This is a genomic window from Halomonas huangheensis (assembly GCF_001431725.1).
Lineage (GTDB): Bacteria > Pseudomonadota > Gammaproteobacteria > Pseudomonadales > Halomonadaceae > Halomonas > Halomonas huangheensis.
Map to the genome: position 1 here is coordinate 4487665 of NZ_CP013106.1, position 57671 is coordinate 4545335.

A 57671-nucleotide genomic window follows, 5' to 3' on the forward strand; every position below is an offset into this window, starting at 1 on the left:
ATAATCATGGTGCCGCCCAGCAATACCCAGATGTCCGGGATTTCTCCCCAGAATATCCAGCCGAGCAACACCGCCCATACCATCGCGGTGTAATCAAAGGGTGCAGCTATCGCTGCCGGTGCGTAGCGGAAGGCCTGGGTGATACAGGCGGTGGCGCCTACACCGAAAACGCCGGATACCAGAAACGCCGGCCAATGCCAGGGCTCCGGAGTTGTCCACACCAGCGGTAAACACAGTGCGGCAAGGATGAACGGCACCAGGTTCATATAGAAGACCATCGCCCATAGCTGCTCTCGCCCGCCGTAGCGCCTCGCCGTAATCATCATCAGTGCATAGAAGACCGCTGCACCCAGCATCGCCAGTGCGCCGAGGGAAATACCATCCGAACCGGGTCGCACCACCACCAGTACTCCGGCAAAGCCCAGTAATGACGCACCCAATACCGGCAGGCTGACCTTCTCACCCAGCAGAGGAACCGACAGCAAGGTGACGAACAAGGGCGCCGCGAACGCAATCGCAGTGCCCTCGGCCAGCGGCATCAAGGTCAGGCCGAGGATGAAACACCCCATACAGCCGGCATAGATCAAGCCACGCACCAGGTGCACGCCCGGCCGTCGGGTGCCGAGTAGGCGTAGACCACCCCCGAAATGGGCAAGGAGCATGATCAATGGCAGTGATACCAGAGTGCGAAAGAAGATGATCTGCAACGGTGAATGCACAGCCCCCAACCACTTGGAAATTGCATCACCCAGAGCCAGACACAGCACCCCGAGACACATGAAGGCAATTCCCTTGATTGATGACGACATCCTTCCCTCCATGAAAGTATCGGTAGCCTGCAAACAAACCCAAGCGCTCAACACCAGGGGGATTCAACAGGCAAGGCAAGCAACAACCATTCGAGATAGAGCGTATAACCATAGCGATGTGGCAACGGACAAGTTTCCAGGGTCTCTAACGAAAATGCCCGCCAGAGGCGGGCATTCGAGGCTGCTGGAAAGCCTACATACCGGGAACCACCATGCAGTCCATGCCTTGCTGAACCAGTGATTGGCAGGCGGTGCGCGCCTGACTCTCCTGTAGATCAACAAGGCGGGCCCGATAAACTCCAGCACTATCGACACGGGCAACGGCCACACGGGCGTCACCCAACTCATCGGCCAACCGATCGGCCGCACGAGCTGCCTGGCTCCGCGCATGGTCCTCACTACTGAAAGCCCCGACCTGAACACCCCACTCACCGCTACCACTGGATGCTACAGCGGTTGGCGCAGGCGAAGCTGCTGGCGTAGGAGCTGATACAGGGGCTGGAGCAGAGGTTTGAGAAGAGGCCACCGCAGGCACCGACGCAGAAACCGGCACCGGAGAGGAAGCCAGATTGGACAGAGGATCTCTGGCCGAACTGCCGCCACTGGAACCTACCGGCGAGGAGCTGATGTCACGCACGGCGGGTGTCGTCGACGCCACCTGTGAAGGCGCCGGGGCAATCACTGACTCCACTCGAGACGGCTGCACGGCCGCCGGGGACACCGGTACAGGTGCTGTCCTCGCCACCTGAATGGTCGGCGAGCGGGCCGGCGCCGACATCATGCCCGGCTGCGGCTGCATCAACAGGCCACCGGAAATACTGGTATCGGCGAGGAATCCCTGACTATTGGTCAGCGAAGCACGCAGGAAACCGCGATCCAGCACACTGGCCATCTGCTCATCGCGCGAAGCGGCGGTATAGCCACCCATGACCACCGCCACCATACGTCGACCATTGCGTACCGCAGAGGTTGCGACGTTGAAACCGGAGGCTCGGATAAAGCCGGTCTTGAGACCATCAGCGCCAGCATAGTTATCCAGCAGACGGTTATGACCCGTATGCCGCGTACCCCGCCAGGTAAATTCAGTCAGGCTAAAATAGTGATAATACTGAGGAAAGTCCTGAATCATGCGCTGCGCCAGGATCGCCATATCACGCGCGGTTGTCATCTGACCTGAGTCCGGCAGGCCCGAAGCGTTACGGAAGGTCGTATGCTCCATGCCCAACTCACGAGCCTTGCGAGTCATCATCTGGGCGAAGCCCGACTCCGTGCCGCCCAGCGCTTCTGCCACTACCACAGCAACGTCATTGGCGGAACGTACGACCAGCGACTCGATCGCCTTCTCCACTGGAATGGTATTCCCCGCCTTGAGCCACAACTTGGTGGCCGGCATCGATGCCGCATGAGAAGACACCGCCAGCGGATGACCAAGGCTCATTGAGCGACCGTCCAGTGCCTCGAACAGCAGATAGAGGGTCATCATCTTGGTCAAGGAGGCAGGATATCGGGGCTCGTCGGCATTCTCGGCGTAGAGAATCTCCTGGGTTTCACTATCGACCACGATTCCCGCATAACGCGGATTGCCGGCCCAGACCACATTGGTCATCAGGCTCGACACCAGCAATAGTACGATTGTTATAGATGAACTACGCCAGATGCTGCGAGCAGACCCCATCATTTCTTCCCCAGCGTTTACCAATGATCCCCGCGCATTATGAACTACCTGGAGCATATATGCAGCGAGAACGAATAGATGTCATCGCTATACTGTCGTTCAAGGCCCCCCACAACGCAACTGAACAACAGCCGCCGGTATGTCACGGATCAACCCATCAGACGCTCAACTCCCAGCCAGACAAGGCGCAACGCCAGCACCGTCAAGACCAGGCGAAAGAACACATCAAAGCGATGATCGGACAAACGTGTGAGCAATCGCAACCCCAACCAGGTACCGAGCACGCCGGACAGGATCATCACACCGATCAATGGCAACCAATCGTGGAAAACAAAACCAGCAAAGCCGAACACGAACGCCTTGGTCAGATGCTGGAAGGTCATGCAGGCGGCAAACGTGGCCACTGTGGTTTGACGCTGAGTACTGCGCTGCTTGATGAAAGCAGCCACCATCGGCCCACTGGCGCCTACCAGGCTGGAAAGAAAAGTGGTCACACCACCGGCAATCAACGTCCCCGCTGTGCCCAGCGCGCGTTTGGGTAGTTTCAGTCCCCAGGTGGTAAGCAGTACAAAGGCGGCAATTGTCAGCTCAAGCACGCCTTCCGGCAGGCGAATCAGCAACCAACTCGCGACGATAGCCCCGACCACTGCACCGGGAATAAAGGCCAACAAGGCATTGCGCTCGATATGCCGCAAGGTCATCAGCATACGCCCGCCATTGGAGCCCATCTGTACCAGACCATGCACCGGAATCAGCGCAGTGGCCGGCATCACCTGAGCCATGGTCATGATCAACAGAGTTCCACCGCCAATGCCCATCGAAGCACTGATCATCGACGTCAGCGAAGACAATGCGATCAACAACAGACTGATATCAGCGGACAGCGGCGAGAGTTGAGCGAGCCATTCCATGGGCGACGAGTCCTTGCAGTAAAGGAGTTAAAGCATACTCGCTGCTGACGGCATCATGCATCCGTGATAACAAGAGCGCCGCTGGCCCAGGGGACAGCGGCGCAGAATCATCCTTTGACTCGTCAAGTTGCAGATCAGCAGCTTCAGGCCCTCAGCCTCGATTCAAACCCAGCGCTTTCAGGGAGGCGGCCTGGCGCTCGGCATAGAGTGCCAGTTCGTCGGCGACTTCTGCGCCGAGCGCCGATTCGAAGGCTTCACGGTTGGCATTGCCCTGGCCGACACGCCCTTCCTTGCCACCAGAACTGGACTGGCCACCAAGGTTGGACTGGAAGATACCGGCGGCGGAGACCGGTAGAAAGTCTTCGTAGGTGATCGGGTCGGCGATCACTCTGCCGGCCGCCAGCAGTTCTTCCAGCTTGCCCTCAATACGAGATTCGCCCTCCGCCAGACGGTACTCAAAGAACGCCAGGCCTTCACGACGCAGGCAGACATCATCGTCCGGGAAGGCAGTAAAGACGTCCGTCAGATGTGCTTGATGCGCGGCATTGTCCGTTCCCGGCGCAGCCTGGCGTGCCTCATTGAGCAATTGATCATAAAGCCGACGGCCCGCCGTGGTCAGCGCTACACCACGCTGCTCGATCTCACCGAAACGCGCGGTATGCCTGCCTTGCTCTTCGTCACGGAAGCGAGTCAGTTCCTCCAGCGCCTTGAAGCTGGTCTGGCGCAACAGAATCGGGCACTGGCGGCTCGGAGGCCCTTCGATCACCGCCTTGGGCGACATCCCGGCCTCTGGCATGCGCCTCTGAACCTCATCGATATCCAGGGTACGCGGCGTCAGGTGATTGATGTGCGGACCACGGAAACACACCACATCGGCGATCAAGCGGTGTGCGGCATGCAACTCATCGTAGGTGGCTCTATCGACCGTGGCATGTTGATGCCAACGGAAGGTTTCCAGAGCCTCGGCAACAAAACGATCCGCCTGGTTGCTGGTCAATCCGCCCTCGCTCTCGAAGCAGGTGATCAGCTCGCGCGTCTCCGGCGTGAAGATGTCACGCCGGGCGAGAATCTCCGCAGCCCGCTGACGCAGCGACGGATCTTCGATCAGCTCCAGACGCAACAGCGAGGTAAACAGGCGGAAAGGGTTGCGCGCCAGCGCCGCATCGGAAACCGGACGGAAGGCTGTGGAATGTACCGGCACCCCCGCCTCGGACAGGTCATAGTAGCCCACCGGGTACATACCCATTACCGCGAACAGACGCCGCAGGGTCGACAGCTCCTCCGCCGTTCCCACACGGATGGCACCATGCCGCTCGACGTTGAGACGCTCCAGTTCACCGCGCGCCTCGAGACTGGCCTTGAGCTCTGGCTGGGCATCGAGTGTCTCGCGATTGACCGTTTCGACCAGTTCCAGCAAAGCGCCATATTGTGGCACTTCCGCCTGATACATAGCCGACATGGCACGCGAGAAGCGGTCACGGATCTCATCGGAGGAAACAAAGGCAGAGGACATGTGGTTTTACCTGATGTTGGGCGAGAGCGATGTCTGGCAACGGCTATAGCTGACACGGCGCGTTGTTTACCGTGCATCGTGAGCCATGAGTTATCTGCCCATGAAAACAAAGCGCGGAAAAGGCGACAAACGAAAAAAAGCACGCTTTGCATTCCATTATGGAATATGAGATATGAGTACTGGAAGCCATCCTCGCCCCTTGTCACTCGCCTCCTTCAGGCTATAAAGCAAAGCTCTTCCAGCCTGCTGGTTGCATTCATAAAAGTCGTGCTGCCCATGAAAATTCGCCACCTTCCTTCCACGGTGACCATGCAATGCTTCGAGACTGCCGCGCGGCACCTGAGTTTCACGCGCGCCGCCGAGGAGTTGAACATCACGCAGAGTGCCGTCAGCAAACAGGTCGCTCAACTGGAAGACGTACTGCAGCGCAAGTTATTCCGCCGCCTGCGCCGCAGCCTGGTCCTGACACCAGAAGGTGCCCTATACCTGAGCGAGGCGCGCAAGATCCTTGCCCAGATCGAGATGTCGACCAATACCATCCAGACCTGGAGCGGCGAAGGAGAAGTTCTCAAGGTGGCGACTCTCCCCACCTTTGGTAGTCGCTGGCTGGCACATCACCTCCCGGATTTCCTCGATGCGCATCCACAGCTGGCTCTGCAATTGAGTGATCGGGTCGAGGCCTTTGACCTCAACGGTGAAGGCATCGATATCGCGGTCTTCCACGGCCATGGCAGTTGGTCGGGGCTGGAATGCCATCGGCTGTTCGACGAGGACGTCGTTGCGGTGGCCTCACCACACTATCTCACCCAGAAACGACCAGATGCCGGGTGTGGTTTTGCCAAATGCCGCCTGCTGCATCTCGACACACGCCCCGCCGCCTGGCATCAATGGTTTGCCGACCAGGGCATCCGCAGTGAGCGCAGCTACTATGGCACCCGTGTCGAGACCTTCCATACCCTGATCCAGATGCTGATCAACGGTGCCGGACTCGGCCTGGTGCCACGTTTCCTGATTCATCAAGAACTGGAAAGCGGTCAGCTGGCGCTCGCGTCCCCCCACGTGCTGACCAGTCCTGACGCATATTATCTGGTCACCCCGGAGGCTCTCGGCGAGCAATCGCGCGTGCGGCATTTCATCGACTATATGATCGCTCGAACCTGACGGTCGAACGAGTCTGATAGATCGGCGCGCATGCCTGAGCCGTTCAGTGGCCGAGGATCTGACTGAGGAACAACCGCGTCCGCTCGGAACGTGGTGAGTTGAAGAATGTCGTTGGCGGTGCCTCCTCGATGATCTGCCCCTGATCCATGAAGATCACCCGATCGGCCACTGTTCTGGCAAACCCCATTTCGTGCGTCACACACAGCATGGTCATGCCGTCCTGAGCCAGCTCGATCATCACATCCAGCACCTCCTTGATCATCTCCGGATCAAGCGCCGACGTCGGCTCATCGAACAACATCACCTCCGGCTTGAGACACAATGCTCGGGCAATCGCCACGCGCTGTTGCTGACCACCGGATAGCTGACCGGGATACTTGTGTGCCTGGTCGGCGATCTGCACCCGTTCGAGATACTCCATTGCCGTCGCTTCCGCCTCGCGCCTCGGCCGCCGCTGCACCCATGTCTGCGCAATGCAGCAGTTGTCCAACACCGACAGATGAGGAAACAGATTGAAGTGCTGGAAGACCATGCCGACGTGGCGACGAATCTGCTCGATGCGCTTGACGTCCTCGGTCATATGCATGCCATCGACAATGATATCGCCCTGCTGATGCTCCTCGAGGTGATTGATACAGCGAATCAGCGTCGACTTGCCGGAGCCTGATGGTCCACAGATGACGATGCGCTCACCGCGCCCAACCGTCAGGTCGATATCACGCAGTACGTGAAAATCGCCATACCACTTGTTGAGCCCGGATATATCGATCATCGCCGGCTCGGCACCCGATGAGGCAACATCCGACGCAGCGTTGCTAGCTTGAGGGGACATGATCTTATCTCCTAATGGCCTCGATGTAGGCGCCGTTCCATATACTGGCTATAGCGCGACATGCTGAAACAGAACACCCAGAACATCAGCGCGGCAAACACATAGCCTTCGGTGGCGAAACCCAGCCAATCGGTGTCGGTCAGCCCGGCGCGGATGATCGCCAGCAGATCGAACAGGCCAATGATCAATACCAGCGAGGTATCCTTGAACAGCGCGATGAAAGTGTTGACGATACCGGGAATCACCAGCTTGAGTGCCTGAGGCAGAATGATCAGCCCCATCCGCCGCCAGTAGCTCAATCCCAACGCCTTGGCGGCTTCTTCCTGGCCTTTGGGTATCGCCTGCAACCCACCGCGCACCACTTCCGCCATATAGGCGCTCCAGAAGAACATGATGCCGATCAGCGCACGCAGCAGCTTGTTGAACTCGACCTCACTGGGCACGAACAGCGGCAACATCACCGAGGCCATGAACAACACTGTGATCAGCGGTACCCCACGCCAGAACTCGATAAACACAATGCACAGGCTTCTGACCAATGGCATCTTCGAGCGACGCCCCAGCGCCAGGATGACACCCAGTGGCAGTGAACCGACGATGCCCACCGTGGCTACTGTCAGTGTCAGCATCAGGCCCCCCCAACGGCGAGTGGGGACATAGGGCAGATCAAACACGCCACCGACCAGCAGCAGCCAGGCGATCACCGGAAAGCCGATCAAGGCAAAGACCACCACCCATCTTCTGGCCGGCATTCGTGGAATCGCCAACCACGCAATGGTGGCCGCCATCAACGCCAGAGTAATATCCACTCGGTAGCGCTCCGCTGCCGGATAGAAGCCGTAGACGATGGTCTCGAAGCGCGCACTGATGAATACCCAACAGGCCCCCTCACCGGAACAGGCCTCACGACTGTCACCAAGCCAGTCGGCATCGATCAGCGCCCACTGGACCAGCGGCGTCAGCCCCCATACCAGCAATGCCAGAGTGACCAGGCTGATGAGCGAATTGAGTGGACCATTGAACAGTCGCGTGCGCATCCAGCCGACAACGCCATGGCGGCTATCGGGTGCAGGGCGTGCCGCCACCAGCGTATCGGCGCCCGTGCCTTGCATGACAGAGCCCTTCGCAGCAGAGCCCTTATCAGAAGAGTCAGACATGCTAGCGCTCCTTGATCAGGGTGCGAGCGTTATAGACGTTCATCAACGCTGAAACACTGAGGCTGATGGTCAGATATACCGCCATGGTGATGGCAATGATCTCGATCGCCTGGCCGGTCTGATTGAGCGAGGTGCCGGCGAACACCGCCACCAGATCGGGATAGCCAATCGCCGTCGCCAGTGACGAATTCTTGATCAGATTCAGATACTGGCTGGTCAACTGCGGGACGATCACGCGCATCGCCTGAGGAATCACCACCTTGCGCAAGGTGATGTTGGAAGACAATCCAATCGCCCGAGAGGCCTCGACCTGCCCCTTGGGCACCGACTGAATGCCAGAGCGCACGATCTCGGCGATAAAGGAAGCGGTGTAAATCGATAGTGCCAGCCATAGAGCCATCAACTCGGGAATCACGGTAACACCACCGCGGAAGTTGAAGCCCTTCAGCTCCGGCATTACCCAGCTCAGGGGAGCGCCACTGACAACAAATGCCAGCAGTGGCAGGCCGATGATCATCGCCGCCCCACACCAGTACACTGGCAGGGCCTTTCCGGTCCGCGCCTGCAAGCGACGCGCATAGAGCGCGAAGCCAATGCTGGCAGCAATCGCTATCACCAGTGCTGTCAGCGTCAGGCCGAAACCGGCTTCCGGCACTGGGGCAGGCACTATCAGTCCTCGCACGTTGAGAAATACCGCCTCCATCAGCGACAGACTCTGTCTTGGGCTGGGCAAGGCCTGAAGCACCGCGAAGTACCAGAACAGGATCTGTACCAGTAGCGGAATATTGCGAAATATCTCGACAAAAGCGCTGGCAAGGCGCGCCAGCACCCAGTTGGGCGACAGGCGGGCGATGCCCACGGCAAAGCCGATGATCGTCGCCGCGACAATGCCCATACCGGATACCAGCAACGTATTGAGCAGACCGACAACGAAGGTGCGTGCGTAGGTGCTGTCACCGGAGTAATCGATCAAGGTCTGAGGAATGGAGAAGCCGGCCCGTTCACCCAGAAAGCCGAAACCAGTGGTGATTCCGCGTGCTTCCAGGTTGCTCAGGGCATTACCGACCATCATGGCAATCAATGCCACCAGGCCAGCAAGCAGAAGCGCCTGAATGATCAGTGCGCGAAAGGCAGGACGCCGCCACAACGGAACGTGGCTGCTCGGAGGTTTGGGCATGGCAAGCCTCGAACGCAACGGCTCGACGAAGCCACGAAGGGCGCGTGCCATCATCGAGTCACAAGTGGAACCGGACCGAACTTCAACAACTCGAAAAACGTCCATCGCTTCAAGCCACGAAGCTCGGTCTGCTTACGGCTGGTGAAACAGGTGGTCATGTCGGGATTGCTCAGCGACATGCCACCTGCTCAAGGCTTGCCTCAGCGAATCGGCGGCGCGTAGAGGATCCCGCCCTGGTCCCACAATGCATTCATGCCACGACTGATCTTGAGCGGCGAATTGGCACCCACGGTGTCCTCAAACACCTCGCCGTAGTTACCCACCTGGGAAACGATGTTGTAGGCCCAGTCGTTGCCGAGCCCCAACTGCTCGCCGTAGTTGCCGTCTCCACCCAGCAGACGTGCAACCTGAGGATTGGGCGGATCGCTCTGCATCTGTTCGGCATTGTCGCTGGTGACACCCAGTTCCTCGGCATTGACCATGGCGAACACCGTCCACTTGACGATGTTGAACCATTGATCGTCACCCTGGCGCACCACCGGTCCCAGTGGCTCCTTGGAGATCAATTGGGTCATGATTTCGACACTATCCGGCTCAGGCAATTGCAGACGCAGTGCACTGAGCTGTGAGGTATCCGAGGTCAGCACATCACAGCGACCGCTGGCGAAGCCGGAAGCCGTCTGATCCGGTGTATCGAAGGTGGCGGTGTTGATCTCGATTCCCTTCGACGGGAAGTAGTCGGCGAGATTGAGTTCGTGGGTGGTGCCGGACTGGATACAGATGGAAGCCCCACCCAGGTCCTCGAGACTGCTCACGCCCAGATCCTTCGAGACCATGAATCCCTGGCCATCATAGAACGTAGTGGTGGTGAAATTGAGCCCCAGAGAGTTGTCGCGTGTTGCGGTCCAGGTGGTGTTACGTGCCAACACATCGATTTCTCCGGACTGCAATGCCGTAAAGCGTTCCTTGGCGGTGAGCGGTGTAAACACCACCTTGTCGGGATCACCGAAGATCGCCGACGACAGCGCCCGACAGGTTTCCACATCCAGCCCCTGCCACTGGCCATCGGCATCCGGCGAGGAAAACCCGGACAAGCCGACATTGACACCACAGTTGAGATTGCCGCGTTGCTTGACCTCATCCAGGGTCGCAGCGGAGGCTACAGTTGCCATGCCCAGAGACAGGGCGGCAACGGAGAGACTTATCAGCATCTTGTTATTGTTGCGTTTCATGCCTTCAACTCCGATCAGTTGTCGTTTGCTGAGCTTGTTTCCACTGAGCTCATTCTGCTGAAGTACGCGTTTCACTATCGGAGTCATAACGTCACTGGTCAACGATGGTTTTAAACGCTAGCTCGAATTCCCACCGGCAGTACAAACCACCAACAACCCTCGGCAATGACACAGGGACATCCGTCATTGCCCGTCACTCGCAGCTTACAACGCTATTTCGACACTACGCCTTCAAGCCCAGTCGCCGGGCCAGACGATGCAGGTTACCGGCGTCCATACCCAGGCGACGAGCGGCCCCAGCCCAGTTACCAGCAGCGGTGACAGCAGCCTCGATACACTGTCGTTGATAGCGCTCGGTCGCTTCGCGCAGATTGTCGGGAATCGCCAACGCTATATCGTCGCTCTCCGTGGCCGTCGACACGTCTGACGGGGGCTGCTCAGCGGCAGGATGCAATCCAAGCTGCTCGCGCCCCAACAGTAGCGTACGACGATTGAGGTCCGTGCTACCACGCGCCGCCGCGACCGCCATCAATGCCCCACGCGCCAGCACATGGTCCAGCTCGCGCACATTGCCGGGCCACTGCCATTCGTTGAGTGCCGCCGCAGCATCGGCATTGACGCGCAGGTTGCCCACCCCCAGACGAATGCGGTTCTGCTCGAGAAAGTGCCCAACCAGCAACGCCAGATCCTCGGGGCGCTCGCGCAAGGGTGGGACCCGCAGTGGGAAGGCACTGAGGCGATGATAGAGGTCCTCGCGAAAGCGGCCGGCAGCAACCTGCGCCGCCAGGTCGCGATTGGTGACCGCCACCACTCGTACATCGACCCGCCGCACCTCATCACTGCCCAGCGCCTGGATCTCGCCTTCCTGCAACGAGCGCAGCAGTTTGGGTTGCAGCTCCAGCGGCAACTCACCGATCTCGTCCAGCACCAGAGTGCCGCCATCGGCCATGGCGAAATGCCCCCGGTGATCCCGCGTAGCACCGGAAAAGGCCCCGCGACGATGGCCGAACAATGCACTCTCGATCAACGATGCCGGCAGCGCAGCACAGTTGACCACCACCAACGGTGCCTCGGCCCGAGGCGATAGCTGATGCAGTGCCGTAGCGATCTGTTCCTTGCCGACACCGGTTTCACCGTGCACCAGTACACTCATATCGGTTGCCGCCACCAGCTCTACCGAGCTCATCAGTTGACGCATCAGACCGCTGTTCCAGCGTGTCACCAGCGGGCGTTCGCCGGGCAACTGTTGACTGGTGGCCAACTGTGAGCGTGCCGTCTTGAGGCGTTCCGCCAGTCGCAGGCAAGTGGCCAACAGGTTGGCCGCAGCGATCAGCCCCTCATCATCGAGATCGGCCAGACATCCCGGTGTCAGCGCATCCAGCGTCACCATGCCGATCAGCCGCGGACCATCGCGCAGCGCCACGCCCAGACAATCGTGCACCGGGCTCAAGGCTTCATCGAGCAGGCCGTCGTAAGGGTCCGGTAACGGGGAATCGGCGGCAAAGCGGCAGACGCCTTCGGTATTGGCTATCGCGGCAAGGCGTGGATGATCGCCAAGGATAAAGGTACGCCCCCGCACACTGCCCGGCAGGCCGATGGCAGCCACAGGCGTCAAGCCTCCTGCCTGATACACCAGCAGCGCACTGGCATCCGCGGCGGTATCCGCGACCAGTGCCTCGAGCAAGCCCTGCCATGCCACATCGAGGCCCTGGTCGTCATCTCCGTCGAGATGCATCAATACATCCCGCAACGTACGCAGAAAGGTCACCATTACGCTATTCGCTCCCGCGTCATGACTGTCAATTCAACAACAAGGACTGTCAATTCAACACTGATCTTAATGTCATTATGACAGCGATGGGCGTACGACATCCAGCCCACAGTGCGACCAGCAACCCTCCTTCATCTCGGTAAGCCCCGCGGCACGAGGCTTACCGACACGAACTGCGGCAGGATGGCGCACCCACCCTCGAGCGGCACGCCACTTGCGATATACAAAGTGAATCCATTACTGGCGATCGCTGAGCAACACATTGCGTCAGACGCCAGATCAGAGATGACGCGCGGGGCCGGCCGTCCTGCGCCACCAACCTATCTTCGAGATAGAAGGAGCACACCATGACCACTGCCGCCCAGGATGCCATCATCGATGCTACTGCCCCGGTTGTCGCCGAACACCTGGATGCGATCACCGCACGCTTCTATCCACTGATGTTCGAGCGCTACCCCGCGGTCAAGGCGATCTTCAATCAGAGCCACCAGCAAGATGGCGGTCAGCCCCGCGCCCTCGCCCGCAGCGTGCTCGCCTATGTCGGCCTGCGCAAGCAACCGGCCGAAGCACGCGCAGCCATGGCCACGGCGATCAGCAAGCACGTATCTCTCGGTATCCAGCCGGACCAGTATCCGATTGTCGGTGAATGCCTGATGGCCGCCATCGGTGAAGTGCTGGGTGACGCAGTAACAGAAGACGTCGCCGATGCCTGGGGCGCGCTCTATGGCGAACTGGCCGATCTGCTTATCGCTGCCGAAGCCAGAGAATACCAGGCCTTCGCCCAGCGCCCGGGTGGCTGGGAAGGCACCCGCGAGTTCCGGGTTGCCCAGATCGAACAGGAAAGCGATGTCATCCGTTCCTTCTACTTCGAGCCTGTCGACGGCAAGCCGGTCGCCGTGGCAAAAGCCGGGCAGTACATCGGCCTGTGCCTCGATGTCGAAGGCACCACCGCCCACCGCCACTACAGCCTGACTGGCTGCGATGCCGAGCGTGGCTATCGCATCTCGGTCAAGCGCGAGCCGGGTGGACTGGTCAGCCCCTGGTTGCATGACAAGGTGAAGGTCGGCGACACCCTGCTGGCGTATCCGCCGGCGGGCGACCTGACTCTCGACGATGGTGAGGCCCCGGTGATGCTGATCAGCGGCGGCGTTGGTCAGACTCCCATGCTGACACTGGCCCGAGAGGCCCTGAAACGTGGTCGCCAGGTGTGTTATGTACATGCCGCTCGCGATGCTGCTCACCACGCCTTCCGCAATGAAGTCAGCACACTTGGAAAGGCATATCCCGGCCAGTTGACCCACTACCATCTCTACGAACAAGGAGATGGCGCCGATGCCAACGGATTCGTTGACCAGGCGCTGTTGCAGCGCCTGCTGCCGAGCCCCGACACCCAGTGCTACTTCGTCGGCCCCGCGGGCTTCATGAGCGCGGTGGATGGCTACCTCGATACGCTGGGCATTGGTGCCGAGCAGCGTCGTTACGAGCACTTCGGCCCGTCTCGACCGCTCAAGACAGCCTGAAGCCCCAAGCTACGATGAAAAATGCACAAGGCCGCATCCATTTGGATGCGGCCTTGTGTCGTTCGGGCTGGAGCAAAGCTAGGCGTGTTGGCGAGCCTGGGGTTTGCGTATCACCATGAAGTAATAGAACACGGCGGTCAGCGCGAGGAAGAACAAGCTATCCGGGCTGGTCAGGAAGATCAGCGGACTGCCGTCCGAGATCGACAGGGAGCGTCGACAGTATTCCTCGAGGCTCGGGCCAAGAACGAAGCCAAGCAACAGACAGGCGACAGGATAGCCGTGTCGGCGCAGGAAATAGGCGAGGATACCGAACACCAGCGCCAGCCCCATCTGGAACATCGAATAGGTCGCAACATAGCAGCCCACCAGCGCGATCACCGCAATGCTGGCATAGAGGATGTCGCGCCGAATCGACACGATACGTACGAAGTACGGACCCAACAGATAGAGCGTCAGCGGCACCAGTATCAAGGCCGATACAAATAGCGCCATGAACATCGGGGCGACCAATGCTATCTGGCTATCGAGGAACTGCGGTCCGGGCTGTAGGCCATTGATCACCAGCACGCCAAGCACAATCGCCGTGGTCGGATCACCGGGGATGCCGAATGACAACATCGGCACAAAGGCCCCACTGCACATGGCGTTGTTCGCTCCCTCGGCCGCGGCGATACCTTCCACCGAACCCTTGCCGTACTTCTCGGGATGACGAGAGCTGCGCATGGATTCGGCGTAAGCGACAAAAGCCGCCATCGAGCCGCCCGCCCCTGGCAGCACACCCACCGCATAACCAATGATCGCAGTCTTCACATAGCGGTAAACACCAATTTCCCGCACTTCGCTGAGCGGTGGGATAAAATCGCGACGTCGAATAGGACTCGCCTTGACGTCATCCGCATCTACGGTACGCGCCGACTTGTTCTCGGCCTGCACCAGTAACTCACTGATGGCAAAGGCGCCAATCACCAGCGGCATGATGTCGATACCTTGCATCAATACCGCCGTGCCGAAGGTGAACCGCGTCACCGGCTGCATGACGTCGATGCCAACCGTAGCGATCATCACACCGAGGGTGGTTGCCACCAGCCCCTTGGAGATCGCTCCGCGCTGGGAAATGACAATCACGATCAAGGCAAAAGCGATCAGCGCAAACTTGCCTGGCGTACGTATCAATAACGCCGCATCAGTGGCCAGTGGCGCAACGACCATCAGCAGTACGGCCCCCAAAGCGCCTCCGATCATCGAGGCCAGAGCAGCATGTCCAAGGGCCTTGGCTCCTTCACCACGCTGCTGCATGGGGTAGCCTTCGATGGCGGTCATCATCGACGCCGGCGCACCGGGAATGTTGATGGTCGTGGCGGTGATACTGCCGCTGCACATTCCGGCCATGAATATACCGGCACAGGCCACTAGAGCCGCGGTGACGTCGAGGCTATAGGTCAGCGGCAGCAACAGTGCAATGGCCAGCATCGAGGTCAGCCCGGGCACTGCACCGAAAAAGGTGCCGATAAGATAACCGCCGATCAGATAGGGAAGAATGTCGGGCTGCATGAGCACCGCAAACCCTTGCATCAATTCAGCAACGTAGTCCATGTGTTATCCCCACAGTACCGGTAGGCGGACCTGAAATACCCATTCGAAGAGGCCGTATCCCAGTACCGCAATCGCCACAGCGATCAACGCCTTGACCACCAACTGCCGCCGGCCAGGCCGCCCTGAGCTGAAGACCAGCGTCATGGCAAAGGCATACAGTGTGGTGCTGATGAAATATCCCAGCGATGCGAACATTGCGATGTAGGCGGCGGTCAACACCACCACTGCCAACGGCCCACGCAATGAACCGGCGCTCGCTTTTTCAGGAGCCTGCGCATCGTCATTGGGCGTAGCAGAGGCCTTATTGGTCGCAACAGCAGCCCTGGCCTTGCGCCGATCCCCGAGTACCGATGCTCCAAGCGCCATCAGCATGATCAGCCCCAGCACGATCGGAAAGAACGAAGCGGTGATATTGCCATTGCTGACAGGCGGGGCAATGTCCAGCGCCGCAACGAGATAGACCAGAGTCAGCGCCAGAAGGAGCACAACGACACCGGCCCTGCTACCCAACCAGGACAGAATTCTCATGACCAGACCTCGTGGAATGGAGCCCCGGCGTGCATCCGCACGCCGGGGAAAATTTCAACCAGTCTCATTGCCCCAGTAAACCCGCTTCCTTGAGTTCATCCATGCGCGCAAACAGATCCTGCTGACTCTGCTGCGCCCAATCGGTGACCTCGCCATGGCCCAGCCAGTTGGGCGTCACACCGACATCGACCAACCAGTTCTGGAACTCTTCACTGTCATAGGCCTGCTGATAGGCTTGCTCCAATGCCTCGACGGCTTCATCCGGCGTGTTGGCCGGTGCCGCCAGAATCACGAAACTGCCCATCTGGATATCATGGCCAAGCTCGGTGACCGGAGGTACGTCGGGGAAGCTCTCGCTCTGTACATCGGTGAACTCCACCAGGCCACGAGCGCTACCGGCAGAAATCAGCGACTCGAAATCCCCCAGGCTGGTGAGGGCAAAATCCACTTCTCCGTTGAGCAGCGCTTCCTTCTGCGGTGCGGCACCTCCCGGATAGGACACCACCTTGAATTCCACACCCGCCTGATCCTGGAGCTGAAGCAGGGTCAGATGGGTTCGGCTGCCCATGTTCTGAATACCGGCGCGAATCTCACCCGGCGCCTCCTTCGCTGCTGCGATCAGTTCTTCGAAGTTTGCATACGGTGAGTCGTCGGGCACCACGATGGAATCCGGCTCGCTGGTGATACGCGCAATCAGGTCAAGCTTGTCGATATCGTAACCCGCCAGCATGCCCTGCCAGGGAATCGTCACCACGCTGTCGTAGGTCAAGGCGACCATCGTGTAACCATCGGGCTTGGCTCCGAGCACCTGAACCAGTCCATTGGCGCTCATGCCGCCTTCGATGTTCTCAACATAGATCGTGCCACCAAGAGCGTCTTCGGCAAGGTTGGAGATCTTGCGTACGATCCCATCGGTACCACCACCGGCGCCCCATGGCACGATCATGCGGATATCGCGTTCCGGGTAGTCTGCGTGCGCGGCGGTACCAGTGATCAGTGCCACCAGACCCAGACTCAGGATTGACTTGCGCATGGCGTTTACTCCCTAGCATTGTTATTGAGCCCCGGCCGGATGCGTACCATCAGACATGGGGAAGGGGAACAACTCGGGTCATCATCAGGCAGGCAGGCAGTTCGAGTACGGCCTGCCAACTATTTCGGGAACTTGTAATGGCTGACTCAACATCATACATCATACAAATAACAGCCAAGGACAACATAGCCCTCGCCGAGCCAATGCGATATCCAACTTTAGTGGACGGTCACAATCTGCCGCCCCCAACTATGGTCGTACTCGCATACAAAGATCATATGTACTACTAATAGTGCAGCATAGATGTCTCTTTCCCCACCCTCACAAGGAGGTCATATGATCGTCGATCTACGCACCTACACCATGGTTCCCGGCCGCCTCAATGCCTTTCTGGAACTCTATGAGCGCGAAGGCCTGCCCATTCAGAAGCGTCATCTCGGAAATCTCATTGGTTACTTCGTGACCGAGACAGGCACCCACAATCAGGTCGTCCACATGTGGGGCTATGAGTCGGCGGCTGACCGCGAACAGCGCCGTACGGCCATGGAAAAAGACCCGGAATGGATCGCCTATCGCAAGAAAAGCGCCGAGGCGGGTAATGTCCAGCACCAGTGCAACAAGCTACTGCGTTCCACGTCCTTTTCTCCGCTGTGAGATAGCCTCCACCTCCATCGGCCATACTTTTTTTCCACAGCCATACTTTCCACAGTCATACGCGCCACAGCCACGCTGTTCACAGCCACACCACTCCTGTCGGGACATTGCCATGACTTCTCAGCCCAGCGCCCACGGTGGCCAGGTTCTCATCAAAGCCCTTGCAGCTCAGGGAGTCGATCGGGTCTTCTGTGTGCCTGGCGAAAGCTATCTTGCCGCTCTCGATGCACTGCATGACGCAGACATAGACACCATCGTTGCCCGCCATGAAGGCGGTGCTGCGATGATGGCCGAAGCCGATGGCAAACTGACCGGTCGCCCCGGCGTTGCCTTCGTCACCAGGGGGCCTGGCGCCACCAATGCTTCCAGCGGAGTTCATGTCGCCTTTCAGGACTCGACCCCGATGGTGCTGTTCATCGGTCAGGTCGCCAGTGATCAACGAGATCGCGAGGCTTTTCAGGAAGTCGACTACGGCGCCATGTTCGCGCCGCTGGCCAAGTGGGTTGCCACCATCGACCGCGTGGATCGGTTGCCGGAATATGTCAGCCACGCCTTCCACGTAGCCCAGAGCGGTCGCCCCGGCCCGGTGGTACTGGCGTTGCCGGAAGACGTGCTGTCCAGCCCCTGTGAGGCCGAAGTGCTACCCGCTGCCAACCTGCCCAGCGGCCGGGCCGACAGCCGGGATGTCCAATCGGTCATCGAGGCGCTTGCCGACGCCGAGCGGCCGATGGTGATTGTCGGTGGCGGAGGATGGTCTCCAGCAGCCGCCCGAGCATTGGGCCAGTTCGCCGAGCGCTGCCAGTTGCCGGTTGGCGCCTCTTTCCGCTGTCAGGACTACCTCGACAACCGCCATCCACACTATGTCGGTGATGTCGGGATCGGCATCAACCCAGCGCTGGCCGAGCGTATCAAAGAGGCTGATGTGGTTCTGGCACTTGGCGCGCGCCTTGGCGAGATGACCACCAGCGGCTACACCCTGCTGACGCCCCCCAGATCTCGTCAACGCCTGATTCACATACACGCTGATGCCAACGAACTGGGTCGAGTCTATCGCCCGGACCTGGCAGTGACTGCCAACGCCGAAGTCGTGGTGCAGCAACTGGCAGAGCAAGCAGAAGCTCCTCGCCAGGACCGCCGCGACTGGCTGCAAGCCGCTCGAGCCGATTACGATGCCTGGCAGATCCCTGAGCCGACGCCGGGGGCGCTGCGCATGGAAACCTTGATCAGCCATCTCAACGAGGTCCTCCCCGACGACGCCATTCTGACCAATGGCGCGGGCAACTACTCGGCATGGCTCCATCGCTACTATCGCTATCGCCATTTCCGCACTCAACTGGCCCCGACCTCGGGTTCCATGGGCTACGGCCTACCCGCGGCTGTGACGGCAAAGCTCCGATACCCGCAGCGGGATGTGATCTGTCTCGCAGGAGATGGCTGCTTTCAGATGGTCTCGCAAGAGTTCGGCACCGCCTGTCAGTACGGCGCCAACATCATTGTGCTGATCTCCAACAACGGCATGTACGGCACCATTCGCATGCACCAGCAACGTCGCTATCCACAACGACCTTCGGCGACGGATCTCATCAATCCGGATTTCGCTGCACTGGCACAAGCCTACGGGGGCTACGGCGAAGTGGTCTACGATGACGAGAGCATCGCACCCGCTCTGGATCGTGCACGTAATGCAGGCCGCCCCGCCATCCTTGAGCTGCGCGTCGACCGAGATGCCCTCTCGCCACGCTTGTGTCTTGAGAAGACGCCCTGAAGGAAGCGACGACACGGCGTCTCGTGCCTGACGGTACAGTACCTTGTGGCTGGCGGCACGGGGCGCCAATTGAACTGCAGAGCGCAACGGTTATTACGTGAGCCAGAACTCACCTGAACGAAAGTAACATTTGATTTTACCAACCTTAAGCCTGCTCCATGCTGTGAAGCATGCTCATCGAGAAGCCCTGCTGGATGTCGCGACAATCGCCATTCCCCGGGACTTCCATTGCCGGCACTTCACAGGAGATGCGTCATGCAGGATTTCGATACCCTCGAAGCCGGGAGCCGTGAACAGCACGGAACCCAGCTCAATCATCACTACTGGATGCCCTTCACCGCCAATCGTGACTTTCATGCCAACCCGCGCATGATCGCCGGCGCCGAAGGCCGCTATTTCATCGACGACCAGGGACGGCGCATCTTCGATTCGCTCTCCGGCTTGTGGACATGCGGTGCTGGCCATAACCGTCAGCAGATTCGCGATGCCGTCGCCCATCAGCTTGGAAGCCTCGACTACGCACCGAGCTTTCAGGTATCGCACCCGCTGGCTTTCCAACTGGCCGAGAAGATCGCCGGCCTGACCCCTGCTGGACTCGATCATGTGTTCTTCACCGACTCCGGCTCCGAGTCCGCCGATACTGCGCTGAAGATGGCCAAGGCTTACTGGCGACTCAAGGGACGCCCCGAGAAGACGCGTCTGATCGGACGTGCCAAGGGCTATCATGGCGTCAACATCGGCGGTACCAGCCTCGGTGGCATCGGTGGCAACCGTAAACACTATGGTCAGCTGCTCGATTCGACCCATTTGCCGCACACGCTGCAACCGCAGCTGGCCTTTACCCGTGGCCAGGCGGAAACCGGTGCCGAGCTGGCCGATGCGCTGATCGAACAGATCGCTGTGCATGATGCCTCTACCATCGCTGCGGTGATCGTCGAGCCGATGTCCGGCTCGGCAGGGGTCATTGTGCCGCCCAGGGGTTACCTCGACCGACTGCGCCAGATCTGCGATGCCCACGACATCCTGTTGATCTTCGATGAGGTCATCACCGCCTTCGGCCGTAGTGGTGCACGTACTGGTGCCGAAGCCTTCGGTGTCACGCCGGATATCATGACCGTGGCCAAACAGGTCACCAACGGTGCCGTGCCGATGGGTGCTGTCATTGCCTCCAGTGACGTGTTCGACGCCTTCATGCATGCCGGTGGTCCCGAGCATGCCGTCGAGTTCCCACATGGTTACACCTACAGCGGCCATCCGGTGGCCTGCGCCGCCGGTATTGCGGCGCTGGACCTGCTGGAGAAGGAAGACTTCCCTGGCCAGGTGCGTGCCATCTCGCCCACCTTCGAAGACAAGCTGCACGCCCTCAAGGGACGCGCCCATGTGGTCGATATCCGCAATTTCGGCCTCGCTGGCGCCATCCAGTTGGCCCCTAGCGATGGTGACCCGAGTATCCGTCCACGCGACGCACACCTGGCGCTGTGGGCCGCCGGATTCTATGTCCGCTACGGTGGCGATACGCTGCAGTTCGGCCCTCCCTTCGGTACCACCGAAGAAGAGCTGGAGCGTCTGTTCGACGCCGTCGCCACCACCCTCGACGGCCTGGCCTGAAAGACAGAATGATGGGGCTGTCCACCGTTAATTGACAGGCTGTGGACAGATTTCATTCCGGTAATTCACATAGTTATCCACAGGCGACGATGCGTTCGTTGCCATCATTCAACAAGGTGACGAACCTGTTGCTGATGTTGCAGGTTCGAACTCAAGGATTTTCTGCATGACTCAAGTTTCTCATTGGATCAACGGCGAACACCTGACCTCCGAGCGCACCCTCGCAGTAACCAACCCGGCCACGGGTGAAATCATCCGCCAGGTGGCCGATGGTGACGCCGGTACCGTACAAACCGCCATCGAAGCGGCCCAACAGGCCTTCCCGGCGTGGCGCGACACGCCGCCAGCCAAGCGCGCCCAGGTGATGTACCGTTTCAAGGCCCTGCTGGAGCGCGATACCGAACGCCTGGTTCAGTTGATCAGCGAAGAGCACGGCAAGACGCTCGAGGACGCCATGGGCGAACTCAAGCGTGGCATCGAGAATGTCGAGTACGCCTGTGGTGTGCCGGAACTGCTCAAGGGCGAGTATTCGCACAACGTCGGCCCTTCCATCGACGCCTTCTCCAACTTTCAGCCGCTGGGTGTGGTGGCCGGTATCACGCCGTTCAACTTCCCGGCCATGGTGCCGCTGTGGATGTATCCGATGGCGATTGCCTGCGGTAACGCCTTCATCCTCAAGCCATCGGAAAAGGACCCGACTTCCACGCTGGCCGTTGCCGAACTGCTCGAGGAAGCGGGTCTGCCGAAGGGCATCATGAATGTGGTCCACGGTGGGCGCGAAACCGTCGAGGCGCTGCTCGATGCCCCCGAGGTCAAGGCTGTCTCCTTCGTTGGCTCAACACCGATTGCCGAGTCCATCTACAGTCGTGGCGCGGCTGCCGGCAAGCGTGTTCAGGCGCTGGGCGGTGCCAAGAACCACGCTATTGTGCTGGGCGACGCCGATATCGAGAATGCTGCCAACACGCTGATGGGAGCGGCCTACGGCAGTGCCGGTGAGCGCTGCATGGCAATCTCGGTTGCGGTCTGTGTTGGCGATGAAACCGCCGATCGCCTGATCGAATCAATGCGTCCCAAGATCGCCGCGCTCAAGATCGGACCCGGCACCGAGAAGGGCCTCGACATGGGCGCGCTGGTCACCGCCGAGCATCGTGACAAGGTGCTGGGCTATATCGAGCAGGGTATCCGTGAGGGCGCCGAACTGGCTGCCGATGGTCGCGAGCTGGTGGTACCCGGTCACGAGAACGGTTATTTCGTCGGCGGCTGCCTGTTCGACAGGGTCACTCCCGAGATGCGCATCTATCGTGAGGAAATCTTCGGTCCGGTACTCTGCGTGGTACGCGTCGATAGCCTCGATGAAGCCATCGCACTGACCAACGCTCACGAGTACGGTAACGGCACCTGCCTGTTTACCCGCGATGGCGAAGCCGCACGCCGCTTTACCGATGCCATCGAAGTCGGCATGGTCGGTGTCAACGTGCCGCTGCCGGTGCCGGTGGCCAGCCACAGCTTCGGCGGCTGGAAGCGCTCGCTGTTCGGTGATCTGCATGCCTACGGCCCTGACGCGGTACGCTTCTATACTCGCCGCAAGGCTGTATCCCAGCGCTGGCCATCCCCCTTCGAGGCATCCCACGCGGAGTTCAGCTTCCCCTCCTGATTCAACAGCCCGCCTGATACGACTCGGCCCCGCGGATGCGGGGCCGATGGCTATCTATCGCTACTATCCATCTCTACTGTCTACATTTACTGTCTACTGCAGCAGTCAGTGACGGGCTTCTGCGAAGTCCACTCTCCTGTCGTCTGCCGGCATCAGCAATGAACCGATCACGGCAATCGCCGTATTGACGACCAGCCCAATCACGCCGGCATGCACACCATATACCTTGCCGAAGCCTGTCAGCGCCATGCCCCCGGCCAGTAATGCACCGATCAACATGCCGCAGAATACCGGACGACTGTGCATGCGTTTCCAGTACAGGCCGATGATGAAGGCCGGTGCAATCTGGATCAGCAATTCAAACTTGAGGATGAAGATATTGACCAGCAGCGTTGGCGGGTTCCAGGCAAGAATCAACAAGCCACCGACAGCCACCAGGCCACAGAGTTTGCCGACCTTCAGTGCCCGCTGCTCATCGGCATCGGGGCGAATATGACGCCGATAGATATCATTGGAAATGATCGACGAGAACGACAGCAATACCGAGTCGGCGGTGGAGACAATCGCTGCCACCACACCACCGAACAGCAGGATCATCATCACGTAGAAGAACGGATTGATCGCCGCCACATCGTTGGCAATACGCCCGACAAGCTGCTCCGACTGAACATCCGAGAGGCCCGGATACAGCTGGATACCGATGATGCCGACCACGAAGATCACCGCCGTGGTGATCAACGGCATCCATGCCATACGCGCTAGAGAGCGGCGCAGGGTTCGAGTGTCCTCGGCGGCATAGATACGCTGGATAGCGTGGGGGTAGACTGCGGCACCGATACCGACCAGTACCAGAATCGAGATCCAACTGATCGAGCCTTGCAGTGCTGGCACCGCCGCCTTCTCGGGCTGTTCTTTCACCACATAGGTAAAGGCATCGCCCAGGTGACCGCCGACCAGATACAGGCCACCGACGACCAGCACCGCCACGCCGACCAGCAGCGCAATACCCTGCATGACATCGGTGAAGGCCACCGCGCGCATGCCGCCCATCCACGAGTAGGCCAGCATCACGATCACGAAACCCAGCATGGCAATCTGATAGGGCACCGTGCCTCCGGTGAGCCCGGAGATGCCGTGTCCCATGGCCACCAGTTGCTCGAGCAGGTAGTTACCCAGCCCCCACAGCATGAGCAGTGCGGCAAGCAGAGCGATGGCGGGCGACTCGAACCGATAACGCAGCCAGTCGGTGGGAGTCAGAAACTGCTGGCGTCTGGCGATGTTGTTCAGGCGCGGAGCGAACAGCATGTAGCCCGCGATGATAATGGTCATGAACATCACCGACTGCCACCAGGCAAAGCCGATGCGGTAGGCCGCGGGTGCGTAGCCGACAATATTGTTGCCACTATACTGGGTGGCATACAGGGTAAAGAACAGCACCACGACACCGAGGTGGCGACCGGCGAGATAGTAGCTTTGCATGTCCTCGCGCACGCCGGGTCGGCTATAGCTCACCCAGAAACCGATCCCCAGCATCATCAGCGCATAGGCAACCAGAACAATGATGCCGGGAGTCCCGGCAAACGTTAACTCCTGCACCTTGTCACTCCTGTTCCGTGTCTTTAGTCGGTACTGCGTCGTCGTCGGCATCACTCCATTGAGTGAGGCAGGCCCAGCTCAGAAAGGCGCATAGCGCCACCGAACCGATGACGGCAATCAGCGCCCATAACGGCAGCCCCATGACGATGGGAGTCAAGGTGCCGGGCGGCCAGTACCAGGGAACAGAAACAGCAATGATCAGGGCAATGACGATCCAGATCCAGGGCTTGCGGATCGGTTCCTTTGCGGGAACACCGGAGGAACTGGAGCGTGCTCGTCGTTGAGATACGGGTTGGGACATGGGTTGTGTCCTGCTTTTTATTGGCAAAGGGTCTGACGTGTCTGACAGCGATGGCGTTGCAACATCCGGTTGCAGTATTTCGTTATAGCTTTCGTGATAACTTTCATTACCACAAGCGGTCGGCAGATTGCACGAAGCACTGCCGCGATTACGGCGACAATAGCATGGGGCAGCTGCTGACCAATCGCAATAAGATAATCAGCAAGCTGGACTTCGCGAATGACAAATGCCCGACAGGAGTATCACGAATACAGAAGATTCCAGCATGCGAATTATCCGACTATTCCTCGGCGGACCTCGGACATTTCTGCCTTTGCTTTTGCAGGGCATCGGCATAGCCTGGAAGAAAAGATCTTCTACCCAGGAAGTCGATAATGGAACTACACAAGATCGCCTCGCAGATTGCACAAGGCTCTCGACTGTCGCAGGATCAGGCCAGGAAATGGGTGCATGCTTTTACCGAGCTGGTGCACGAACATGACCCATGCCATCGGATCAGAACCCGCCGCCACCCGCGCTGGACGGCGAATGATCCAAGCTCTGGAAGCACAATCCGCGTGATGCAGAAACAGCATCTGCATATCAAGCTACGCAAATCCTGAACCGGCGGGTCACGGTGTCTCCCGGGTGTCGTCAGCGGTTTGTTGGGGGTCATTCTCAGCAGATGGCCGATCGGCCATCGGCGCCATACTCCATGGCTCGATCTGCAACTGCGTCCCGCCGATGCGCACTTCTCGCCAGCGAGGCACCACCAGCTCCAGGTCGCTGGGGTCGATATCCTCGGGCAGCATTTCCCGATCATCCGCCTGCGCAGTGCCGACAATATCCATCCGTGCCGACCACCATTGGCCCGCTTCGCGGAAATACACACGTGCATCGGTGTAGTCAGCGTGATGCTGCACCAGCAGGTAATCCGTATGACCATTGGCATCCAGATCCAGCGGCAGCAACTGGAGGGACGCTATCGCCCCGCCTCTCTGCTGACCAGCCAGCTCTCTAGCCAGCAGTGACCACAGACTCGCCGGCAACTGGTCCCGTTGCAGTCCCAGCATCACCAGCGCTGCCTCCAGCTCCTGCTGACTCTGCCTTGCGTCACGACCACTCAACAGATAACCGATACGTGCCACCAGTTGTGGATGACTCTCGGCATAACGCTCACGCAACTCGCGCAAGGCCTGATCACCGGGCAATCCCAGCTGGCGATACAGGTAGTCAACATCAAACTCCTCGACCGCCACCTCTCCGTGGTCAAGGCGTGTCAGTTGGCTATCCACCGTGATGCGACGAAAATCCAGCAGCGGTGAATTGACCGCCAGCATCGCGGCCATCAGCAGCAGTCCTGCGACGATATTGACCGTACCCAGTCCCTGCTGCCAACCATCGCGGCGGCGAACGATCTGCAGGCAATAGCCGAGACTGAACAGCGTCAGCAGTGCCCAGATCAGTGCGGCCCAGCAACGCTCGGGCGTCCAGCCATACTGGGCAATGCGCAGCCACAGTCCATAACAACTGATGACGCTATAGATCGGTAACAACACCACGGCAACCGATACCGCGCGATGCAGCCAGGGCGCATAACCATGCTGCCCGGGTTCGGGCTGGTAGACGATGTTGACGAAGAACAGCATCAGCGCCAGCAACCACAACACCAGATAGCTGCCTCCCGATGCCCAGAGCGGTGCCAATCCGGTAAAGGCGAGGGTCGCCAGGAACAACACACTGACCAGACTCAGGATCACCAGCACCACTCGCGCCAGAATGCGCAGCGCGCCGATGATGGTATCGAAGATGTGCGACTGACGACGCAGCAGCGCAACCCCCAGACCATGGCTCAGCGACAGTGCCGGATAGAAGAACCACTCACTGGTGAACAGGTCCTTGAAGACATCGATATCGATGGCCACAAACAGCGCGCCCCACAGGGCCAGCAATCCGGCCACCGCGATCGCGAACAGCAGCGCCAGCACGATCGTCAAGGCTGTGCGCCAGGCGTCACGCACCAGCATGCGATACTCGAGGGGGCCGCCACGAGTGAACTGCTGGAGATAGAGGCTGACCTTGAAGGTGACAATCGACAGACTGAAGACCAGCCCCATCAGCAGCCCGGAACTCCGGTTACTGCCGAGGTACTGGCTACCGACGTAGAAGCCGAGCCCCCCGACCACACAGCTATACAGCAGCGTCCAGCCGAACACCCCGAGGATCCGCTCGCGGCGCAGCGTCAACAGCAACAGCCAGGGCCCGGCAAGGACCATGCTGTAGAGCGACACCAGCCAGGCGAATGACCAGACCTCCTGCTCCAGCGCCCAGTGTAGGCCAAGCAAGGCCATCCCCTGTACCAGAGCAATTACGATCAACATGATGGTTACAGCGGGTCGGCTATCCATGCAAGCTACACTCCTGGGGCAGATCGATCCCGGCATGGGTCATCGATGCCCGTCCTGGACCCCGCTCAACAAGCGCAGGGCCTTATCCAATATACACAGGGCCAATATACACAGGGCCACTGCAAGCAGTGGCCCTGTCTGGCACCTCATTCACTCTGGCGTCTATCAGCGTCTGGCGACTATCAGCACCCGGCGACTATCAGCACCCGGCGACTATCAGCGCCCGGCGTGGATCAGCCACATTTCGACCAGCCGCAACCGGCGTAGCAGGTCGGGCAGCCGTCCATCATGATCAACTCACCGCGGCACTCGGGGCAGTTACCGACCGTCGCCGGGCCGCTCTTGCCTGCGGTATCGGGCTTGCTGCCACCGCCACCAATCGGCTCGAACGCGCCCTCGACCATCGCCTCCTCTTCCTCGACCTCGGCAGGGAACCAGCCATGCCCGGAAGCCTGACGCTTCGCGTAGCGACTGACCAGCTCTTCCACCGGCACCTGGTTGCCATCGATATCGAGGAAACCGCGCCGATAGAGGATCTGCTGGATTGACCAGGCAATCGCCGCCACTTCGGAATCGTGGAACATCGGCTTGTTCCAGCGATTCATGCCGCAGCGTACCAGGCCCTTGTCCCACGCCACCTTGCGCAGATCGGCCACCGCCTGGGTAACATAGCCACCGCGCGCGGCCAGCGACAGGCTACGCATGGTGGCCGTGATCCACTGGTGCTCGCTGGACAGCTGGCCGGAGGGGAAGAAGAACTCCACCGGGCGTTCGATGATCACGCGCTGCCCGTTGAGTACGCCCTCGACCGGCATGAACGATACCAGCAGATAGACCTTCTTGCGGCCCTCGGCGCCCACGTAGGAGATCTTCTCCGATACGGCCTCCAGAGTACCTTCGGGACGCGAGGCGATACGCAACGTCAGAGGACTCTCATCAGCCAACGGCGCCGGAGGCGGAGTCTCCTGCGCGGCCTTGACGCGGTAGCCCACGATCTTCGATGAAATTTCGACAGCCATCAGCAGGCACCTCCACAGACAGAGTGAATCACGAACAACGGGCGTGCATGAGCACCGACGGGGTTACCATTTGCCATAGGTTCCCTCCTTGAGCGCGTCATAGAGGTTGGCAGCGGTATGCTCCTCGCCGTCGTAGATCACCTTTTCGTCACCCTTGAGTTCGACACTTTCACCGTTGTCCAGTTCGAACACATAGGTGGTGTTCTTGAGGTCGTCCTCACGCACCAGCACGCCCTGGAAGGCTTCCGGGTTGAAGCGGAAGGTCGTGCAGCCCTTGAGGCGGCTCTGATAGGCATCAAGGTACAGGTCCTTGAACGCCTCGAAGGGAAAGTCGGTCGGCACATTGACCGTCTTGGAGATCGCCGAGTCGATCCAGGCCTGAGATGCCGCCTGTACCGCCACATGTTGCTCCGGTGTCACCGCATCAGCGGTGATGAAGTAATCCGGCAGATCGCTCTCCACAGCATCGGCATGCATGAAGTGACGATAGGCCGCCAGTTCGAAGGACACTACCTCGACCTGTTCCTTGGTCTTCTTGCCGGCCTGAATCACGTTACGGAAGTAACGATGCGAGAAGGACGGCTCGATGCCATTGGAAGCATTGTTGCCCAGCGACAGGCTGATGGTGCCGGTCGGTGCGATCGACGAGTGGTGAGTAAAGCGCGCGCCGTGTTCGGCCAGTTCGGCCACCAGTTCCGGCTCAACTTCCGCCACCTTCTGCATGTAGCGGCTATAGCGTGCATGCAGGATACGTCCCGGCACCTTATCGCCAACCTCATAGCCATCGCGCGCCAACTCGGGACGGATACGCAGCATCTTCGGCGTAATCTCGAACTCCTGCCCCAGAATGGGCGCCATGCCCTTTTCCTTCGACAGTTCCAGCGCCTGCTTCCAACCTTCCACCGCCAGCACGCGGCTGACTTCTTCGGTGAAGGCCAGCGACTCAGCCGAGCCATAGGGCATCTGCAACATGGTCATCGTCGAACCCAGGCCGAGGAAGCCCATGCCATGGCGGCGCTTGGCTTCGATCTCACTGCGCTGGCCTTCCAGCGGCAACCCACTGATCTCGACCACGTTGTCGAGCATGCGGGTAAAGATCGACACCACCTGACGGTACTTGTCCCAATCGAAACACGGCTTGTCGCTGAATGGATCGACAACGAAGCGAGTCAGATTGACCGACCCCAGTAGACAGGCACCTTCCGGCGGCAACGGCTGTTCACCGCAGGGGTTGGTGGCGCGGATTTCCTCGCAGAACCAGTTGTTGTTCATGCGATTGACCTGGTCAATCAGAATGAAACCCGGTTCGGCGTAGTCGTAGGTGGAACTCATGATGGTGTCCCACAGCTCACGCGCCTTGATCACCTCGACGATGCGACAGGCAACTCGGCCCTCATCATCAACGCTGTAACCTTCTTCAATTACCGGCCAATCGCGATAGATCAACTCGTCATCCGCGACATCCCCCTTCTCCCCGGCATGTAGCGGGAAGGCCAGCGGCCAGTCAGCATCGTTCTTGACCGCTTCCATGAACTCATCGGTGATCAGCAGACTGAGATTGAACTGACGCAGGCGTCCCGCCTCACGTTTGGCCTCGATGAAGTCACGCACATCGGGGTGTCCGATATCAAAGGTGCCCATCTGGGCCCCGCGACGACCACCGGCGGAAGCCACCGTGAAGCACATCTTGTCGTAGATATCCATGAACGCCAGCGGGCCGTTGGTACCGGCACCGGCGCCGAACACAAAGGCACCCTTGTGGCGCAGGGTGGAGAACTCATAGCCGATACCGCAACCCGCCTTGAGCGTCATGCCGGCATCCACCACGCTGTCGAGGATGTCGTGCATGGAATCACGGATGGTGCGCGATACAGTGCAATTGATCAGGCTGACGGCAGGTTTGTAGCCTTCCGCCCCGGCATTCGACATGATCCGGCCCGCGGGTACCGCGCCATGTTCCAGCGCCCAGCGGAACTTCGGCAACCAATGACTGGCCTGTTCTCCTTCCACGGCAGCCAGTGCCTTGGCCACACGTTCCCAGGTCGCCTTGAGGTCCTTGTCGACCGGCTGACCATGGCGGTCCTTGAGACGGTATTTCGAGTCCCATATGTCATATGAAGGGCCCTGCATGGGAACCTCCTGCGATAACGCAGCGGCCTTGGCAGATGTCGTCATGCGTGCTGTCTCCGATCAAGCTCGGCAAGAAATGAGGGGGGCTAAGGCGTCTATCCTACTGCGTCAGTAGATTTCGCCCAACACCATATATAGTAGAATATTAAAAAGAGAGCACAACATAAAGGAAAATTCGGGCACCGAGTGCCCGAAACGAATTTCATTCCCTACCGTTGAAACAGGTGCTGACTGACCGCTCAATCACACGGTTCTCGAGTACCGCACACTCTCGGAGGCCAGGTAACCATCGAAGGCCATGGCGATATTGCGCAGCATCAGCCGTCCAGCGGGCAGAACTCGGATACCCACTTGGCTGATCTCGATCAGACCGTCATCGACCATCTCGCTCAACTGATCCAGCGCGTCGGCGAAGTGCTCGGCGAAGTCGATACCATGACGCTGCTCGATGTCAGCGAAGCGAAACCCTTCATGGCACATCAGCGCAGCGATGACGTCTGCACGCAAACGGTCCTCGGCAGTCAGACAATAGCCGCGCAGGACCGGGATCCGCCCGGCGTCGAGACACGCCATGTACTCACTCGTCGTCTTGACGTTCTGGCTGTAGGCATTGCCGACACGGCCGATGGAAGTGATGCCGAGACCGATCATGTCGCACTCGCCCTGAGTCGAATAGCCCTGGAAATTGCGCTGCAACGAGCCATCGCGTCGCGCGAGGCTGAGCTCATCCTCGGGCAGCGCGAAGTGATCCATACCGATGTAGACGTACCCCGCTGCCGTCAATCGCTCGATGGTCAGCTCGAGCAGCTCCAGTTTGCGTGACGGCGGTGGCATGTCCGCGTCACGAATCAGACGCTGCGCCTTGAACAGATGTGGCAGGTGCGCATAGCTGTACGCGGCAATGCGGTCAGGACGAATGGCGATGACCTGTTCCAGGGTTCTGGCAAAGCTGTCGCGAGTCTGTAGCGGCAGGCCATAGATCAGATCCATCGACACCGAGGCGAAACCAGCCTCCCGCGCAGCATCGATCAGCGCCCTCACCTCGGCTTCGCTCTGCACGCGATTGACCGCCTGCTGCACCGCCGGATCGAAGTCCTGCACGCCAAGGCTCAGGCGATTGAACCCCAGGTTCCGCAACGCGAAGACCTGCTCCGGCGTCACCGTACGCGGGTCCACCTCAAGGGAGAACTCACGCTCATGCTCCGCAGCGAAGTGAAAATGCCGATTCAGGCACTCCAGCAACTCGGCAAGCTGATCGGGAGACAGGAAGGTAGGCGTGCCGCCGCCGAGATGCAGCTGCGTCATTACTCGGGAAGGATCGAAAAGCTCAGCCTGCAGGGCAATCTCACGCTTGAGATATCCCAGATACTGCGTCGCACGCTGACGGTTGTGGGTGATGATCTTCGAGCAGGCGCAGTAATAGCACAGGCTCTCGCAGAACGGCACATGGACATACACCGACAACGGGCCTGGCTGGTCGCTGGCCGCCACCGCCGCGTGGTAGGCGGATGTGTCGAATGCCTCATGGAAATGAGGCGCAGTGGGATAAGAGGTGTAGCGCGGTCCGGGGCGGTCGTACTTTTCAACCAGACAGCGCTCGAACGGCAGAATATCAGCAGACATCGCATCGATCCTCGGCAAGGACGGCACAGGCACCTCCATTTGGGGTCGCGCCTGACACTATTGTCGCATGCAGCTCTAACTCGTCGATGCCTAATCAACCAGAATATGATCTACATCAATTCACAAACCCGCTATTTCAGGGCATCTTTACTCAAGAAGTATTCAGCATACCATTTGCTTTATCCATGCACAGAGTGCTTCAAGAAATATTGCATGTCATGGCAGTAAAGCACACAGCAATACCCAGCAATCAAACTGCATTGATACTGTTCGAACACAACAAGGTTCAGCTACCTATCGCAGGGAAAAAGAATGAATATGACATAAAAAACAAGAACCATATATCTGGAGAAAAAACACCATACCGATTTATCACGTCCTGAAAAACTACTGCAAAATCATGTCACTTAACCCATGCCACCATAACCCTAAAGCAAGCTACATCAGGCTTTGTCTTTCGCACTGATAATAGAACAAGAATCTTCTTTGACTCTTATCTTTTATTCAACAAGCCGCGCTGCCGGTATCGAGATTCCAGCCATGCACCTTACTCGCTTTACTGATTATTCACTTCGTGTGCTGATGTACCTTGCCGAGCCCAGCAATGAACGTACCACCATTGCCGAAATCGCCACACGCTTCAGCGTCTCGCGCAATCATCTGATGAAAGTCGTTCAGGAACTCAGCCATCTCGGCTATATCACCACGATTCGTGGCAAGAACGGCGGGCTGTCGCTGAAGATGGCACCGGATACGATACATATCGGCCAGCTGGTACAGGCGACTGAACACAGCTTTGCGCTGACAGAGTGTGATGGCGATGACGATGCCTGCTACATCGCCTCTGTCTGCCGTTTCAAGCACATTGCCAACGAAGGCGTGACTGCCTTTATCGCAGTGCTCGACCGTTATACGCTCCAGGATCTATTGGTGCCGGAATGCCGCTCACGCCTTCGGGAACTCAAGTTGATCGACTCGGTGGAAAGCTGTCTGTAACACCCGATACTTGGCTGGCGAGGGGCAATAGCAGGAAAGGCGGAAACAGAGAGGCGACAGTCGCGAGGCAGCATGCTAGCCTCGCCTCACCCCCAACGACAGGAGTCATCATGCCTGGTTCTGCTACCCCGGGATACCGCTGGAAAACGATTCTGGTCGTGCTGTTGTTGATCACCGGAGTCGGCGGCGCTCAGGCCGTGGACTTCAATACCACACAGCAACAGCAGCACCAGATGTGGCAATCGCTGGTCGTCCAGTTGGGCAGTGAGAATCACGTGCGTGCCATCGAGAGCAGCAGCTATAGCGATGCGATGCTCAGCATCAATACCACCCCAGGGCGCTGCCTGAGCCCATGGCTCGAAATGCGTTCCGATCTCGGAGAAAACCAATCACTCGATGATCGAGTCAATGATGTCCCGGCCGATGTGCTGGTCGGCGACCACTACACCCTGACCGGTCGCGCGGAACTCCTTACCGAGCGTGGCGATAATGGGCTTTATGTGCGCTTCTACGACCTGGATATGCCAACACTTCTGCAGCAGATGCGCGAAGGCGACGAACTGCACCTGCGTATCCGCATGACGGAAGATGTCGAGGATTACTGGTTCATGACCTTCAGTCTTGCAGGAGCGGAAGATGCGCTGTCACGCATGAATCAACTCTGCTTCAGCCTCGGTTAGCGGCAACGTCTTCCTGCCCACCGTCCGTTGTCGACCCAGCGTTCGCTGCAGACCCAGCGTTCGTTGTAGAGTAGTGCTGCGCCTCGGCAAGCCAAAGGCGCTCGAATTCGTCACTGTTCAACGGATGCGAAAACAGATAGCCCTGGGCAAGATGGCAGCCCATCGACTTGAGCGCTTTCGCCTGGCCCGGGGTTTCCACACCCTCCGCCACGCTTCGCAGCCCCAGCCGTTCGGCCATGGCGATAATGGTTGCTACTATCGAGTAGTCGTTGTTGTCGGTGAGCATGTCACTGACAAAGGATTTATCGATCTTCACCGCATGAGCCGCAAAACGCTTGAGGTAAGCCAGTGACGAATAGCCGGTACCGAAGTCGTCGATGGACAATGCAAAACCTCGCTCACGCAACTGCTCAGTAATGCGCACGGCCTGTTCGGGGTCCTGCATGAAGCCACTTTCCGTTATCTCCAACCCCAGCCGACCCGGCGACACGCCAGCACGCTCAACGATACTGCAAAGCTGTCGCGTCAACTGCGGCTCCTCAAACTGAGCTGCGGCCAGATTTACGTAGAGGCGTTCCGGCAATATCGCCAACTGCGCGACCTCCCACTGAGCCAGCTGGCGACAGGCTTCACTCATCACCCACTCGCCAAGCTCGCTGATCATGCCTCGCTCCTCGGCCACGGCAATGAACTCGGTCGGGCTGATCCAGCCCAACTCATTGTCGAACCAGCGACATAGCACTTCGGCGCCAACCAGGCTGCCGCTATCCAGAGCAATAATCGGCTGATAGCACAACTCCAGCTTCTCGTTCTTCAAGGCTTCCTTGAGCCTTGTCGCCAGCATCAGACGACGACGCAGGTCGTGCCCCATCTCCGGGGCATAGAAACGATAACCGCTACCGCACTCCTTGGCGTGATACATGGCAATGTCGGTATTCTTGAGCAACTCACGCGGACCATCCCCATCTTCGGGATAGAAGGCAACACCAATGCTGACATCGAGATTGAAACGATGTCCGTCGAACAATATCGGGCTGGCAAGAGCATTGAGTAACCGCCCGACCACCTGAGCGGAGTGAATCTCTTCAGTTTGCTCGACCATCACCACAAACTCGTCCCCCCCCAGACGAGCAAGACTCTCACCAGGCGCCAGACAGGCATCAAATCGTGTCGCTACCTCCCGCAGTACCTCGTCACCGACATCATGCCCCTGACTATCGTTGATCTCCTTGAAGCGGTTCAGGTCGAGAAACATCAATGCCAGGCGATGCCCTTCCCGACGCGCCTGCAGGATTGCACTGTGCAGACGCTCCATGAAATGGACTCGGTTAGGCAGCCCCGTTCCAGGATCGAAATAGGCCAGATGACGAATATGCGTATCACTGCGACGCCGTTCCAGCTCAGCAGCAGCTCCTGCGGCAAAGATACTCAACAGATGACGTATGGAGTCGGAGTCCGCCAACAGCGGTTGACGAAACAACAGAATGATCACGCCGATGGCATCACCACTGGCATCCTCGAGGCGCCGGTCTACCCAAGCCTGAAATGGGCCACCCACGAGACGCTCGACCAGCGGGAAATCAGTGGTCACCCACCGAGGGATGATACGTTCGGCATCATGGAAATTCTCTCCACAGGGTATCCCTGAAAACTCGAAGCTGAAATTTTCCACAGGCTGGCCATCCACCACACCAGCCAGCATCGAGGCGCTGAGCGGTACACCATCGTCAATCCGCGCGATGAGGGCCGCATCAGCCATCATCGCGCCCGCAAGACGTCGAGCAAGATGGTCGAAGAACTGGTCATTACTGCGCGCGGTAACGGCTTCCGCCACATCCAATACCACCTGCTGCATACGCTCCTGCTCTCGACGTAGCCGTAGAGCACTCACGCCCCAGGAAAGGTTGTCGGCCAGTTCCTGCAAGAGCGCCAGCTCATCATCACTGACCTCCAGTGCGGTGTTCATCAGCAATACCAGCACACCTTGCCGGTCACTACCCAGATGCAACGGTAGGGCCACTTCCGTGGCCAGGCCGTAACGCTCGGCGACATCCGCAAAGGGCGCATAGGCCGGAGATGTCACCAACGGTGACAGTAACTGTGCTGTTTGTTCACGAATGCAGCGACCACAGGGTGCCTGACCCTCTGGTCTATCCGCTGCCCAGCTGAAGTGGCATTCATCGAGAAACTCGCGACCTTCTCCGGAACAGGTCAGTGGCATGATTCGCTGTTCATCGTCCTGCGCCACACCGGTCCAGGCCAACTGATAGCCGCCCTCTTCCACCGCCAGCCGACAGACTTCACTGAGCAGCGCCGTTTCATCGGCGCTACGGATCACGACTCGGTTGACCAATCGCAACAACGTCAGGGCGCGGTTGGTCCGAGCCAGCTGATGGTGGGTATCGGCCAACTGGCGCTCGGTACTGGCCAGGGCAAATTCGGCCTGCTGATTGGCCAGTTCAGAGCCAACCCGAGCGGCAGCGATGCTCAGCACCTCCTGGGCCACACCACTATTGGTCAGCGGGCGACGATAGATGGCAGCAACAAGCCCGACAAGCCTGTCATCCGGCGTCAATACCGGAACACCGAGATAGGCCTCAGCGCCTAGATCAACCAGCATGACGTCATCAGGAAAGTCACCTGCAACGTCTCGACCAAACAAGCAGACGCGACGTTCCGTCACTTTCTCACACGGAGTGCCTGCCAATGCATAATCGACATTGTCGACGATGGCGCCGTCGACACACAGCGAAAGGGTACGCGCCATGCGGCCACCGGGCAGCACGCGAACAACAGCCAACACATCGGCCTCGACGATGCTCGCCAGACGCAACGACAACCAGGGAAAGAAATCTCTGGAGGGTTCACGGGAGAGCCCATCGGCAAGTAGGCGAAAGGCAGTACGAGCATCCATCTTCAGGCGCGTCTCATGGAGTCAGTCATCTCATGGCACTTCACTCGTGCTTATCGCTCGAGCATAGCGTATCCCGCCATGGTGCACCGGAACGAGCGTTCAGGTGCACTCAGTGATGCCTAGAGTACCCTACGACGCAACACGCTGGTAACCGCCTCTCCCGCCAGCACCAACAGCACGATGGCACACAGAATGGTAGCCACCGTTGGCCAGGCGAACGTATCGATGGCGCCCTGCAGAATCACGCCGATACCGCCAGCCCCAACCAGTCCCAGAACGGTCGACTCGCGGATGTTGATATCCCAGCGCAGGATGATGACGGCAAAGAAGGCCGGCATCACCTGGGGCACGATGGCGTACAACACCACACAAGCTCGGCTGGCACCGGTTGCTTCCATGGCCTCCACCGGTTTGCGATCGATTTCCTCAATGGCCTCGCCCATCAGCTTGCCGACAAACCCGATCGAGCGAAAAGTGATCGCAAGGATCCCGGCCAGCACGCCGGGGCCAAAGATAGCCACGAACAATAGTGCCCAGATAATGGTGTTGACCGAACGGCTGGCGACCAGAATGAAGCGGCCAAGCCACAGGCAAGCACGGTTGGGCGTGGTGTTCTGTGCCGATATCCACGAGATCGGTAGCGCCAGGAATATCGTCAGAAACGTCGCCAGGGTAGCAATGTGTACCGTCTCGACCATTGCCCCCACAATCTCCTCCAGACGCCGCAGGTCCGGGGGCCACATACGCTCGGCCAGACTATGGATCTGCACCGGCGCATCCCATACCCAGGGCCAGAAGATATCGACATCACGGACCGCCCACACCAATACCGCACACACCAGCAGCATGATCAGCCAGCGAGTCCAGCGCTCGCGGCGGCTGTAGCGAACCCACACACGGCTGGCTACGGAATGCTTCGAAGTCACCATACACGTTTCCTCACCCAGCCACTGATGCCTTCACTGACCAGAATCACCGCGATGATCACCAGTAGGATGGCAAAGGCAAAGTCATAATCGTAACGACCGAAGGCATTCATCAGCGTGCTGCCGATGCCGCCGGCTCCGACAATTCCGACCACCGCCGAAGCCCGCAGATTACTGTCAAGCTGATACATCGACAGCCCGATCTGACGTGGCAGGATCTGGGGAAAGACCGCGAAGATCAAAGTCGACAGATAGCTGGCGCCCGCCGCACGCATCGCCTCGACCTGTCCCCAATCAATCTCCTCGATCTCCTCGGCAAGCAACTTGCCGACAAAGCCAATGGAATACAGCGTCAGGGTGAGAATGCCGGCCAGTGGCCCGAACCCGACGGCCTTGACGAATAGAATGGCGACGATCACCGGATGAAAACTACGCGACACAATGATCACCGAGCGACCCAGCAGGTAGATCGGGCGCGGTGCGATGTTGCGGGCAGCCATCACCGCAAAGGGAATCGACAACAATACGCCGAGTAACGTTGCCAGCAAGGCTATCTGGAAGCTCTCCTTGAAGCCGCTGAACAGTAGCTCATAACGCTCGAAACTCGGCGGAAATCCACCACCGAAGATTCGTGCAGCACGTGGGATACCTTCGCTGATACGCGACCAGTCGAATGGCAGGGTTGCCAGCGCCCACCCAAGGTAGAATACCGTGCCAAGGATCAACCCCCAGCGTAACCAGGGGCTGGCGATGAAGTGAGGCTTGCGCCACTGACGTGTCACCGGAGTCGCCGACATCAGGCACTGTCCTCCGCTGTGACTGGCGCCATGGTCTCGTCCGGCGCCTCGATACCGCCATAGACTTCCTCCAGCGCCGCCTTGTCGAAGCGCTCGGGCGATCCATCGAAGATCATGTGTCCATGGCGCAACCCGACGATGCGCTCGGTGTAGGCTCGTGCCTGGGCCACATTGTGGATGTTGATCAATACCGGCAGTGACAATTCCTCGGCCAGGCTACGCATCAGCTTCATGATCTGCTCGCTGGTGACAGGGTCCAGCGATGCGGTCGGTTCATCGGCCAGCAGGATATCCGGCTCCTGCATCAGGGCTCGGACCACACCGACACGCTGGCGCTCACCACCAGATAGCTCATCCGCCCTCTTGTTGGCGTATTGCGCAATCCCCACTCGCTCCATCAACTCGAACGCCCGCTCGATGTCCTGTTGCGGAAAACGCCGACGCCACGCCTGTAGAAAGGTCACATAGCCCAGCCGCCCCGCCAGTACATTTTCCATTACCGAGAGGCGATCAATCAGATTGAAGCCCTGGAATACCATGCCTATGCGACGCCGCGCCTGGCGTAAAGCCTGACCGCGCAGATGCGACAACTCATCGCCATTGAGTTTGATCGACCCGGAGCTGGGTTCAATCAAGCGATTGATGCAGCGTAACAAGGTGCTCTTGCCGGCCCCCGACGCCCCGACAATGGCCACCACCGTATTTCCTTCGACGGTAAGATCCAGGCCTTTGAGCACCGGCTCATTACGGCCATAACGTTTGACCAGTTGGGTAATTTCCAGCATTACAGCCCCCTGAAGGCCCACCTCGATATTGAGGTGGGCCAAGCAATATCTCCACAAGTCCGATCGGCAGGGAATAACTCAGGGGAACGCCTCACCCTGAGTCCCCTTGCCTGCCGCAGCCGCCTACTCTTCCAGGTTTTCGGGGGTATAGCTCACTCCATTGGCCGCCTGGATGGTACGAATCACGTTCCACTGATCCTGATAGGTGATCGGAATGAACTTCTCGACACCATCAAACTCCTCACCAAGGGCGGTGCCGGCAAAGTCGAAGCTGAAGAAGGCTTCCTTGATACTGTCGACGAGCGCTGGATCAAGGTCATGAGCATAAGTATAGGAAGTGGTCGGGAACGGCTCCGACTCGAAGATCATGCGCACGCTGTCTTCGTCGTACAGATCACGTGCGGCCATGCGCTCGACCACTTCAGAGGCGACCGGCGCCGCATCATAGTCACCGGCGACAACGCCGAGCATCGACTGATCATGACTACCGGAATACAGCACCTCATAGTCCTCGTCCGGTACTACTCCCTGCTCTGGAAACAGCGCTCGCGGCGCCTGATTACCGGAGTTGGATGTGGGAGAGGTGTGGGCTACTCGCTTGCCCTTCAGATCGGCTAGCGTCTGAATGTCCGAGTCAGCCTGAGTATAAACCTGGAGCGTGTAGCCGAAGCGCCCATCGTCAGAGCCCATCAAGGCAAACGGCACCGCACCCGCCAGGTTGACGGCAAAGGGTGTGGGGCCGGTCGAGAAGCCGGCAATATGCAGACGGCCACTACGCATCGCCTCTACCTGGGCGGAATTGGATTGGACCGCAAAGAAGCGCACGTCCTTGCCGGTCACTTCCTTGAGGTGGTCGATGAACGGCTGCCAGATATCGGCGTAGATCGCCGGATCTTCGACTGGGGTGTAAGCGAAGATCAAGGTATCGGGATTGACCAGTTCGGACTCGTCGCTGGGCGGGTCCGCTACAAGATCACCATCCTCGTCACAGTACTGCGGATCCAGATCTCCGTGTGGACACTCCTGGGCCTGGGCGGTGGTTACCATAAAACCGAATGAAGCAATTAGCGTGGCGAGCAGGAGAGCTCTACCCTGCAGGAATGAGTGTCGCATGGCGTGCCTCGTTAGTGATGTATTGTGTTTGTTGTGTTGAACTCAAGTGACATGACCTCGAGTCACCCCGGGCCATTGCGCTTGCTGAATCGAAAGTTCGAAGGCGAACACGTCTCGATGTTTGATAGGTCAATTGATGCGCGAATTCGAACGCCCCTGAACTCAATCTAGAATGTGACTATATGAAGTCAAACACTTCCGCACCCGAGCTCCACCATCTACGCAACCAATACCTCGTGATGCGCCACGGTCATAGCCAAGCCAATGCCATGGGGCTAATCGTGTCATCGCCCGAACACGGTCTGCTCGGTTATGGACTCTCGGCCAAGGGTGAAGAGCAACTGAGCAGGCGTATCAGCGAATGGCACTTGAGCGCACCCCAGCGGATCCTGCACTCGGATTTTCTACGTACCACAGAGACGGCACAGCGCATTGCCGATCACTTTGCCATCCCGTTGGAACCCGACGTCAGATTGCGCGAACGCTTCTTCGGAGACTGTGACCTGCAGCCGGATAATTGTTATCACGACGTCTGGGAGCAGGATGCTGAAGACCCCAGCCAGCAGCACAGAGACGTGGAGAGCGTGTGCCAGGTAGCGGAGCGACTCTGCGCCTTGATTGCCGAGCTGGAGCAACGCTATGACGACACCAGCCTATTGCTCGTCAGCCATGGAGATCCATTGCAGATCCTGCTGACTGCTGCTGCCCGGCGCCCACTCAACGAACACCGCGAAATATCACCACTGATGCCGGCTGATGTACGACCATTGATCACCAGCCAGGGGCACTGAACCAGGACCACGAGATTGTGCATCACTCAAGGGTGAGCCATGAGCGCCGTGGCTCAACCGCCGTATGTGCCCACGTCGTTATGTGCCCATGTCGTTATGGGCCAATACCGCTATGGATCAATACCGCTATGGCTCAATATCGCTATGTCCGTGGTGCCCGGCTTGACGATGCAGGCTGTGGACAACCCAGTGAACAACCTTGGGAGGTAGCTGTGAACAAGCCGTTGATAGTCTGAGGAAAAGCGCTAAAGAGTAGGCATAGGCAGTTTGTTGTGCGGCTGGAGTGGCTGTGGACAGTATTTCTCGAGCCGAGCCTCATCGTGTAGCCCACAATCCAACATGCTGACCACAATCCTGCACGCTGACTACAATCCAGTGCGTTGCCCACAATCCCGACCAGCGGCTCTGCCTGACGGTGGAGGCGCCAATGCTGGTCAGACCTGCATATTCATCACTTCGCGATAGGCACTCACCAGCCGGTCACGTACCTGCTGCCCCATCTGAAAGGAAAGGCTGGCCTTCTGCATATCCACCATGACGTCATTGAGTTCGACGCCTGGAGCCCCGGCTTGAAATGCCTGAGCCTTGGTATCCGCGGCACTCTTCAACTCATTGATACGCTGTATCGATGATTCAAGCGCATCGGCAAAATTCGCGTCTCCATCAACCTTCGTCGCCGCCCTGTCGAATGGCCTGTTCAAGGAAGTCGCAGCACCGGACTGCTGAGCCAGAGAAGTCATCTGCGCGAGCGCTGACTGCATAGCGGGAGTAGCCATTGGGAGTCCTTGAGGATGATGAAGAAGTGCCGCCAAGCCTAGCAAGGCCCAGCATCTCTCCATCGGCGTAATTGACTGCCAAAAGAAGGGCTATTCAGACGTTTACCCTGACGGTGGCCAAGCATAATGGCAGTCATCACGGAACCGCTCACTGCGCACCACCCCAAGTTACGGATCTAGCTACGGACTGCCGTTCATGCCACTGCACGATTGCGAACAAGGCCACCGGGCCATAGCCATCAGGAGCCGCTCATGAGTGCAGCGGTTACCGATGATGGGAAATCCACTGGTTCCAACCCAATGGCAGAGCTGGTCGCCCGCTTGCGTGGCAAGCCTGCCATTGCACTGGTGATCACTGCGGCAGCCTGTGTTGCCGTTATCGTTGCGCTTTTACTGTGGGCTTCTCGGCCACAGTACCGAGTGCTGTTCAGCAACTTGAGTGAAGCCGATGGCGGCGCCATCATCACCGAACTGGATAGCCGTGGTGTGCCTTACCAGTTCGCTTCAGGGGGCAATACCCTGCTGGTACCCAGCGACCAGGTTCCGGTCCTGCGCCTGCAACTCGCCGAACAAGGCCTTCCCCATGCCGGCAACGTAGGCCTGGAACTGATGGATAGCCAGGCCTTCGGTATCAGTCAGTTCGCCGAACAGATCAATTACCAGCGCGGGCTCGAGGGTGAGCTTGCACGCTCCATTACATCACTGGGACCCGTCGCCAATTCCCGGGTCCACCTCGCACTGGCCCGAGATTCGGTCTTTGTGCGCAAGCGTGATCCGGCCAAGGCCTCCGTCGTACTGTCACTCGAGCCCGGCCGCCAGCTCAGCGATGGCCAGATCGCCTCCATTGTCCACCTGGTATCATCGAGTGTCCCCGACCTCTCCAACGAAGATGTCACTGTCGTCGACCAATCCGGTCGACTGCTGTCTTCCCCCACCACCGAGAACATGGGTCTCGACGGCACCCAGCTCGATTATGTCAGCCAGGTGGAACACAGCTACCAGCGCCGCATTGAGGCCATCCTTGCGCCGCTGCTGGGTCCCAGCAACGTAAAGGCTCAGGTAACGGCACAGGTCGACTTCAACCGGCGTGAAGAAACCTCTGAGCGCTACGGCCCCAACCAGCCGCCCAATGAAGCCGCCGTGCGCAGTCGCCAGAGCAGCCTCGACTACAACGGTCAGGGTGACTTTGCCAGTGGCATTCCCGGGGCACTGAGCAATACCCCGCCCGGTACTGCGCCGTCACCGATCGAGAACCCAGAGGCTCCGGCTGACAACGAGGCTGACCCTGAAGCTGCGAATGACGACTTAGCCAACAGCCGTATGCGGCGTGACGACGTCATCAACTACGAAGTCGATCATCAGGTCTCGCACGTGCAGTACCAGCGAGGCCAGGTCGAGCGCTTGTCCGCTGCGGTAGTGGTCAACTACCAACCGGGCCTCGCGGATGATGGAAGCGAGAACCTGCAACCGCTGGACGAAGAAAAGCTGGCTCAGATCGAGCGTCTGGTACGCCAGGCGATGGGCTTTTCGGAAACCCGTGGAGATGCTCTGACGGTGGTCAACAGCCCCTTCAGCCGCCCCGACGGTCTAGCTGATATGCCCTGGTGGCGTGATCCGAGTATCCAGCACATGGCATTCAGCACTGGTCGCTATCTGCTGGCCGGTATCGCCATCCTGCTGCTGTACCTGTTGATCCTGCGGCCGCTGATCCGCCGCTATACCGAAAGCCCGGCGATACAGAGCGCACCGGCTGGCTTCCGCGCCACTGTTGGCGAGGAGCGGGAAGCCGACAGCGACACCTCACCGAGTGATGGAGTCGCGGAAGATGAAGAGGCCCCTACCTACGCACGCGGGACGAAGCGCCAGCGCAAGGCCACGGCCTATGAGCAGAACCTCAACGATCTGCGCGAAATGGCTCAGGAAGATCCGCGTATGGTTGCCATGATTGTTCGCGGCTGGATGAATGAAAATGACTAGTTCCGAAACCAACAGCGGTGTCCGTCGCAGCGCCGTGCTGCTTCTCGCCCTCGATGAAGACAGTGCCGCAGAAGTCTTCAAGTTTCTCAATGCCAAGGAAATCCAGTTGCTCTCTCGCGAGATGGCACAACTCGGTCAGATCTCCCATGACGAAATGCGTAGTGTGCTGCAGGACTTCCATCACGAGACTGAGCAGTACGTTGGCCTCAACATGAATTCCAGCGAGCATATTCGTTCGGTACTGACCAAGGCTCTCGGTAGCGAGCGCGCCTCCAGCGTGATCGAGGACGTTCTCGAATCGGCAGGTACCAGCAGCGGCATTGATGCGTTCAACCTGATGGAACCGTCGATGGTCGCCGAGCTGATTCGCGACGAGCACCCACAGATCATCGCTACGGTACTGGTCCACCTCGAGCGCCATCAGGCAGCCGATGTTCTCGAACAATTCGAGGACAAGTTGCGCAATGATGTGGTGTTACGTATTGCCACGTTCAGTGGCGTGCAGCCAGCGGCGTTGCAGGAGCTTACGGAAGTCCTCACCAGTATGCTCGATGGTCAGAATCTCAAGCGCAGCAAGATGGGTGGCATACGCACGGCTGCAGAGATTCTCAACCTGATGAATACCAGTCAGGAAGAATCCGCCATCGACACCGTGCGCGCTCACAGCGAGGACCTCGCCCAACGCATCATCGACGAGATGTTCCTGTTCGAGAATCTCGCCGACCTCGACGACCGCAGTATTCAACTGCTGCTCAAGGAAATCGACACCAACAGCCTGGTGGTCGCGCTCAAGGGAGCCCCGGAGAATCTCAAGGCACGCTTCCTGCTCAATATGTCGCAGCGTGCTGCGGACCTGCTGATGGAGGACATGGACACTCGTGGTCCGATGCGTATCTCCCAGGTCGAAGCCGAACAGAAGGCCATCCTGCAGATCGTGAGGCGGATGGCCGACAATGGTGAAATCGTGCTCAGTGGAGTCGAGGAAGCCTATGTGTAACTCCTCGCCATTTCATTGCGCACCGTTTCATTACGTACCGTGCCATCACCTGCTGTGCAATACCGTGCATGGTGCGCCCGGGAGGGTGACGTCATGAGCCATCAGTCCTGGGTCCCGGACAGCGCCACCTGGCGCCGCTGGCGCATGGACAAGTTGCCGAATGACGACATCACCACTCCATCACAGAGTGAAGGCTCCGAGGAATCGACCGAGCCCACTGCTGAAGAGCGCTCACAGCGGCTCGAGAACGAGCGTCAACAGGCGCTCGAAGCCGGGCACCAGCAAGGCTTCGAACGTGGTCATGGCGAAGGACTGGCTGCCGGATTCGAACAGGGTCTCGCCGAAGGTCGTGCTCGCGCCGAATCCGAGATAACGGAGGCCATTGAACGGCAGACTGCGCAGGCTCTGGAGCCCATTCGCCAGTTGGTCGAACAGTTCCAGACAGCTCTGAGCCAGTTGGATGATGCAGTGGTAGAGGAGCTCGCCAACCTTGCCCTCGCCACAGGTCGACAGCTGGCCGGCGAAGCCCTCAAGACACGGCCACGCCAGGTCGTCGAACTGGTCAACGAGCTGTTGCACACTGACCCACCTCTGGTCGGCCGCCAGCGGCTTTGGCTGCATCCGCTGGATCTCAAACTTGTCCAGACCCACCTCGGTGAATCACTGGCCACGGCAGGCTGGAGCCTACGTGTCGATGATCGACAACAACGGGGCGGCTGCCGGATAGTTGGCGAACATGGCGAGTTGGATGCCACCTGGCAGCGACGCTGGGAAGCTGCCCGCGGACAGGTACGCCGGCGCAATGCAGCCTCGGATGATGATGCATGAGTGCCGTCACCGAACACCAACAACGCTGGCAGCAGGCGCTGAAATCGGTCACCTCACGCATCGAAGCGCTGCCAACCGTTCGCTCCAGCGGTCGCGTGGTACGTGCCACCGGCATGGTGATCGAAGCCGTTGGCCTGCGCGTGGCACTGGGTGACAACTGCCGCATCGAACTCTCGACCCCACAACAGGGTGCACAAACCTACGCCGATGCCGAAGTCGTGGGCTTTTCCGGCGACCGTCTGTTCCTGATGCCATTGGCCGAGATTCATGGCCTGATGCCGGGAGCCCGGGTACTGCCGATCAGCAATGGCGAACCGGGCAGTGCTCGGCGTTTTCCTCTCGGTGAACAGCTGCTGGGCCGAGTCGTCGATGGCACCGGCGTGCCGCTGGATGGCCTTGGTGATCTCGACGACGCTCCGCGCGCTCCTCTCGCGACACCACCACTCAATCCGCTGTCTCGTGCACCCATCGATGCACAGATCGATGTTGGTATTCGCGCCATCAACGCCCTTCTCAGCGTCGGTCGCGGTCAGCGCATGGGGCTGTTTGCCGGTTCTGGTGTGGGTAAATCGGTACTGCTGGGCATGATGGCCCGCTATACCCGGGCAGATGTCATCGTCGTCGGCTTGATCGGTGAGCGTGGGCGCGAGGTCCAGGACTTCATCAACAATATTCTTGGCCCCGAGGGACGCCGCCGCTCAGTGGTGGTGGCCGCCCCCGCCGATACGTCGCCCCTGCAACGCCTGCAGGGCGCGGCCTATGCCACACGTCTGGCCGAAGGCTTCCGCGATGAAGGCCGCAATGTGCTGCTGATCATGGATTCACTGACCCGTTACGCCATGGCACAGCGTGAGATCGCGCTAGCCATCGGTGAACCGCCGGCGACCAAGGGTTATCCACCTTCCGTGTTTGCCAAACTACCGGGGCTGGTCGAGCGCGCCGGGAATGCCGAGGTCGGCGGCGGTTCGATCACTGCCTTCTACACGGTCCTCACCGAAGGCGATGATCAACAGGACCCGATTGCCGACTCCGCACGCGCCATCCTCGATGGTCATGTGGTGCTGTCACGCACACTGGCCGAAGCCGGCCACTACCCAGCCATCGATATCGAAGCCTCGATCAGCCGCGTGATGAACCATGTCGCCGATGACCGCCAGATCCGTCAGGCGCAGCGGTTCAAGAGCATGCTGTCACGCTACCAGCGTAATCGTGACCTGATAAGCGTCGGTGCCTACCAGCCCGGCCACGACCCATCGCTTGATGAAGCCGTGCGTCGCTACCCGGAACTCGAACACTTTCTGCAGCAACGTACTGATGAGTGCGCCAACATCGAGCACTCGCGCCAGGTCCTTGATCAGATCCTCGGAGGTAACGCATGACCGCTTCCTCGCCCCTCGATACTCTGCTCGATCTCGCCCGAACATCACGCGACCAGGCGGGACAGCGTCTGGCCGGGAGTCTCGATACCGAGCAGCAGGTCAGTCGCCAACTTGAGTCTCTGGAAAACTATCGCCATGAGTACGCCGCCCGTCTGAGCGATGCCATGCGCCAGGGCGTTGACCCCGCCACGCTGCACAATACCCAGCGCTTCCTGGCCTCACTGGACAATGCGCTGACCAACGCACGCCAGACGCTTGCAGAGCAGCACCAGAAAGTGCAACAGGCACAGCACGATTGGCAACAGGAACAGCAACGCGTCCGCGCCTACGACACTCTTACCGAACGCCGGGCCACCGCAGCGTCACGCCGGGCCGTTCGTCAGGAGCAACGCACTTCCGATGAGCTGGTCAATAGCCGCCTACTTCGCCAGAACACACAGTCTGACGTCCACTGATTTCGCAGGAGCCAGCATGGATTTCTCCCTGTTGATCAACACCGCACCATCGGCCAGATCAGCGCCGGCAGCCAGCAATGCGTCCAACGCTTCCGGCTTTGCTGAACGGCTGGCTGCTGTGTCCTCATCCTCCAGCTCAGCTGCTGCCGATGGCAAGTCAGATCCTGGTGGGGCCGTTCTTCCAGCGTCTCGCGACAACGGCGCTGTAAACGACACTCTTGATCAGGAACATGCAGACGATGAAGGCGGTGTGCTGGCGGAAGCCTTACTGATCCCCGCCACGATCAATGCCACGATCAATGCCACTACATTGAACACGCTACCAGCACAGGCAGCAGGAGCTCTGCGACATACAGGGCTGACTACTACACCAGGCATCAATACCACCATGGTGGGTTCCACCGCTGCCAGCGATAGCCTGGCAGTCGTTCGCGAACGTCTGCAGTTGATGGCCAACGCCAGTGCCCACACACCAGGTTCAGGTACCTTGTCGACGTTGAATCCATCCCCCACTCACTCCGAAGTCATCGTCGGGACACTGGACCAGGCAACATCCAATGCTCCCTCCAGGCATCTACTGCTTGATCCTGAGCAGCTGGCTCAGCGCCTGCAACACCGCGAACAGTCCCAAAACCCCAGTCATCCGGCAACGGCTCCCCAGGCGATGGCCGGCTCGCCCTCCAACACGCCTCCATCACCGGTGGACACCAACGCCTCGGTGCTGACCACACAGAGCTTGACCTCACAGAGCTTGACCTCACAGAGCTTGACCCCACAGAACCGGGGGAAACGGAGCATGGCAATGGACGGCAACCCTGGCAGTCAACTGGCCGACGGCACCAGCGATGACCCATTCAGCGCCTCACTGGCCCAGGCCAACAGTGCATCACGTGCCCCAGCCTCGGCCATGACCGGCAGTATCCCGGCCAATATCAGCAGCCCGGAATGGTCCCGGCAACTGGGTCATACCCTGACGCGTATCGGTATAGGCCCCCAGACACAGGAAGGCGACCAGCGTATCGAACTGCGTCTGCATCCCGCCGAGCTGGGCCCACTGTCGGTCAGCTTGCGTATGGGCGAGCATGGCGCTCAGGCTCAGTTCGTCTCGGCACACCCCCACGTTCGCCAGGCCGTGGAACAGGCGCTGCCCCAGCTACGTGAAATCCTCGCCGAACAGGGCATACAACTCGGCCAGACGTCAGTCAGTGACCATGGCCAAGGCACACAAGGCGAAACCAGCCGCGACCAGAGTCCGGGTAACGGACTGGCAACCGGCAACTCGCCAGGCAACATCACCGACAACAGCGAACCGTTGATCACCACCAATACCACCAGCGTGGTCATGGATGGCCGGGTTGATTTGTATGCGTAAGAGAGAAGAAGGAAAAAGAAGGAAGAAGGAAGAATCAAGAGTGAAGAGTTGCTATGCCCCCGATTTTGTAGACGCCTCCCTTTACAGGACCAGGGGGTACTCGGGTTTCTTACCCCTTACCTCTTACCTCTGGTAACTGACAACTCGTAGCTGCTCAAGAGTACTCCGGTGCCGCGCCAGCGGCTCTGCTAATCCCCCAAGATAAGCGCGAAGTTCACGCCTGTTCGGTCCATCGCGGTTTACTCCGAGACGGCATACTCGACCTCGAGACCTGCCTGCATACGACAGGCCTGATTCATTCGCCCAGGATGGGCCTCGAAGGTGGAGAGACACGGATATGGCAAGATCGCGATGGCTTATCTGGCTACTGGTGGTGCTGGTGATAACGGCGTCATCTGCCGCGGCGATTGCCATCTACATGTTGCTGAACCAGTCTCCCGGGGCGCTGGCCCATGCCGGGGAAGCCCAGCAAGACACCGCTCACACCAGGGCGGAGCCACCGGTCGACCCGATATATCTCAAGCTCGAGCCCTTCACCGTCAACCTCGCCGAGGACAACGGTGGGCCGCGCATGCTGTACATGGGTATCACGCTGCAACTCGGCGACCAGCTCAGTCAGCAAGCCATTGACCGCATCCGCCCTCAGGTCCGCAACCGAGTGGTGTTGATGCTTTCCGGTCGCAAGGCAGAAGATCTGGTTACCCCCGAAGGCAAGCAACAACTGGCAACAGACCTGACCACCGGCCTCAGCGAACTGCTTGCTGAGAATCACTCCGATGTGAACATCAGTCATGTGCTGTTCACCGAGTTCATCGTCCAATAGGTCAGCATCACCATGTCTCAAGACGACCTACTGTCCCAGGAAGAAATCGACGCCCTGCTCAAGGGCGTCAGTGGGGATGAGGAAAGCGAGGACAGCACACCGACCAATACGAGTAGTCGTGTGCGGCGCTTCGATCCCGCCACTCAGCATCGCATCATCCGTGAGCGGTTGCAGACGCTGGATATCATCAATGAGCGCTTTGCTCGTCACTTCCGCATGGGCATGTTCAATCTACTGCGACGCAGTGCGGATATCACCGTGGATTCGGTGCAATATCAAAGCTATAGCGACTTCGCACGCAACGTCCCGGTGCCGACCAACATCAACATCATCGCCATGAAGCCGCTGCAGGGCTCGGCATTGATCGTGTTTCCCCCCAGCCTGGTATTCATGGTGGTCGATAACCTGTTCGGTGGTGATGGTCGCTTCCTGACCCGCTCCGAAGGGCGCGAATTCACCAATACCGAGCAGCGCATCATCAAGCGAGTTCTGCAACTGGCCATCGACGGCTACAGCGAAGCATGGAAGTCGGTATATCCACTTGAAATCAGTTATCTGCGCTCGGAGATGCAGTCCAAATTCGCCAATATCACCAACTCACCGAACGAGATCGTGGTCAATACGGCCTTTCATCTCGAAGTCGGCAATCTGTCCTCGACCTTTCAGGTGTGTATCCCCTACACCATGATCGAGCCGCTACGCGAACTGCTCACCAACCCGCTCAGTGAGGGTAGCCGTAACAAGGACGGCGCCTTTCATCGCCGCATGGCCGGAGAGCTGCGCCACTCGGAGATCGAGCTGATCGCCGACTTTGCCGAGATCGAATCCTGTATGGCTGAGGTGATGCAGCTGTCGCAAGGCGACATCCTGGCGTTGGATCTACCCCAGACCGTTACCGCCCGCGTCGATGGCGTGCCGGTCATGGAGTGCGAATACGGCAGCCAGCACGAGCAGCGCGCCCTGCGTGTGTTGCGGATGATCGACCACCGTGCAGGACACCATCCTGATAACGCCTTCGTCAAAGGCTCCCAGCCTTCCTCCGAGGAATAGCAACATGACAGACCCCAAGAAGCCGGATGCTCCCGTAGGTGAAGATGACTGGGAAGCCGCGATGTCCGAACAGCAGGACGACAGCACTGAATCGGCCGAGGATGATCCCTGGGCCGCCGCCCTCGCCGAACAGCAGCAGGCGGAAGACAGCACTGATGATGTCGGCAGCGATGAAACCGACACGGCGTCTGCAACCCGTAACGCCGGTGAGAGCGTGTTCCGTCCGCTGGCCGGCAATGCCAGCGAAGTGGGACAGCGCGACCTCGAGATGATCATGGATATCCCGGTCAAGCTGACCGTGGAGCTGGGCCGCACCCGCCTGACGATCAAGCAGCTGCTGGAACTGGCCCAGGGTTCGGTTATCGAACTTGACGGTCTCGCCGGCGAGCCGATGGATATCCTCATCAACGGCTACTTGATCGCCCAGGGCGAAGTCGTCGTCGTCGAGGACCGCTATGGCATCCGCATCACCGAGATCATCACTCCCTCTGAACGGGTCAAGAAACTCAACCGATGAGCATCGACTCCTCCGCAACGATCAATCAGTCGCTGGAGAGCCTGACCCAGAGCGGCGATAACCTGCTGGGAATGGCAATGCTCGGCAAGACCGCCGCCGCTCTGGCCGTGGTACTTCTGATCATTCTTGGGCTGGCGGCGCTGGTGCGTCGACGCGGCCTACCGCGACAGTCGCAACAGCTGACACTCAAGGTAATCGGCAGCACGCCGATCGGCCCGCGTGAAAAGGTTGTGGTAGTGCAGGTAGAGGACCGATGGCTGGTGCTGGGCGTAGGTGGTAATCAGATCACCCGGCTCGATAGTCTCGAGGCCCGAGAGGAACAGGCCTCCGGATCCGAGGTCGAGCTGCAGGGTAGTTTCGCCGAGCGCTTCGCTCAGGCACTGAAGGCCAATCTGTCCAGGCGGGGAACAGGCTCATGACAGCTCCCGCTGTGGCGCTCCAGCGCCTGGCACCGCTACTGCTGGTGACTGGCCTGGTGCTGGGCTTGAGCACTCCCGCTGTGGCGCAACAGATCCCCGGCATCATCAGTCAACCGATGGCAGACGGTGGACAGAAGTGGTCAGTGTCGCTGCAGACGCTGTTGCTGCTGACTTCCATGGCATTTCTGCCAGCTGCACTACTGATGATGACCAGTTTCACACGCATCATCATCGTGCTGGGACTGCTGCGCACCGCCATGGGAACGCCGACGACACCACCCAATCAGGTCCTGCTCGGTCTGGCGCTGTTTCTTACCGCCTTCATCATGTCGCCAGTGATCAACGAGGTCTATCAGAGCGCCTGGGCCCCGTTGTCCGCCGAACAGATCGACTTCGGCGAATTCCTGCAGCGAGCCCAGCAGCCGCTACGCGAATTCATGCTTGGGCAGACCCGCGAACCGGATCTTGCCATGTTCGCCAGGCTCGCCGAGATCGGGACGATGCAGGGGCCTGAAGATGTGCCGCTACAGGTACTGGTGCCGGCCTTTGTCACCAGTGAGCTGAAGACCGCCTTTCAGATCGGCTTCACACTGTTCATTCCCTTTCTGATCATCGATCTGGTGGTTGCCAGTGTGCTGATGGCGCTGGGGATGATGATGGTGCCGCCAGTCACCATATCGTTGCCGTTCAAGCTGATGTTGTTTGTGCTGGTCGATGGCTGGCAACTGATCATCGGCTCCATGGCCAACAGCTTCTATCTCTAGGAGAGGTCTCGATGACTCCAGAAACGGTAATGGGTCTGGCCCACCAGGGCATGCGAATCACTCTGCTGCTGGGCGCCCCACTGCTGCTGACCGCCTTGTTCACTGGTCTGTTGATCAGCCTGTTTCAGGCCGCAACCCAGATCAACGAAATGACGCTGTCATTCATTCCCAAGATTCTCGCAGTATTCGCGGTACTGGTACTGACAGGTCCCTGGATGCTGCAACTGATCATTACCTTCACGCGGGAGCTATTCAGCAACATCCCACAGATGGTGAGCTGATGTCCTGCTGCCTGCGACGCGTGCACATCTGATGTTCGAGATTACCTTCACTCAGTTGCACGGCTGGCTGACGGCCTTTCTGTGGCCCTTCTTTCGCATCACAGCACTGATGCTCGCCTCACCACTCTGGGGGCACAGCGCGGTGCCCAAGCAAGTCAAGATCGCGCTGGCAGGCGCCATCACTGTGTTGATCGCGCCCGTATTACCTGCCATGCCCGAGATACCGATCATGTCCTGGGCAGGGGTCGGACTGATCATGGAGCAACTGGTTATCGGCATCGCCATGGGCATCCTGCTGCATGTGATGCTGGCTGTGGTCATGGCCAGTGGCGAATATATCGGTCTGCAGATGGGACTGGGCTTCGCCACCTTCTTCGACCCGGGAACCAGTGCCAACATGGTGGTGGTATCACGCTTTCTGTACATGATAACCCTGCTGCTGTTTGTGGCACTCAATGGCCACTTGATCGTACTGGAAATCCTCATCTCCAGCTTTACCACCCTGCCGATCGGCATCCAGCGCTTCAATCCCGAAGCCTTCATCATGCTGGCCCGCTACGCCAGCATCATTTTCGCGACCGGGTTGCTGCTCGCCCTGCCGCTGGTATGTTCACTGCTGATCATCAATCTGGCGCTGGGCATCCTCAACCGCGCAGCACCGCAATTGACGGTGTTCAATATTGGCTTTCCTGCCTCATTGACGGCAGGTCTTGCGCTGTTGATGGTATTGATGACCGACCTCGGCAGCATGCTGCAGCAACACTTTCAACATGCGCTGGCGGCGCTGCAATACCTGGTGGAAAGCATGGCACCGCTCGGCTGAACGGCATGGCCAGTACCGCACAAAGATTTACCAAAACCACAATAACCTGCAACAGAACGACAATATCAAGGTCTATTGTCCATGCCAGAATAGGCGTGGCTGAAATGGACAAGTTTCTCCCACGCGGCTACCCGCATGACTGATACCATCCGCACGCTTGCTCCGTGACGGGCTGGCATATCTCTGCTGTTCTGAAGAATGGCTCTGCTGGCGACGCCCGCGTTCGATAGTTGTGATTGCAGCATGCCAGCCAGCGCTGAACACTTCCTGTTTTGCGTGTCTCTCGTCAGGCGCGCGCGCTACTCGCCAGACACAAGAAAGGTCTATCTGTATGAGTCTGACATACCGCTCCCGCGAAGGATCACTGCAAGACACCCGGTCCGAGCTCGAAGACGCGCTGGGCTGCCACTTCCGCGCCCATGCCTGCCAGTTCCACAGCAACGGTTACTACAGCTGGCACAATGACTTCAATGACGAAGTGCTGGTGCTCTACGAGACCCTGGACATCACCGGCGCAGGGCAGAACACCATCATGCTGAATATCTACGACACTGAGCGCCAGCGCGATCTACATGACATCATCACCAACCAGACTTCACTGGTCGCGCTCGCCAGGGATCATTACCGAGCACAACCGGAAGAAACACTCCAGGCATTCGAAGCAGCGCTATTCTGAGCGTCATCCCTGCGTTAAAGGCAGCCACAACCACAGCCCTACCAGCGCAGAAAGCAGTACCGGCGGGGTCAGTACCAGCCCAACCTTCATGTACTGCCCCCAACTGATCCGAGTGCCCTTGTTGGCCAGCACATGCAGCCACAACAACGTGGCGAGGCTGCCAATCGGCGTAAATTTGGGCCCCAGGTCGTTACCGATGACATTGGCGTAGATCATCAGTTCGCGAGTTGTTTCCGATACCTGCGCATGGTCGATGGCCAGCGCACCCACCAGCGTCGATGGCATATTGTTCATCACCGACGCCAACAGCGCTGACAACACGCCAGTACCCAATGTCGCCACCAACTGCCCCTGCTTGCCCAGCCAGGTAAGTACCGCACTGGCATCGGCGGTCAACCAGGCGTTACCCAGTCCGTAGACCACCAGATACATACCCACCGAGAACAGCACGATCTGCCAGGGTGCATCACGAATCACGCGACGCATGGAGATCACCGTGCTGCCACCGCCGCGCCACCAACGTCCGGCAATGCTGGCCAGTACCAACGCCGCCAGCCCGGTGACGACCGCTACCGGCACTCCCAGGGGGGCAGTGACGAAGAACGCCACCAGCAGAACCCCCAGCAGAGGAAAGGCCGCACGAAAGACCAACGGATCACGTACCGCCTGCGCCGGATCTTCCAGACGCTCGAGTTCATAGTGCTCGGGTAGATCACCCCGGAACATCAGCCACAGCACCACCAGGGTCGCGCTCAGCGAAATCAGATTGACCGGTACCATCACCAGCGCATAGCGATTGAAGGACACATCAAAGAAGTTGGCACTGACGATGTTGACCAGGTTGGAGATGATCAACGGCAGACTGGTGGTATCGGCGACAAAACCGGTGGCGATGATGAATGCCAGGGCCGCCGCCGGTGAGAACTGCAGGCGCAGCAGAATCGCCATCACGATTGGCGTCAGCAACAGCGCCGCACCATCGTTGGCGAAGAAGGCCGCGATCACCGCCCCCAACAGGATTACCAACGGGAACAACCGGCGCCCACTGCCACCCCCCCAGCGGGCAACGTGCAGTGCCGCCCAGGCAAAGAATCCCGCTTCATCCAGAATCAGCGAGATGATGATCAGCGCCACAAAGGTGAAGGTGGCATCCCAGACGATATCCCATACCACCACCACGTCGGCCAGATTTACGACGCCGGCCAGCAGAGCCAGTGCCGCGCCCGCCAGAGCACTGGTGCCGATACCCAACCCTCGGGGCTGCCAGATCACCAGAGTCAGAGTCACTACGAAGATGGCCAACGCCAGCATGAATCCTGCTCCTGTGCTGCTCGAAAACGAGCGTGACGTGATTGAACGACGTCACCGGGCCAGTAAGCGCCCGGTGCGGCTCCACGAGACATTGAGTCGCGCTTCAGTGAGTGGTCTGGTTGACCCGCTTCGACACCTCTTCCGCGCTCTCGACACGCTCGGAGTAACGCTGGGTCAGGTAGTCACTGCGCTGCCGATTGAGCCAGGTGAACTTCATCAGCTCCTCACAGACATCCACCACACGCAGGTAAAGCGGCGACAGACGCATGCGTCCAGCTTCATCGAATTCGTTGAAAGCCTTCGGCACCGACGATTGATTGGGGATGGTCAGCATACGCATCCAGCGTCCCAGCAAGCGCATCTGGTTGACCGTATTGAAGCTCTGGCTGCCGCCGCAGACCTGCATCAATGCCAATGTCTTGCCCTGAGTCGGGCGCACGCCGCCCATCGACAACGGCAACCAGTCGATCTGCGCCTTCATTACCGAAGTCATTGCCCCGTGGCGTTCCGGGCTGACCCACATCATACCCTCGGACCAGTTGGCCAGGTCACGCAACTCGCGGACCTTGGGGTGATCACCATTCACCGCATCAGGCAACGGCAGATCATGCGGTGAGAAGCTGCGTACCTCGGCGCCGAAAGCCGTCAGCAGACGCATGGCCTCTTCCGCCAGCAGACGGGAATAGGAGCGCTCACGCAGCGACCCGTAAAGCACCAGAATCCTTGGTGGATGACGCTCCACACCCGGTGCGACCAGTCGGTCAACATCAATCCCACGCCACTGTTCCGGATCGATATTGGGCAAGTCCTGTAGCGATGGAACAACACTCATGAGTTCACCTCCGATACCACGACCTTGTCACCGTCTTCCTTGACGAAATGCGTCACCGGGTTGACCAGCAGTGCCAGCACCTTCTCCGACGGACGACACAGTGCCGTGCCCCGCTCGCTGACCACGATCGGCCGGTTGATCAGGATCGGGTGTTCGATCATCGCATCCACCAGCGCATCGTCATCGAGTGACGGATCATCGAGACCCAGCTCATCGAAGGGTGTGCCCTTACGCCTCAACAGCTCGCGAGGGCTGATTCCCATCGCAGCGATCAACTGGCAGAGCCGCTCGCGACTCGGCGGTGTGCGCAGATATTCGATCACTTCGGGCTGTTCGCCCGAGGCCTTGAGCATGGCCAGCGTATTGCGTGAGGTTCCGCACTCGGGGTTGTGGTAGATCTGGATCATCGGTCACTTGTCCTCTGTCACTTGTCCTCGATCGGGCAGCATGTTGGTTCGAGTGCCGCCAGCAATGGATCGCAGACCTCGGCATTTCCGGCACAGCAGTCACGCACCAGGAACTGCACGGTGGCTACCATATGGGCAAGATTGGCCCGGTAGATCACCGAGCGGCTCTCGCGGCGCTGAATCACCAGACCAGCGCGACTGAGTACGGCCAGATGCGCCGACATGGTGTTGTTCGGCACCTGCATGCGGCGCGCGACCTCGCCCGCGGCCAATCCCTGCGGTTCATGACGCACCAGCAGACGAAAGGCATCGAGTCGCGTCGCCTGAGAAAGCGCAGCGAAGGTATCGAGGGTGGCTTGATCGGCTGGGATTGCCATATCTTCATGTTTTTCCATAATTCCAGAATCATGGAAATAATAGACGAAGTCAAGACGTAAAAATCCAAATGACAGACCAGGCTTCAACCTCAGGCCATGTCACAAGGAGCTATGTCAAAAGGAGCTATGTCAAAAGGAGCTATGTCAAAAGGAGCTATGTCAAAAGGAGCTATGTCAAAAGTCAGCGAGCGATTGTCAGATGCGTTTCAGGCAAGGCCTAGCCGTTACAGGCACAGCCTGGCCCCTTGTGACAGGTGTAGCTGCGATTGATACAGGAATTGCCACAGGCCTTTCCCGTTCGGCATACACGACAACAGCCCTGGGCCAGCAACAGATCACCGGAACCAGGCTCGAAACTCCGAAAGTAACTCCCACACTCGGTGAGTGGCTGCTCATCAAGCGCAGCGGCCACCGCCACTCTCTGTGGCAAATCTCCTTCCGAGCCTGTGACAAAGTCATGTGCACAGCCAGTCACCGCCAGCATGACCAGCAGACTGAAGATCAGACGAAGTATCAAGGAATTGAAATGCATGTATTTCCTGTGCCCATTGCTGCCTTGCCGAAACAGACCCCAAAGCCTGATGCCTAGAGATAATTGAACAGCGACATATCGCGAATGCCGATAAATGCCTGTTGAGCCGCTTGCATCCCCACCTGACGCAGACTGTATTCGGCGATCGCCTGGTTGTAGTCGAGGTCGACCAGGTTGGACATGGTCTGGGAGTAGTTGAGCTCGCGATTGCTGCTCACCGAATCGATGACATCCAGCTCGTTAAGGCGCGCACCCACCGAAGCACGGGTGGTCAGCACGTTATCGAGGCTGGCATCGAACTCACGCATCACGCTGCTCAGGGTGTTCTTCAACGCGGCCTGTTCGGTGGGTGTCTCGGCAGGATTTTCCAATACTGCCAAGGCCTTCTCGAACGAGTGGAACAGATTGGTATTCATCTCACGGG

The 57671-nt window shown here is 59.1% G+C and carries 54 protein-coding genes (2 of these 54 only partly in view); 24 read left to right on the forward strand and 30 right to left on the reverse strand.

The window, feature by feature from the left end; translation table 11 throughout:
• The 4 genes from AR456_RS19475 to hglS form a co-directional block, all read right to left on the reverse strand.
• Nucleotides 1–809: the 5' portion of a DMT family transporter gene (locus tag AR456_RS19475; RefSeq protein ID WP_021819266.1), read on the reverse strand. Its footprint begins 67 nt before the window's first position; only the first 809 of its 876 coding nucleotides appear in the window; it begins with the start codon at nucleotides 807–809; the stop codon falls past the left edge of the window.
• A gap of 193 nt (nucleotides 810–1002) precedes the next feature.
• Complete coding sequence (locus AR456_RS19480; RefSeq protein ID WP_236995524.1) at nucleotides 1003–2415, reverse strand: D-alanyl-D-alanine carboxypeptidase; 1413 nt, start codon at nucleotides 2413–2415, stop codon at nucleotides 1003–1005.
• Between the two features lie 218 nt (nucleotides 2416–2633).
• Nucleotides 2634–3395, reverse strand: coding sequence for a sulfite exporter TauE/SafE family protein (locus tag AR456_RS19485; protein ID WP_021819268.1), 762 nt, complete (start codon nucleotides 3393–3395; stop codon nucleotides 2634–2636).
• A 151-nt stretch (nucleotides 3396–3546) separates the two neighbouring features.
• Nucleotides 3547–4908, reverse strand: coding sequence for a 2-oxoadipate dioxygenase/decarboxylase HglS (gene hglS, locus AR456_RS19490; RefSeq protein ID WP_021819269.1), 1362 nt, complete (start codon nucleotides 4906–4908; stop codon nucleotides 3547–3549).
• A 276-nt stretch (nucleotides 4909–5184) separates the two neighbouring features.
• Between hglS and AR456_RS19495 the strand changes: the two genes are divergently transcribed.
• The gene (locus tag AR456_RS19495; RefSeq protein WP_031208017.1) at nucleotides 5185–6069 is read left to right on the forward strand and encodes a LysR substrate-binding domain-containing protein; all 885 of its coding nucleotides are present in this window, start codon (nucleotides 5185–5187) and stop codon (nucleotides 6067–6069) included.
• Nucleotides 6070–6112: 43 nt separating this feature from the next.
• Here AR456_RS19495 and AR456_RS19500 read toward each other — a convergent pair whose 3' ends face one another.
• From AR456_RS19500 to norR, 5 genes are all read right to left on the reverse strand, one after another.
• Entirely contained in the window at nucleotides 6113–6841 is a 729-nt protein-coding gene (locus tag AR456_RS19500; protein ID WP_031208018.1) for an amino acid ABC transporter ATP-binding protein, read from the reverse strand.
• Nucleotides 6842–6912: 71 nt separating this feature from the next.
• Entirely contained in the window at nucleotides 6913–8013 is a 1101-nt protein-coding gene (locus AR456_RS19505; RefSeq protein WP_031208019.1) for an amino acid ABC transporter permease, read from the reverse strand.
• 46 nt (nucleotides 8014–8059) lie between these two features.
• Nucleotides 8060–9235: an amino acid ABC transporter permease gene (locus AR456_RS19510; protein ID WP_031208021.1), complete on the reverse strand. Its 1176-nt coding sequence runs from the start codon at nucleotides 9233–9235 to the stop codon at nucleotides 8060–8062.
• A 200-nt stretch (nucleotides 9236–9435) separates the two neighbouring features.
• Entirely contained in the window at nucleotides 9436–10467 is a 1032-nt protein-coding gene (locus AR456_RS19515) for an amino acid ABC transporter substrate-binding protein (RefSeq protein WP_081694675.1), read from the reverse strand.
• A 223-nt stretch (nucleotides 10468–10690) separates the two neighbouring features.
• On the reverse strand, nucleotides 10691–12238 hold the full coding sequence (gene norR, locus AR456_RS19520; protein ID WP_021819276.1) for a nitric oxide reductase transcriptional regulator NorR: 1548 nt from the start codon (nucleotides 12236–12238) through the stop codon (nucleotides 10691–10693).
• 347 nt (nucleotides 12239–12585) lie between these two features.
• Here norR and hmpA point away from each other — a divergent pair, with 347 nt between their 5' ends.
• Complete coding sequence (gene hmpA / locus AR456_RS19525) at nucleotides 12586–13758, forward strand: NO-inducible flavohemoprotein (protein WP_021819277.1); 1173 nt, start codon at nucleotides 12586–12588, stop codon at nucleotides 13756–13758.
• A 78-nt stretch (nucleotides 13759–13836) separates the two neighbouring features.
• Here the strand turns inward: hmpA and AR456_RS19530 are convergent, their stop codons facing one another.
• The 3 genes from AR456_RS19530 to AR456_RS19540 all read right to left on the reverse strand — a co-directional run bounded on the left by AR456_RS19530 (nucleotide 13837) and on the right by AR456_RS19540 (nucleotide 16912).
• Complete coding sequence (locus AR456_RS19530; RefSeq protein ID WP_021819278.1) at nucleotides 13837–15351, reverse strand: tripartite tricarboxylate transporter permease; 1515 nt, start codon at nucleotides 15349–15351, stop codon at nucleotides 13837–13839.
• Between the two features lie 3 nt (nucleotides 15352–15354).
• On the reverse strand, nucleotides 15355–15879 hold the full coding sequence (locus AR456_RS19535; RefSeq protein ID WP_021819279.1) for a tripartite tricarboxylate transporter TctB family protein: 525 nt from the start codon (nucleotides 15877–15879) through the stop codon (nucleotides 15355–15357).
• 64 nt (nucleotides 15880–15943) lie between these two features.
• Nucleotides 15944–16912: a Bug family tripartite tricarboxylate transporter substrate binding protein gene (locus AR456_RS19540; protein WP_021819280.1), complete on the reverse strand. Its 969-nt coding sequence runs from the start codon at nucleotides 16910–16912 to the stop codon at nucleotides 15944–15946.
• A gap of 336 nt (nucleotides 16913–17248) precedes the next feature.
• Between AR456_RS19540 and AR456_RS19545 the strand changes: the two genes are divergently transcribed.
• From AR456_RS19545 to AR456_RS19560, 4 genes are all read left to right on the forward strand, one after another.
• A complete protein-coding gene (locus AR456_RS19545) occupies nucleotides 17249–17566 on the forward strand; it encodes an NIPSNAP family protein (protein ID WP_021819282.1) in 318 nt (105 codons plus the stop codon).
• Nucleotides 17567–17678: 112 nt separating this feature from the next.
• Nucleotides 17679–19331: a thiamine pyrophosphate-binding protein gene (locus AR456_RS19550; RefSeq protein WP_021819283.1), complete on the forward strand. Its 1653-nt coding sequence runs from the start codon at nucleotides 17679–17681 to the stop codon at nucleotides 19329–19331.
• Between the two features lie 255 nt (nucleotides 19332–19586).
• The gene (gene aptA, locus AR456_RS19555; protein WP_021819284.1) at nucleotides 19587–20939 is read left to right on the forward strand and encodes an omega-aminotransferase AptA; all 1353 of its coding nucleotides are present in this window, start codon (nucleotides 19587–19589) and stop codon (nucleotides 20937–20939) included.
• Between the two features lie 166 nt (nucleotides 20940–21105).
• Complete coding sequence (locus AR456_RS19560) at nucleotides 21106–22593, forward strand: CoA-acylating methylmalonate-semialdehyde dehydrogenase (protein WP_021819285.1); 1488 nt, start codon at nucleotides 21106–21108, stop codon at nucleotides 22591–22593.
• A 105-nt stretch (nucleotides 22594–22698) separates the two neighbouring features.
• Here AR456_RS19560 and AR456_RS19565 read toward each other — a convergent pair whose 3' ends face one another.
• Nucleotides 22699–24189 (reverse strand): sodium:solute symporter family protein, encoded by a 1491-nt coding sequence (locus AR456_RS19565; RefSeq protein ID WP_021819286.1) that lies wholly within the window; start codon nucleotides 24187–24189, stop codon nucleotides 22699–22701.
• A 4-nt stretch (nucleotides 24190–24193) separates the two neighbouring features.
• On the reverse strand, nucleotides 24194–24490 hold the full coding sequence (locus AR456_RS19570) for a hypothetical protein (protein ID WP_021819287.1): 297 nt from the start codon (nucleotides 24488–24490) through the stop codon (nucleotides 24194–24196).
• 374 nt (nucleotides 24491–24864) lie between these two features.
• On the opposite strand from AR456_RS19570, the gene AR456_RS19575 reads away from it, so the two are divergent.
• Nucleotides 24865–25092: a hypothetical protein gene (locus tag AR456_RS19575; protein ID WP_021819288.1), complete on the forward strand. Its 228-nt coding sequence runs from the start codon at nucleotides 24865–24867 to the stop codon at nucleotides 25090–25092.
• Between the two features lie 9 nt (nucleotides 25093–25101).
• On the opposite strand, the gene AR456_RS19580 is transcribed toward AR456_RS19575, so the two are convergent.
• From AR456_RS19580 to hemN, 4 genes are all read right to left on the reverse strand, one after another.
• Nucleotides 25102–26877, reverse strand: coding sequence for a DUF4153 domain-containing protein (locus AR456_RS19580; protein WP_021819289.1), 1776 nt, complete (start codon nucleotides 26875–26877; stop codon nucleotides 25102–25104).
• A 233-nt stretch (nucleotides 26878–27110) separates the two neighbouring features.
• Nucleotides 27111–27896: a hypothetical protein gene (locus AR456_RS19585; RefSeq protein ID WP_021819290.1), complete on the reverse strand. Its 786-nt coding sequence runs from the start codon at nucleotides 27894–27896 to the stop codon at nucleotides 27111–27113.
• A 63-nt stretch (nucleotides 27897–27959) separates the two neighbouring features.
• A complete protein-coding gene (locus AR456_RS19590) occupies nucleotides 27960–30071 on the reverse strand; it encodes an adenosylcobalamin-dependent ribonucleoside-diphosphate reductase (protein WP_031208030.1) in 2112 nt (703 codons plus the stop codon).
• Between the two features lie 198 nt (nucleotides 30072–30269).
• Nucleotides 30270–31649 (reverse strand): oxygen-independent coproporphyrinogen III oxidase, encoded by a 1380-nt coding sequence (gene hemN / locus AR456_RS19595; protein WP_021819292.1) that lies wholly within the window; start codon nucleotides 31647–31649, stop codon nucleotides 30270–30272.
• Nucleotides 31650–32189: 540 nt separating this feature from the next.
• On the opposite strand from hemN, the gene AR456_RS19600 reads away from it, so the two are divergent.
• Both AR456_RS19600 and AR456_RS19605 read left to right on the forward strand, forming a co-directional pair.
• Nucleotides 32190–32645, forward strand: a complete 456-nt coding sequence (locus AR456_RS19600) for an Rrf2 family transcriptional regulator (protein WP_021819293.1) — start codon at nucleotides 32190–32192, stop codon at nucleotides 32643–32645.
• A 110-nt stretch (nucleotides 32646–32755) separates the two neighbouring features.
• The gene (locus tag AR456_RS19605) at nucleotides 32756–33325 is read left to right on the forward strand and encodes a hypothetical protein (protein WP_021819294.1); all 570 of its coding nucleotides are present in this window, start codon (nucleotides 32756–32758) and stop codon (nucleotides 33323–33325) included.
• Here AR456_RS19605 and AR456_RS19610 read toward each other — a convergent pair.
• From AR456_RS19610 to phnD, 5 genes are all read right to left on the reverse strand, one after another.
• Nucleotides 33312–36239, reverse strand: a complete 2928-nt coding sequence (locus tag AR456_RS19610; RefSeq protein ID WP_021819295.1) for a putative bifunctional diguanylate cyclase/phosphodiesterase — start codon at nucleotides 36237–36239, stop codon at nucleotides 33312–33314. The genes AR456_RS19605 and AR456_RS19610 overlap by 14 nt on opposite strands.
• Before the next feature lie 119 nt (nucleotides 36240–36358).
• Complete coding sequence (gene phnE, locus AR456_RS19615; protein WP_021819296.1) at nucleotides 36359–37168, reverse strand: phosphonate ABC transporter, permease protein PhnE; 810 nt, start codon at nucleotides 37166–37168, stop codon at nucleotides 36359–36361.
• Nucleotides 37162–37962 carry a phosphonate ABC transporter, permease protein PhnE gene (gene phnE, locus AR456_RS19620; RefSeq protein WP_021819297.1) on the reverse strand — a complete coding sequence of 267 codons (801 nt, stop codon included), beginning with the start codon at nucleotides 37960–37962 and terminating at the stop codon, nucleotides 37162–37164. Before phnE (AR456_RS19620) ends, phnE (AR456_RS19615) begins: the two co-directional genes overlap by 7 nt.
• Nucleotides 37962–38747: a phosphonate ABC transporter ATP-binding protein gene (gene phnC, locus AR456_RS19625; RefSeq protein ID WP_031208034.1), complete on the reverse strand. Its 786-nt coding sequence runs from the start codon at nucleotides 38745–38747 to the stop codon at nucleotides 37962–37964. Before phnC ends, phnE (AR456_RS19620) begins: the two co-directional genes overlap by 1 nt.
• Nucleotides 38748–38870: 123 nt before the next feature.
• Nucleotides 38871–39794, reverse strand: coding sequence for a phosphate/phosphite/phosphonate ABC transporter substrate-binding protein (phnD, locus tag AR456_RS19630; protein WP_236995587.1), 924 nt, complete (start codon nucleotides 39792–39794; stop codon nucleotides 38871–38873).
• Between the two features lie 248 nt (nucleotides 39795–40042).
• On the opposite strand from phnD, the gene AR456_RS19635 reads away from it, so the two are divergent.
• Nucleotides 40043–40651 carry a histidine phosphatase family protein gene (locus tag AR456_RS19635; protein WP_021819300.1) on the forward strand — a complete coding sequence of 203 codons (609 nt, stop codon included), beginning with the start codon at nucleotides 40043–40045 and terminating at the stop codon, nucleotides 40649–40651.
• Between the two features lie 434 nt (nucleotides 40652–41085).
• On the opposite strand, the gene fliE is transcribed toward AR456_RS19635, so the two are convergent.
• Complete coding sequence (gene fliE, locus AR456_RS19640; RefSeq protein ID WP_021819301.1) at nucleotides 41086–41427, reverse strand: flagellar hook-basal body complex protein FliE; 342 nt, start codon at nucleotides 41425–41427, stop codon at nucleotides 41086–41088.
• A 252-nt stretch (nucleotides 41428–41679) separates the two neighbouring features.
• Between fliE and fliF the strand changes: the two genes are divergently transcribed.
• The 14 genes from fliF (at nucleotide 41680) to AR456_RS19710 (ending at nucleotide 53788) form a co-directional block, all read left to right on the forward strand.
• On the forward strand, nucleotides 41680–43404 hold the full coding sequence (fliF, locus tag AR456_RS19645) for a flagellar basal-body MS-ring/collar protein FliF (protein WP_021819302.1): 1725 nt from the start codon (nucleotides 41680–41682) through the stop codon (nucleotides 43402–43404).
• Entirely contained in the window at nucleotides 43397–44401 is a 1005-nt protein-coding gene (gene fliG, locus AR456_RS19650; protein ID WP_021819303.1) for a flagellar motor switch protein FliG, read from the forward strand. The genes fliF and fliG overlap by 8 nt, the downstream gene beginning before the upstream one ends.
• A 93-nt stretch (nucleotides 44402–44494) precedes the next feature.
• Nucleotides 44495–45229 (forward strand): flagellar assembly protein FliH, encoded by a 735-nt coding sequence (locus AR456_RS19655; protein ID WP_021819304.1) that lies wholly within the window; start codon nucleotides 44495–44497, stop codon nucleotides 45227–45229.
• Nucleotides 45226–46608, forward strand: a complete 1383-nt coding sequence (gene fliI / locus AR456_RS19660; protein WP_021819305.1) for a flagellar protein export ATPase FliI — start codon at nucleotides 45226–45228, stop codon at nucleotides 46606–46608. Before AR456_RS19655 ends, fliI begins: the two co-directional genes overlap by 4 nt.
• The gene (gene fliJ / locus AR456_RS19665; RefSeq protein WP_021819306.1) at nucleotides 46605–47063 is read left to right on the forward strand and encodes a flagellar export protein FliJ; all 459 of its coding nucleotides are present in this window, start codon (nucleotides 46605–46607) and stop codon (nucleotides 47061–47063) included. Before fliI ends, fliJ begins: the two co-directional genes overlap by 4 nt.
• 16 nt (nucleotides 47064–47079) lie before the next feature.
• On the forward strand, nucleotides 47080–48435 hold the full coding sequence (locus AR456_RS19670) for a flagellar hook-length control protein FliK (protein WP_021819307.1): 1356 nt from the start codon (nucleotides 47080–47082) through the stop codon (nucleotides 48433–48435).
• A gap of 337 nt (nucleotides 48436–48772) precedes the next feature.
• Nucleotides 48773–49258, forward strand: a complete 486-nt coding sequence (fliL, locus tag AR456_RS19675; protein WP_021819308.1) for a flagellar basal body-associated protein FliL — start codon at nucleotides 48773–48775, stop codon at nucleotides 49256–49258.
• 12 nt (nucleotides 49259–49270) lie between these two features.
• Nucleotides 49271–50308 (forward strand): flagellar motor switch protein FliM, encoded by a 1038-nt coding sequence (gene fliM / locus AR456_RS19680; protein WP_021819309.1) that lies wholly within the window; start codon nucleotides 49271–49273, stop codon nucleotides 50306–50308.
• Between the two features lie 4 nt (nucleotides 50309–50312).
• Complete coding sequence (fliN, locus tag AR456_RS19685; RefSeq protein WP_021819310.1) at nucleotides 50313–50825, forward strand: flagellar motor switch protein FliN; 513 nt, start codon at nucleotides 50313–50315, stop codon at nucleotides 50823–50825.
• Complete coding sequence (gene fliO / locus AR456_RS19690) at nucleotides 50822–51244, forward strand: flagellar biosynthetic protein FliO (RefSeq protein WP_021819311.1); 423 nt, start codon at nucleotides 50822–50824, stop codon at nucleotides 51242–51244. The genes fliN and fliO overlap by 4 nt, the downstream gene beginning before the upstream one ends.
• Nucleotides 51241–52008, forward strand: a complete 768-nt coding sequence (fliP, locus tag AR456_RS19695; RefSeq protein WP_021819312.1) for a flagellar type III secretion system pore protein FliP — start codon at nucleotides 51241–51243, stop codon at nucleotides 52006–52008. Before fliO ends, fliP begins: the two co-directional genes overlap by 4 nt.
• Nucleotides 52009–52019: 11 nt before the next feature.
• Nucleotides 52020–52289 (forward strand): flagellar biosynthesis protein FliQ, encoded by a 270-nt coding sequence (gene fliQ, locus AR456_RS19700; RefSeq protein WP_021819313.1) that lies wholly within the window; start codon nucleotides 52020–52022, stop codon nucleotides 52287–52289.
• Between the two features lie 31 nt (nucleotides 52290–52320).
• The gene (gene fliR, locus AR456_RS19705; RefSeq protein WP_021819314.1) at nucleotides 52321–53112 is read left to right on the forward strand and encodes a flagellar biosynthetic protein FliR; all 792 of its coding nucleotides are present in this window, start codon (nucleotides 52321–52323) and stop codon (nucleotides 53110–53112) included.
• Nucleotides 53113–53443: 331 nt separating this feature from the next.
• Nucleotides 53444–53788, forward strand: a complete 345-nt coding sequence (locus tag AR456_RS19710) for a hypothetical protein (protein WP_021819315.1) — start codon at nucleotides 53444–53446, stop codon at nucleotides 53786–53788.
• A gap of 3 nt (nucleotides 53789–53791) precedes the next feature.
• Here the strand turns inward: AR456_RS19710 and AR456_RS19715 are convergent, their stop codons facing one another.
• The 6 genes from AR456_RS19715 to flgL form a co-directional block, all read right to left on the reverse strand.
• Nucleotides 53792–55099: an arsenic transporter gene (locus AR456_RS19715; protein ID WP_021819316.1), complete on the reverse strand. Its 1308-nt coding sequence runs from the start codon at nucleotides 55097–55099 to the stop codon at nucleotides 53792–53794.
• 103 nt (nucleotides 55100–55202) lie between these two features.
• Complete coding sequence (gene arsH / locus AR456_RS19720; RefSeq protein WP_021819317.1) at nucleotides 55203–55931, reverse strand: arsenical resistance protein ArsH; 729 nt, start codon at nucleotides 55929–55931, stop codon at nucleotides 55203–55205.
• Nucleotides 55928–56338, reverse strand: a complete 411-nt coding sequence (gene arsC / locus AR456_RS19725; protein ID WP_021819318.1) for an arsenate reductase (glutaredoxin) — start codon at nucleotides 56336–56338, stop codon at nucleotides 55928–55930. Before arsC ends, arsH begins: the two co-directional genes overlap by 4 nt.
• Before the next feature lie 17 nt (nucleotides 56339–56355).
• Nucleotides 56356–56715 carry an ArsR/SmtB family transcription factor gene (locus AR456_RS19730; protein WP_031208046.1) on the reverse strand — a complete coding sequence of 120 codons (360 nt, stop codon included), beginning with the start codon at nucleotides 56713–56715 and terminating at the stop codon, nucleotides 56356–56358.
• Between the two features lie 217 nt (nucleotides 56716–56932).
• Nucleotides 56933–57247 carry a hypothetical protein gene (locus AR456_RS19735; RefSeq protein ID WP_021819320.1) on the reverse strand — a complete coding sequence of 105 codons (315 nt, stop codon included), beginning with the start codon at nucleotides 57245–57247 and terminating at the stop codon, nucleotides 56933–56935.
• 53 nt (nucleotides 57248–57300) lie between these two features.
• Nucleotides 57301–57671, reverse strand: partial view of a flagellar hook-associated protein FlgL gene (gene flgL, locus AR456_RS19740; protein WP_021819321.1) — the 3' portion only. The gene runs 889 nt beyond the window's last position; 371 of the gene's 1260 nt are visible here — the last part of the coding sequence; the start codon falls outside the window, past its right edge — the gene reads right to left on this strand; it ends in the stop codon at nucleotides 57301–57303.

What these genes read in the sequence shown, in the direction of transcription:
- AR456_RS19480 (WP_236995524.1), bottom strand. Translation starts at nt 2,415, where the DNA reads ATGACCAATGTGGTCTGGGCCGGCAATCCGCGTTATGCGGGAATCGTG.
- AR456_RS19485 (WP_021819268.1), bottom strand. Translation starts at nt 3,395, where the DNA reads ATGGAATGGCTCGCTCAACTCTCGCCGCTGTCCGCTGATATCAGTCTG.
- hglS (WP_021819269.1), bottom strand. Translation starts at nt 4,908, where the DNA reads ATGTCCTCTGCCTTTGTTTCCTCCGATGAGATCCGTGACCGCTTCTCG.
- AR456_RS19495 (WP_031208017.1), top strand. Translation starts at nt 5,185, where the DNA reads ATGAAAATTCGCCACCTTCCTTCCACGGTGACCATGCAATGCTTCGAG.
- AR456_RS19500 (WP_031208018.1), bottom strand. Translation starts at nt 6,841, where the DNA reads ATGATCGATATATCCGGGCTCAACAAGTGGTATGGCGATTTTCACGTA.
- AR456_RS19505 (WP_031208019.1), bottom strand. Translation starts at nt 8,013, where the DNA reads ATGCAAGGCACGGGCGCCGATACGCTGGTGGCGGCACGCCCTGCACCC.
- AR456_RS19510 (WP_031208021.1), bottom strand. Translation starts at nt 9,235, where the DNA reads ATGCCCAAACCTCCGAGCAGCCACGTTCCGTTGTGGCGGCGTCCTGCC.
- AR456_RS19515 (WP_081694675.1), bottom strand. Translation starts at nt 10,467, where the DNA reads ATGAAACGCAACAATAACAAGATGCTGATAAGTCTCTCCGTTGCCGCC.
- norR (WP_021819276.1), bottom strand. Translation starts at nt 12,238, where the DNA reads ATGGTGACCTTTCTGCGTACGTTGCGGGATGTATTGATGCATCTCGAC.
- hmpA (WP_021819277.1), top strand. Translation starts at nt 12,586, where the DNA reads ATGACCACTGCCGCCCAGGATGCCATCATCGATGCTACTGCCCCGGTT.
- AR456_RS19530 (WP_021819278.1), bottom strand. Translation starts at nt 15,351, where the DNA reads ATGGACTACGTTGCTGAATTGATGCAAGGGTTTGCGGTGCTCATGCAG.
- AR456_RS19535 (WP_021819279.1), bottom strand. Translation starts at nt 15,879, where the DNA reads ATGAGAATTCTGTCCTGGTTGGGTAGCAGGGCCGGTGTCGTTGTGCTC.
- AR456_RS19540 (WP_021819280.1), bottom strand. Translation starts at nt 16,912, where the DNA reads ATGCGCAAGTCAATCCTGAGTCTGGGTCTGGTGGCACTGATCACTGGT.
- AR456_RS19545 (WP_021819282.1), top strand. Translation starts at nt 17,249, where the DNA reads ATGATCGTCGATCTACGCACCTACACCATGGTTCCCGGCCGCCTCAAT.
- AR456_RS19550 (WP_021819283.1), top strand. Translation starts at nt 17,679, where the DNA reads ATGACTTCTCAGCCCAGCGCCCACGGTGGCCAGGTTCTCATCAAAGCC.
- aptA (WP_021819284.1), top strand. Translation starts at nt 19,587, where the DNA reads ATGCAGGATTTCGATACCCTCGAAGCCGGGAGCCGTGAACAGCACGGA.
- AR456_RS19560 (WP_021819285.1), top strand. Translation starts at nt 21,106, where the DNA reads ATGACTCAAGTTTCTCATTGGATCAACGGCGAACACCTGACCTCCGAG.
- AR456_RS19570 (WP_021819287.1), bottom strand. Translation starts at nt 24,490, where the DNA reads ATGTCCCAACCCGTATCTCAACGACGAGCACGCTCCAGTTCCTCCGGT.
- AR456_RS19575 (WP_021819288.1), top strand. Translation starts at nt 24,865, where the DNA reads ATGGAACTACACAAGATCGCCTCGCAGATTGCACAAGGCTCTCGACTG.
- AR456_RS19580 (WP_021819289.1), bottom strand. Translation starts at nt 26,877, where the DNA reads ATGGATAGCCGACCCGCTGTAACCATCATGTTGATCGTAATTGCTCTG.
- AR456_RS19585 (WP_021819290.1), bottom strand. Translation starts at nt 27,896, where the DNA reads ATGGCTGTCGAAATTTCATCGAAGATCGTGGGCTACCGCGTCAAGGCC.
- AR456_RS19590 (WP_031208030.1), bottom strand. Translation starts at nt 30,071, where the DNA reads ATGACGACATCTGCCAAGGCCGCTGCGTTATCGCAGGAGGTTCCCATG.
- hemN (WP_021819292.1), bottom strand. Translation starts at nt 31,649, where the DNA reads ATGTCTGCTGATATTCTGCCGTTCGAGCGCTGTCTGGTTGAAAAGTAC.
- AR456_RS19600 (WP_021819293.1), top strand. Translation starts at nt 32,190, where the DNA reads ATGCACCTTACTCGCTTTACTGATTATTCACTTCGTGTGCTGATGTAC.
- AR456_RS19605 (WP_021819294.1), top strand. Translation starts at nt 32,756, where the DNA reads ATGCCTGGTTCTGCTACCCCGGGATACCGCTGGAAAACGATTCTGGTC.
- AR456_RS19610 (WP_021819295.1), bottom strand. Translation starts at nt 36,239, where the DNA reads ATGGATGCTCGTACTGCCTTTCGCCTACTTGCCGATGGGCTCTCCCGT.
- phnE (WP_021819296.1), bottom strand. Translation starts at nt 37,168, where the DNA reads ATGGTGACTTCGAAGCATTCCGTAGCCAGCCGTGTGTGGGTTCGCTAC.
- phnE (WP_021819297.1), bottom strand. Translation starts at nt 37,962, where the DNA reads ATGTCGGCGACTCCGGTGACACGTCAGTGGCGCAAGCCTCACTTCATC.
- phnC (WP_031208034.1), bottom strand. Translation starts at nt 38,747, where the DNA reads ATGCTGGAAATTACCCAACTGGTCAAACGTTATGGCCGTAATGAGCCG.
- phnD (WP_236995587.1), bottom strand. Translation starts at nt 39,794, where the DNA reads ATGGTAACCACCGCCCAGGCCCAGGAGTGTCCACACGGAGATCTGGAT.
- AR456_RS19635 (WP_021819300.1), top strand. Translation starts at nt 40,043, where the DNA reads ATGAAGTCAAACACTTCCGCACCCGAGCTCCACCATCTACGCAACCAA.
- fliE (WP_021819301.1), bottom strand. Translation starts at nt 41,427, where the DNA reads ATGGCTACTCCCGCTATGCAGTCAGCGCTCGCGCAGATGACTTCTCTG.
- fliF (WP_021819302.1), top strand. Translation starts at nt 41,680, where the DNA reads ATGAGTGCAGCGGTTACCGATGATGGGAAATCCACTGGTTCCAACCCA.
- fliG (WP_021819303.1), top strand. Translation starts at nt 43,397, where the DNA reads ATGACTAGTTCCGAAACCAACAGCGGTGTCCGTCGCAGCGCCGTGCTG.
- AR456_RS19655 (WP_021819304.1), top strand. Translation starts at nt 44,495, where the DNA reads ATGAGCCATCAGTCCTGGGTCCCGGACAGCGCCACCTGGCGCCGCTGG.
- fliI (WP_021819305.1), top strand. Translation starts at nt 45,226, where the DNA reads ATGAGTGCCGTCACCGAACACCAACAACGCTGGCAGCAGGCGCTGAAA.
- fliJ (WP_021819306.1), top strand. Translation starts at nt 46,605, where the DNA reads ATGACCGCTTCCTCGCCCCTCGATACTCTGCTCGATCTCGCCCGAACA.
- AR456_RS19670 (WP_021819307.1), top strand. Translation starts at nt 47,080, where the DNA reads ATGGATTTCTCCCTGTTGATCAACACCGCACCATCGGCCAGATCAGCG.
- fliL (WP_021819308.1), top strand. Translation starts at nt 48,773, where the DNA reads ATGGCAAGATCGCGATGGCTTATCTGGCTACTGGTGGTGCTGGTGATA.
- fliM (WP_021819309.1), top strand. Translation starts at nt 49,271, where the DNA reads ATGTCTCAAGACGACCTACTGTCCCAGGAAGAAATCGACGCCCTGCTC.
- fliN (WP_021819310.1), top strand. Translation starts at nt 50,313, where the DNA reads ATGACAGACCCCAAGAAGCCGGATGCTCCCGTAGGTGAAGATGACTGG.
- fliO (WP_021819311.1), top strand. Translation starts at nt 50,822, where the DNA reads ATGAGCATCGACTCCTCCGCAACGATCAATCAGTCGCTGGAGAGCCTG.
- fliP (WP_021819312.1), top strand. Translation starts at nt 51,241, where the DNA reads ATGACAGCTCCCGCTGTGGCGCTCCAGCGCCTGGCACCGCTACTGCTG.
- fliQ (WP_021819313.1), top strand. Translation starts at nt 52,020, where the DNA reads ATGACTCCAGAAACGGTAATGGGTCTGGCCCACCAGGGCATGCGAATC.
- fliR (WP_021819314.1), top strand. Translation starts at nt 52,321, where the DNA reads ATGTTCGAGATTACCTTCACTCAGTTGCACGGCTGGCTGACGGCCTTT.
- AR456_RS19710 (WP_021819315.1), top strand. Translation starts at nt 53,444, where the DNA reads ATGAGTCTGACATACCGCTCCCGCGAAGGATCACTGCAAGACACCCGG.
- AR456_RS19715 (WP_021819316.1), bottom strand. Translation starts at nt 55,099, where the DNA reads ATGCTGGCGTTGGCCATCTTCGTAGTGACTCTGACTCTGGTGATCTGG.
- arsH (WP_021819317.1), bottom strand. Translation starts at nt 55,931, where the DNA reads ATGAGTGTTGTTCCATCGCTACAGGACTTGCCCAATATCGATCCGGAA.
- arsC (WP_021819318.1), bottom strand. Translation starts at nt 56,338, where the DNA reads ATGATCCAGATCTACCACAACCCCGAGTGCGGAACCTCACGCAATACG.
- AR456_RS19730 (WP_031208046.1), bottom strand. Translation starts at nt 56,715, where the DNA reads ATGGCAATCCCAGCCGATCAAGCCACCCTCGATACCTTCGCTGCGCTT.
- AR456_RS19735 (WP_021819320.1), bottom strand. Translation starts at nt 57,247, where the DNA reads ATGCATTTCAATTCCTTGATACTTCGTCTGATCTTCAGTCTGCTGGTC.